This window comes from Pseudoflavonifractor sp. (genome assembly GCF_050943825.1).
In the GTDB taxonomy this organism is placed as follows: domain Bacteria; phylum Bacillota; class Clostridia; order Oscillospirales; family Oscillospiraceae; genus Pseudoflavonifractor.
In genome coordinates, this window is sequence record NZ_JBMNPX010000009.1 from 1 (window position 1) to 57,671 (window position 57,671).

Here is a 57,671-nt window from a genome sequence, read left to right on the forward strand (position 1 = left end):
TCCTTCACTTTTGATGTAGCATTTCCTCGAATTGTTCCGATAAATGCCCGATAAATAAAAAAACAGGACTAAAGCGACACCCGTTTTGTCGGGTTTTGCTTTAGTCCTATTATATCAGGGGCATCCTGGTAATAGCCCGTCAGGCGCAGCTCGGGGTGGGCCTCTATGTACTGCTCCAGCAGCTTGCGCTGGTTGGCAATGCTGTCGCTCTCCGCCTTGTCCCCGTCCTCTCTGGACAGGCGCAGGTAGCCCGCCGTATTCCACACCTCCACAGCCGCCCCACCTCATTTCCCACAGACAGAATCAGGCCCCGTGGGCCCGGATAAGGGCTTTGAGCAGGTCCTCCGGGGTTCTGGTACCTTCAAAACAGCGGGATATCCGCCAGTGCTTCTTTTCACCGGGCGTATTTTGTGCCATGACAGCGTGTCCTCCTCTCCGGCGTTCTTCTCCCATTGTATGTGACCCAGCTCCGGGAATATGCGGTCTGTCCGGCACGAAAGGCAGAAAAAGAGCCCTCCGCCGACGCGCCGTCTGAGGCCGGTCGGTGTGAGGGCTCTTTGGTTCTTCATGGAGTTGTCATGGCGCTTTTGTTTTCCGTCCTTCCGCCGGGGGACGATTACTTCTCCTGCCGCAGGACAATATGGTCCTTGTCCTTGTAGATGCAGTTGGCGGGGACCACACCCCGGACGCAGGAGGTGGGGTACACGCTGCTGTGCCGGCCCAGAATGGTACCCGGGTTGAGGACCGAGTTGCAGCCCACTTCCACAAAGTCGCCCAGAATGGCGCCCATCTTCTTCCGCCCGGTGGGCATGTCGGTCTCCCCCTTCACCACCACCAGCGTCTTGTCCGACTTCACATTGGAGGTGATGGACCCGGCGCCCATGTGGCTCTTATAGCCCAGGATGGAGTCGCCCACATAGTTGTAGTGGGGAGTCTGGACGTTGTCAAAGAGGATGACGTTTTTCAGCTCCACCGAGTTGCCCACCACGCAGTGGGCGCCCACCAGGGCGGAGCCGCGGATAAAGGCGCAGTGGCGCACCTCGGTCTCAGGCCCGATGATGCAGGGCGCGCCCAGATAGACGGTGGGGGCCACCACGGCGGTCTTGTGGACCCAGACGTGCTCCTGGTGCTGGGTGTACTCCTCGGGAGAAAGCTGGCTGCCCAGAGAGAGGATCAGCTCCTTGATGCCGTCCAGGGCCTCCCAGGGGTACTGGAACTGCCGGAGGTACTCCCCCGCCATGGTGTGGGACAGATCGAGCAGGTCGGAAATGGTAATGTTCATCAATATGGGACCTCCCATGTTCAGTTTTATGTTCATCTGCGTTTTAACTGTATACCCGGCCCGATATTATGATAAATCAAAATATCTTCCGCCGCTTATTCCACTCTATGATAGCACAAAGTACCTCAAAAAGCCACTCGCATTTGAAATCCGCGCATCAGAAAATACCGCCGCATGTCTTCTTCGAAAGGGCTCGCCGTCCCATCCTTTGCCGCAGTGTAATATCACCCTGGGGCAACGAGGACACCCAGGAGCTAATCGATATTCTGGCCCGGTACAATGTGAAGGCCACCTTCTTTGTGGTGGGCGACTGGGTGGACAAATACCCCGAGTCGGTCAAGGCCCTTCACGACGCAGGACATGAGGTGATGAACCACTCCAATACCCACGCTCATATGTCCAAGCTCTCCCGGGACGAGATCATTGCCGACGTAGAGGCATGCAACGATAAGATCGAAGCGGTGACCGGTGTGCGTCCCACACTGATCCGCCCGCCCTACGGCGAGTACAATGACACCGTCATCAGCGCCATCCGCTCCATCGGCATGGAGCCCATCCAGTGGGATGTGGACAGCCTGGATTGGAAGGACCTGCCCGCCTCGGAGATCACTCAGCGGGTCACCAGCAAGGTACAGCCGGGGTCCATCGTGCTCTTCCACAACGCCGCGCTCCACACCCCTGAGGCTCTACCTGCCATTCTGGAGACTCTGCTCCAGGAGGGCTATACCTTTGTCCCTATCTCCCAGCTCATCCTGCCCGGCACCTGCGGCACCGACTACACCATCGACCACACGGGCCGACAGTGTCCTGCCTGCCCATAAATCAAAATGCCCCCTCTCCGGCAATGCCGGGGAGGGGGCATTTTGGAAGAACGCTGCCCGCAGGCGCGGGCGCAGTGCGAAAACCTTACTGCTTGGAGACGGCGGTGTTCTTGCGGCAGCGGCGGACAATGCCCACCACGCCCAGAAGGACCAGGGCCGCCACCACGCAGTCGAAGGCGATGAGCCAGGCCTGCCACAGAGGCAGCAAACTGACAATCATGTCCGTCATCCCCCGCATCTTTGCCAGCTCCGCCTGGCTGCTCATGGGCGCCTTCGGCATCACCCTGAGATACCGCCCGGGCAGCGGTGACGAGGCCCGGGGCTACTCCTCCCTGTCCATCCGCATCTCCGTGGTGTTCATCGCCACCGTCCTGGTCACCATGATCTTCGTCAAAGACCGCAGCAGCATGGAGGCCGCCCAGGGTCAGAAGGCCAGCCGCATCTCCCTGAAAGAGGCCATCCACGTCATTACCGCCAACGACCAGCTGAAGGTTTACATCGGCGTTGTGCTGGCCTATAATATGCTGGTACAGCTGGCTGGCGGCATGGCTATGTACTATTTCAAGTACGTCACCGGCGATAAGAGCCTCTTCTCCTTGTCACCGTGCTGGCCTTTGTCATCTATGTGAAGGGCTATAAGCTGGACGGCAGCTACATGGAGCAGATTACAAAACAGCTGAAAGCGAATAAGGTGGAAAACTGATGTTTCTTGGCGTAGACTACTATCCTGAGCAGTGGGACCCCTCCATGCTGGAGGAGGACCTGGACAACATCTGTGAGCTGGGGTGCAATGCCATCCGCATTGCCGAGTTTGCCTGGCACCGTATGGAAAAGACGGAGGGGCAGTACGACTTCTCCTTCTTTGACCACGTCATCGAGCGGGCCAAGGCTAGGGGGCTGTCCATTGTCATGGGCACCCCCACGGCCACCATTCCCGCGTGGCTTGCAAAGAAGCACCCGGACATCCTCTCCGAGTTTGAGAACGGCACCAAGCGTGTCTTCGGCGGACGGCATGTGTATTGCTTCAACAGCAAGGCCATGTACACCTACTCCGAGCGGATCATCTGGGCCATGGCGGAGCACTACAAGAACGAAAAGGCCATCGTGGCCTGGCAAATCGACAACGAGTTCGGCCACGAGGACAGCGATATCTGCTGGTGCTCCCAGTGCCGTGAGGCCTTCCAGGCTTACCTGCGTGAGAAGTTCCACGGGGATATCCAGGCCCTCAATGATACCTACGGCACCGCCTTCTGGTCCCAGGAGTACAACGACTTCGACGAGATTCCCCTGCCCGCCGCCACCATCACCACCCATAACCCGGCCCTGCGGCTGGACTGGGAGCGGTTTCGCAGCGAGAGCATCGTGAAGTTCGCCGCCTTCCAGTCCGCCCTGCTGCGGGAGATTATCCCGGATGCTGTGGTCATGCATGATTTCCCCGGCGGCGGCCTGGGTAAGCACACCGACTACTCCGCTGTGTCCCGCTGCCTGGATTTCGTGGCCTACAACAACTACCCCGTCTGGGGCGGACAGCGGGAGCCCCTGCCCCCCAACGAGATCGCCTTCGGCCTGGACTACATACGGGGCCTCAAGCAGCAGAATTTCTGGATTACCGAGGCCATTATGGGCGCACAGGGCCACGATATCACCGGCTTCTCGCCCCGGCCCAACCAAGCCAGAATGTGGGCGTTCCAGAGCATGGCCCGGGGCTGTGAGTCCCTGTTCTTCTTCCGCTACCGGGGCGCTACCAAGGGCGCCGAGCAGTTCTGCTACGGCGTGCTGGACGCGGACAATGTGAAGCGGAGAAAGTTCTACGAGGTCCAGCGTTTCTTCCACGACATCAGGGCCTATGAAAACGTGCTGGAGACTCCCGTCTCCAGCCGGGTGGCCATCGTCTACGACTACGATTCCCTGGCCTCCTTCCGCATCCAGCGGCAGAGCATCACCCTGGACTGCGAGAGGGAGATGAAGAAGTACCACAAGTTCTTCTATGACCGGAATATCCCCGTGGACGTGATTCCGGCGGACAGCGACTTGACAGGCTACGACCTGCTCATCCTGCCCCAGATGATTGTGGCCAAGCCGGAGTTCCAGAACAAGCTGATAGAATTTGCCCAGCGGGGCGGCACGGTAGTACTGACCTACCGGGATTTCGTCAAGGACGCGGACAACAATCTGGTGCTGGGCAGGCAGATTCCGGTGGGCTTCGACGACTTCGCCGGGGTGTGTGTGGTGGAGACCGAGAGCCTGCAGGAGGGCCAGGAATTCTCCGTAACGGGCGAGGGCCAGTTTGCCGGAGTCCGGGGTATGGGCGGCATTTTCCGGGACATGCTGGAAGTTACAGATGCCCAGGTGCTGCTGCGTTATGACGACGAATTTTACCAGGACTACGCCGCCGCCGCCCGAAAGAGCCAGAAGGATGGCTGGGTGTACTATCTGGGCTGCGGCCTGGAGAAAGCGGTTCTGGACCGGCTCCTGGAGCAAATCACGGAAGAGCAGAGGATTTCCTCAGAGCTGTCCCCTTCCGGTGTGGAAGTGGTACGCCGAGGCGCCGGGGAAGATGAAATCTGTATCATAATGAACCACAATCCCCATGAGACAGAGTATGGCGGCACGGTGCTGGCGCCCTTCCAGTGTTGTATCCAGCCTGCAGGGAATACTCCCACAAAATAAAGAAAACACAAGAGAGCAGATCCCGTTGACGGGACCTGCTCTCTCTTTTTTCTCTATTCCGGCAGAACTCCAAAGCTGGCGTCTTTCCCAATGTAACGGTGAAAGAGCTGTGCCGCACTCACGCGGGTTAATCCTCCGTTTTCCCTACCTCCGGCAGAGAGGAAATATTGCCACAGTCGGTACAGATATCCTGCTCCGAGGCTCCGTTGCAGTTGATATAGCTGTCCCCCACAGTGGCCACCGCGCCGAACTCCACAGGGACCGCCACGCAGATATCCTGGGTGATGGTAAAGAAGCAGGAGCCGTTCTTCACGCCGGCGCATACCTCACGGCCGGGGGTGACCACAGGGTCGCCGCAGCATTTGGTGGTGGTAATGCCAGCCTGGGCAAAGGGGGTTACGGTCACGGGGACGCAGATGGACGCAGACTGATAGCCCACAGCGGGACAGGTCTGAGATTCGTTGAGTACTTCGGGATTCAAATTGGTCATGGGTGAATCTCCTTTCTGGCAATCGCCATTGTCATCTTATTGCACAAGGCCAAAAGAGTTCCACCCTTTCAGGCAGGAGCAGCCTCATTGGTGCTCGCATAGAATGAGGTGGGAGTTATTCCCAGAAGGAGGTAACACAAATGGGTGTTACAAATTCCAATAAAGTAATCAACACCGACCGCATTCTCTGCGACGGCGCTCTGCGCGTCACACTGGCGCTGACTGCCGCGCCGGACATCATTTCCAACCCCACCGATATTGTATTGATTCTGGACCGTTCCGGCAGTATGACCGGCGCGCCTCTGGCTGACATGAAGCTGGGGGCCAAGACCTTCATCGATCTCATCGACGAGGCCACCGACAGCAGCAAAGATGGCCAGATCGGATCCGGCAGCCGAATGGGCGTTGTCAGCTTCTCCAGCACCGCCACGGCGGATACGCAGCTGATCACCTCTGTGGATGAACTGAAAACTGCGGTAGACAGTCTGACCGCCGGCGGCAGCACCAACCACGCCGATGCCTTTTCAAAAGCTGCCCAGCTGTTTGACCCGGCCTCCTCGAATGCCAAGGTCATGGTCATGTTTACCGACGGCAGTACCACCGCCGGCGCGCCTCCCGCCCCAGTTGCCGCTGCGGCCAGAGCCCAGGGGATCATCATCTACTGCATCGGTCTGATCGGCTCCGATGGCCTGGATATCAGCGCTTTGAACGACTGGGCCACTGACCCGGATGCCTCTCATGTGGCGGTGACGCCGGACGCTGCTGACCTGGAAGAACTCTTCGCAGAGCTGGCTGCCAACATTTCCAAACCGGGCGCTACGGATATCAGCATCGATGAAGTCATCACCCCGGACTTTGTGATCACCAGCATTTCCTCCCCCACCAAGGGTTCCGCCACCATGCTGGACGCTCATTCTCTGCGGTGGAATATCCCTCAGCTGGGGGTAACCTCCAGCGAAAGTGCGGTTCTGGACTTTTTTATCCGCCATGTAGGCCTGCAGCCGGGAACCAAACTGGTCAACCAGTCCATCACATATTCAGACAATGAGGGAAACGTGGTTTCCTTCCCCCAGCCTACCGTGTCGGTATCGTGTGACATCGTGGTTCATCCGGAAAAATGCCCTGAGCCCGTGGAGCTGACCGTGGAGGGCTGTCAGGATTCGGTCCTGGTGGATATGGGAGACGTCTATATGGAGTCTCAGGGGCGGATTATTCAAATGGATGTGACCATTAAAAATGTCTGCCCCGGGAAGCGTGTGGCTTTGGCGGTCATTCTCACCGAGGTGGATCAGGACGGCATGGAGTATCAGCGTGGGATGAAAGCCATGACCATCCCCGCCCACAGCGCCCCGGTGTGCCAGGATGTGCTGGTCAAGTGCATTAAATTTGTGGTTCCCGAGGATCTGCGTGTTTTTGGCGGAGCCGTGTGCAGTCCGCGCAAATTCAAAGCCCGCTTCTTAGCCAATAACATTGATACCGATTACCGGTGCTGTGAGTCCACCATTACACTTTAACCTGTCCGCCACCGCCCACGGGCGGTGGTACATAATTATCCTCTAAACCGTAAGGGGCAAACGGTGAAAAGAGAGGGCGCTGCGCACGCCCACTGAAACGCATATCCGCCCACTCCCTACACATGAGATGCCCCTATGGTACCTGCTTAAAAAAAGGTATGTCCGCCCTGGACGCGATCTATGCCCGGCAGTCCGTGGACAAGGCGGACAACCTCTCTATTTAAGGCCAAATCGCCCTGTGCCGTCAGAAAGCCAGCACCGACCATAAGGTCTACCGGGACAAGGGACACTCCGGCAGCATGCCGGTCCAAGTTCTAAGCTAAAGCACTTGAAATTCGCTCCCCTGGAATTTGAACAGAAGAAGCCAGTGGTGGCCCAGTTCATTCACGAGAGCAGACTGTCCGGCAAGCCGGCAAAAGTGAGCTGGGATATATTAAAGTCGATAGCTGTGACTATCCCTTCTAGATTCCCATATCTTTTTTCTTTTATCTGGCGTTCAAAATCACGCTATCCCCTGCGCCCCAGCGGCTTGAAGCCGTTTGGGACAAGGTATCGTGCTCTTCCGCAGCGCCGCGCTCTACCCCCCTGAAGCTCTGCCTACCATTCTGGAGGCTCTGCTCCAGGAGGGCTATACCTTTTTGCCCATCTCCCAGCTTATCCTGCCCGGCACCTGCGGCACCGACTATACCATTGACCACACCGGCAGACAGTGTCCTGCCTGCTCATGAACCATGCGGAGCTCTCCGGCATAACCGAAGAACTTCACTTGAAAAACCGCCCCGTGCCAGTTGGCACGGGGCAGTTTGGATGTTGCACAGAAGGGAGACAGTGTATCAGACGGACTGCTTTTTGCGGCCGCTCACTGCCAGGGTAGCGATACCGCCGATAGTGGCCACATAGAGCACGGCGCTGACTGCGATGGCGATCACACGCCAGGTAGTCATGGTGTCCACGTTGTCGGTGGCGTAGCTGTTGGCCACGGTGTAGAGGTACTGATGGGCAGCCTCCCGCATGAGCAGCTGGCCGGAGGCGGTCTGGGCCAGGGTGTCGCAGGTCTTCTGGCCGAAGCCGTAGAGCAGGGTGGAGCCGCCGGCAGTGATGGCCACCTCAATGTCCATGAAGCCGTGCTCCTCGTTGTTGTCGGTGAGGACGGTACCCTGGAAGCCCCACTCATTGCGCAGCACGTCGGTCAGCAGGGCCTTGGAGCCGCCGGCCCAGGTGGTGCCCAGGTTGTTGTAGGCGGACATGATGCCGGTGGAGTTGCCGTCTTTCACGGCCATCTCAAAGGGCACGAAGTAGATCTCACGCATGGCCTGCTCATTGGCCCAGGTGCACAGGCCGTAGTGCCGCTGGGTCTCCCGCTCGTTGAGGGCGAAGTGCTTGACGTAGCAGTACATGCCGTTGGCCTGGGCGGCCCCCACAGCGGCGGCGCACATGGTGCCCGCCAGACAGGGGTCCTCGGAGTAGTACTCAAAGTTGCGGCCGGTGAAGGGGTTGCGGTGCATGTTGGCGCCGGGGGCATACCAGCCGGAGATGTTCCAGGCCTGACCCTCCTGGGAGATGGCGTCGCCGAAGGCCTTGGCCAGCTCGGTGTTCCAGGTGGAGGCGGTGACCACCTCGCAGGGGTAGGTGACGGTCTTGTAGGTGCAGGTGCCGGCAAAGGCGTCGAACACGTAGGACAGGGCGGCGGGGCCGTCCATGTCGTAGGTCTGGGCCTTGCCTACGCTCTCCACGGCGGGGCAGCCCCAGCCGTTGGCGCCCACCATCAGGTTGATGTCGTCAATGGTCAGCTGGTCCAGCAGATCCTCCCACATGGGGTCGTCGTAGTCCTTGCCCTTCAGGTCGTTGAGGGTGAGGCCGTTGTGGGCACCGAAGGTGGGGGCGGTGTCACTCTCGTCCACATAGCTCTGGTCCACCTCCAGGGCGGTGCGGAAGGCCTCCAGCTGCTCCTCGGTGGCCTCCCGGCTGGAACCGGGGACAATCTCCCAGGTGTCCCGGGTCATGTAGGCTACGTCGCCGGCCACGTCGTCAAAGTGGTTGACTGCGGTGACCGCATCGGTGGAGCGCTTGCCCACACAGGTCACGTCCACCCCGGCCTTGGCGGAGCCTTCGTCGGCAAAGGCCAGGTTGCTGTCCACGGTGTAGGTGTAGGTCATATTGTCGTTGACGGTGTGGGAGTCGGTGCGCAGGGAGATGGTATAGTCCCCCGCCTCCAGCACGTAGGATCCGGTGGTGGTGTAGTAGCCGGTGTCGTAGGAGGCCATGTTCTCCACGGGCAGGGTGAGGGTGACGGTGCCGCTCTCACCGGGCTGGAGCAGCTCGGTCTTGGCGTAGGCGCCCAGCACCACCTGGGCCTTCTGGATGCCGCTGCCGCCCTGGTCGGCGGTGTAGTAGGGGGCGGTGTAGTACAGCTCCACCACGTCCTTGCCCGCCGCAGAGCCGGTGTTGGTGACCTTCACGGTGAAGGTGAGCACGTCGCTCTGGCCCACGGAGCCCGAGGCGGTAGCGTCGGTGACCTCCCAGGTGAAGTCGGTGTAGCTCAGGCCGTAGCCGAAGGGGTACTGGACCACGTCGTCATAGCCCGCGCCGGTGACCTGCTCCCCCTCCCGGGTCACATAGTCGTAGGAGGTACGGGTCTCATAGTACCGGTAGCCCACATAGATGCCCTCCTGGTACTCCAGCAGGTAGGCGGGGTGGGAGTCAAAGGCCTCGAAGCAGGAGTTGGAGTTTGTGTACTCAAAGGTGTCGAAGTTGTAGTAGGAGGGGATGGTCTCCACGGCGTAGGGGTAGATATCGGCGGTGCGGCCGGAGGGGTTGACGGTGCCGTTGAGGATGTTGGCCACGCCCACGGTGCCCACATCGCCTACGTCGCCCACCCACAGGGCGGCGTCAATGTCGCCGGCAGCGTCGGGGTTGCCCTGGGAGGCCCCGTCCAGGAAGCCCAGCTCCATGGCGTTGCCGGTGTTGATGAGCACCACCACCTTGCTGAAGGTGGCCTTGGCCTGCTCCAGCAGGGAGAGCTCAGCGCTGTTGAGCTCCAGGTAGTGCTTGGACTGGTCGGGGGCATAGGTGGTGTAGTCGGTCATGATGGTGGGCAGGTCGTTGCCCTCGCCGCCCTTGCGGGAGAAGACGATGACCGCTGTGTCGGAGTACTCCTTCAGAGCGTCAAAGGAGCAGTCGCCGGTGTACATGAAGGTCTGGCCCATGTCGGCGGCCAACTCCTCGGTGGCGGCGGGCTCGTTGATGGAGAAGTCCACGCTGAAGGTATTCTCGCCGCCCTCGACGAACGCAGCGTACATGTCGGTCAGGGCGGAGTTGACCTCAAAGCCGGCCTGGGTCAGGGCAGAGACAAAATCCACCCGGTTGTCCAGGAAGGTGCTGCCGCCGGAGCCGGTGCCGCCGTAAACCGGGGAGCAGGAGGCGTATCCCAGCAGGTTGATCTTTCCGGCAGACAGGGGCAGCGCGCCGTCGTTCTCCAGCAGGACGGCGCCCTCCTCCTCAATCTGCTGGGCCACGGCCAGACCGTTGGCGGTGGCCTGGTCCACCAGGTCCTGGTCCACGTTGTTGTCCACAAAGGCCTTGTCCAGAGCGCTGGCAAACACGCCGAACATCAGAATGTCGGCCACCAGGGTGACGGCCAGAACCAGGCTGAGCAGTGCGATGAACAGTTTTTTCTTTCCCTTGCGGGGCTTTGTCGGGTTGGGCATGACAGTTTTTCCTCCTCATTCATCTCTTCCTTGTGTCCGCTGTGCCCGGACACAGGTTCTGAGGAGAGCATAACAGAGCGCCGCCAAACCGGCGGCGCTCTGTCCGTAACCTGTCATATTTTTTCCGTAGTCTGTCACGGTGTGGGGAGCACGGCGGAGAGGATGAAAATGTCCCCGTCCACCTGGACGGTGAGGGAGCCGCCGTATTTCTCCACAATGGAGCGGATGCTCCTCATGCCGTACCCGTGGTCCCCGTCGGTCTTGGTAGTGACGGGCAGGCCGTCGCCGGCAAAGGAGACGGGATGACCGCAGTAGTTCTCAATCTGGAGCACCGACAGCTCCCCCCGGGTGTAGAGGGTGACGGCGATGACCCGCTTCTCCGGGTCGTCAATGCCGCTGACGCTCTCAATGGCGTTGTCCAGGGCGTTGCCGAACAGGCAGTACAGGTCCACAGGCTCCATGTGGGCCAGGGGGCTGCCGTCGGCCATGCAGGTCCAGCTGATGTGCCGCTTCTCACACAACAGGCTCTTCTCTGTCAGCACGGTGTCCAGCACCTGGTTGCCCGTCTTGACCACGCTGTCGTAGATCATCACCGACTCCTCAATCTCCCGCAGGGAGGCCTCCCGCTCGGCCTCACCCCGGACGGTGCGCAGGGCGGCCACCTGGTGTTTCAGGTCGTGGCACTTGCGGTTGATAAGGTCGATGTTCTCCCTGGAGAGCTCATACTGCTCCTGCTGCTGGCGGCGTAGCCGCCGCTCGGTCTCCACCTGGGCGGCCAGCCGGGTCTGCTTTCGCAGGCTGACCTGGACCCACAGGGCAAAGGCACAGCAGATCATGGCGTAGAAGAGGCAGACATGGGCGTAGGGAGAGGCGCCCTCCTGGAGCACATTGCCCGTGACATAGTAGCTCAGCAGCAGGGTGAAGGACAGCACCACCGCCATGGACAGCAGGGAACGGCGCAGTCCGGCATCGTAGTGGCCGCCCTCAGGCAGGCGGCGGGCGATGAGCAGATAGGCCAGCAGGTATACCGCGCCGTAGGTTACCAGCCGGAAGGCGTAGTCCTCCATCGGAGATACGTCCATCAGGCGCAGTATCTCCACATGGAAACAGAAGGCGAAGTGCTGGGCGGCATAGGCGCACACGGCGCAGTACAGGGCGTCCCACACCGGCACGTCGCAGCACAGCCACACAAAGGCCGCCGCGGTGACAAATTCCAGGGCGTACCGCAGGAACACGTGGGGCAGCAGCGCGGCTATTCCCAGGCAGGCCGCGATTCCCAATACCATGCGCAGGGGAAAGATCCGCCGTTTGCTCAGCGGGGAGAGAAACACCAGGCAGGAGACCAGCAGCTCCACGATGAAAGTGAACTGGTCGGTCAGCCAGAACCACAGCTCCTCGCTCATCGTCCTCCACCTCCGTAGTAGTCGCTCAGGGCCTGCAGAAATTCCTTCCGCTTGGGGCGGCTGATCTTCAGCTCCCGGCCGTCCACAACGGCCACGTCCTTCTTTACCCCGGACACATGGGCCAGATTTACCAGGTAGCAGCTGTTGCAGCGGACAAAGGGCTCCCCCGCCAGCTCCCGCTCCAGCTCCCGCAGAGTGCCGGTGGCGGTGAAATCCCCCTGTGCGGTATGGTAGTGCAGCTGGTGGTCGGCCACCTCCGCGTAGTACAGCTCTGCCGAGCTCAGACGCTGGAGGTTTCCCCCGGCGCTCAGCAGCAGCTGCTTTCCTGTCCGGTCGGCCAGAATCCGCAGGGCCTTTTTCAGCTTCATGGCAAAGGCATAGTAGCTTACCGGCTTGAGCACATAGTCCAGTGCGTCCACCTGATAGCCCTTGATGGCGTACTGGGCCATGTTGGTGATGAAGATGATGAGCACCTTCTCGTCCACAGCCCGGATCTTTTCTGCCGCCGTCATGCCGTCCAGCAGAGGCATCTCAATGTCCAGCAGCAGCAGGTCGTACACCGGCCGGTAGCGCTCCGTCAGGTCCATCCCGTCGGCAAACACGGCCACCTCTGCCTCCAGGCCGTTCTCCCGCCGGTGCCGGTCCAGATATTCCTCCAGCGTGGCCCGATAGGACGGATCGTCCTCCGCGATGGCAATGCGTACCATGATATCCCTCCTGTTCTCCCCCTCACAATGGGGCAGAACCAATTTTTCGGAGATATCTTACCATACCCGGTACCTTTTTTCCACCGTCCTTTCCCCTGCCCCATATTGCGGATTCTCCGTTTTCTGCTATGATACCCTTTGACATCTGAATTAAAAAAATTTTTTCGAAAGCCCCCGACATTTCAGGCTTCCAAATCGTATTACAAGTGAAAGGGGGAAGGAGGTAGAAACGGAATGGGTCATCCTTTGTTGCGTACGGACAAAGAGATCACCGAATTGTATGAAACCCACGTGGATATGGTATACCGGCTGTGCTTCACAATTTTGAAAAACCGCTTCGATACGGAAGATGCGGTTCAGAATACGTTTATCAAGCTGATGCACTATTCCAAACCCTTTGACAGCCCGGAGCACGAAAAAGCCTGGCTGATCGTCACCGCGTCCAACACCTGCAAGGACGCCCTGCGCCGGGCCAGCCGCAGGGATGAGCCGCTGGAGCTCCAGCGCGATCTCCTCGCCCCTGCCAGCGCCGATCCCGCCGGCAATACGGTTCTGGACGCTGTTCTTGCCCTTCCGCTCAAGTACAGGGCCCCCGTCTATCTGTACTACTATGAGTGATATTCCGGAGCTGAGATCGCATCCATGCTCCACAAGCCGGCCTCTACAATTCGCAGCTATCTCAGTAAAGCCCGCCAGGAGCTGAAAAAGCAATTAGGGGGTGATTTTGATGCGCAATGAACGTTTTCTTCAAGCCTATGATTCGCTCCGGCCTGACCCAGCTGCCAGAGAGGAGATGCTGGCCCGGATTCTCTCCTCCAGGGAGGCAGAGGCTCCCCCACGCCCCAAGCGGCAGCTTCTTCTCCAGCGCGTTCTGCCTGCGGCCTGCGCGGCTGCTGTACTGCTGGGTATATTCATCTTTCCTCAAAGCCATACCAGCGAGCCGCCGGCCACGGTGTTCCACCAGGTGGCTCCCGGTGCGGATAGTCCCGACGGCATCCGAAAAACCATGAACTGCAACGGCCTTCGGTACACCTTTCTGAACAACGGCGCCTCCTATGACCTGACTGCCGACGATCTGTCCGCATCCCTGGGGACGCTGGAGTATGACATCCAGCAAGACCCAAAGCGTTACAGCAAGGCAGATCTGGCCGCCAGCTTTGCCGTTGGCGGGACTGTCTACCAGATGACCGCCTATGATCCGGCCTTCCGGCTGGCTGTAGAGTGGAAAGGACAGTACTACATCGCCGAATGTGTGGATACTCTGGACGGTCAGAACCTGGAGCTGAGCACTTATTTTGAAACGGCAGATTTCTCAGATACCGTGGAGCTTGTCCAGATCTGCGATCATGCGGGACAGAGCGTGCTTCGGACCATTTCCGGAGATAAGATACAGGGACTTTTCTCCCTGCTGGTCCAGGCCGCCCCGGCAGAGCTCACAAATGAGCAGTATCAGGCAATCGCCCACGCCCAGAACAGCGGAGCATCCTATCAGCTGCTCTTCCAGCTGAAGGACGGCACCTCCTATCACCTCTATGTGATTCCACCCCTCTCCTTCGTATCCGCCGGCGACAACCGCTACCTGCTGCCGGACGAGACTGCCCAGGACCTCAATACGATGTTTTCCGATTTGCAGCAGTTCCCTCTTCCCATGGGGTAAAATTCATTCGTAAAAGGAGCAACAAACATGAATAAGAAACTGCCTGTACTGATTCTGACCGGTGCGCTGGCCTGCACCATGGCCCTGCCTGCTCTGGCTGTGGAGCAGACTCCCACCGCTGTGCCCACCGCCGCCGCGGAGGAGACCCAGGCTCTCCCCAGCAGCGTGCTCTACTACGGCACCGTGCAGGAGATTGTCAAGGACGAGAACGGCACCATCACCCGGCTCCGCATGGACTCTGAGCGCTACGGCGAGTACATTATGAATATCACGGAGCAGACCGTGTGGATTGACAGCGGCAGATGCACTGCCTCCGACCCCGCCACCCTTGCAGAGGGCGAGGGTATCTACGTGTTCCACAGCGCCGCGGCTGCTCTCTCTCTGCCGCCCCAGTCCACCGCCCTCGCCGTGGTGCGGGATATTCCCGCAGACGCCGGCACCGCCCAGTTCCATGAGGTGGAGGCCGTCGCTCTGGAGGACGGCCAGCTGACCATCACCACCAACAACGGCGGCCTGTCCATCCTGGCCGACCAGGACACCACTCTGTCCCGCTATGGCTCGGATGAGGCCGTGGCTCTGGAGGATATCCAGGCCGGCAGCCAGGTGATGGCCTGGTATGGAAGCGCTTCCTCCGGTCAGGCCAGCGCCTATCATCTGATGCTCCTGCCCGATGCAGCCGATGAAACACTGACCCGCGGCGAGCTGGTAGCGATCCTGTACGAGCGGGAGGGCAAGCCCGTCGTAGATTTTGCCATGGACTACTCCGATGTAGCCGGTGATTCGGAGTATGCCGAGGCTATCCGCTGGGCCACCAGTGAGCAGCTGGTGAGCGGCTACGGCAACGGCACCTTCGGCCCCGAAGACACCGTAACCCGTGAGCAGCTGGTGACTATCCTGTGGCGCTACGCAGGCAGCCCCATGCTGATGGACTATACCGGCCTGTCCCAGTACGCCGATGTGGGCGAGATCTCCCGCTTCGCCCAGCCCGCCTTTGCATGGGCCCACCAGCAGGGTCTGATCTCCGCTGAGGAGGACGGCCTCCTGCATCCCCAGGCCGATGCTACCCGTGAGCTGGCGGAAACCATGCTGGAGCAGCTCTCCGCAGAGTAACCTTTTCCTCTGCCAGCTGTCCTGTCAACTGAATATAAGACAAAGACCGTCCAGCCGACATATTGTCAGCTGGACGGTCTTATGCTATGGAAAAATGACATAGAATAGCAGCATATTCAGCGTAGTCTTATCTTTTAGAACTCCTGTTGATGCTCTTTGATAAATGCCTGTACAGGAATGGGCAGGTGCCAGTCCTTCCGACAGGCTAGATAACGGTGAAACCGATAGTCCGGGTTGGGGAATGGAAAGGTGACCAGGCCGTCCAGATTACGGGACAGACAGTAGGAGCGGGCTGCAAACAGAACCCCCTCGTTGACCCGGACATGCTCCACTCCCTGGTCAAAGATGCCGTTGAACTCCCGGAACCGGGGCTCCCGCCCAAGATAGGTCCCCAAAAGACGTTTGCTCTCCTCCGGCATGGCGCAAATACGGGGGATCAGAATCGGCTGACGGGCCAAATCCTCCAGTGTGACGTTCTCTGCCCGGGCAAGGGCGCTGTCCCGGCTGACCAGAACATAGGCTGGTTCGGAGGATATGAGCACCTTCTGAAGACCGGAATTCTTCTCGCCGTCTATGTAGGCCAAATCCAGATCTCCCTGCAGAAGCATGCGCTCCAGATTATCTCCGGGACTAAATTCCCGGATCTCCAGGATCATCTGTGGAAAAGCACGCTCCCATTCAAAAAGGAGCTTAGGGGCCAAGGGACTGTACTCGTTGAAATCTCCGTGCACAAGGCCCAGGCGGATGGTGATCCGCTCCGCCCGACGCATCTCGTCCAGTGTCCGGAGGGCATTGTCCGCAACCCAGACAATCTGTGTGGCGGGCTCCAGCAGCTTTTTGGCGTACTCGGTGGGCTCTGCCCCCCGCACGCTGCGGGTGAAGAGAGGAACCCCCAGTTCCGCCTCGAAATTTTTAATCTGCTTGGACAGGGTCTGCTGGGTGATGTAAAGCTCCTCCGCTGCCTGCGTGATATTGCCGCATTTGCATACGGCAAGGAAGTAGCGCAGCTGTTTGATCTCCATGGCAGTCCCCTCCCATCCTCGAAATTGCCCTTTATGCAGAATGCTTTACCATATTTTTCAAAAGGCAAACCTCCGGGCAAAGAGCCTCAGAGTCCCGCCTGCTTCATGCAGTCAGCCAGAGCCTCCCGGACAGCGTTGGTGGTGACCGTCGCGCCGGAAACAGTGTCAATGGAGCCTTTCTCCAGAATCTGCTGGGCAAACTCGCTGCCCAGCTCACGGCCGATGCCGGCAGTCTCGTTGGAGGTGTCCACTTCCACATTCACCAGCTTGCCGTCCTCCACGGTGATGGTGACCGTCACATCACCGATGCCGGTCGCAGTGGCGGTATAGGTATTTCCATCACCGGTGGTGCCGGTTTCGGTGGTCGTAGCGGTGCCGATCTTCCGGGCCACCAGATTGGCCCGGGCGGTGGCGTTGGCGATGGTACCGGGGCTGTAGCAGTTGCCCACCGCGTATACATCCGCACAGATGGCGCTGATCTCCTCATAAAGCTGACGGTTGTTTGCCTCGGGCAGAGCCTGCACTACGGAATCGCAGGCAACCGTCATCTCCACGCCGTACTCCGTCTCAAAGGTAACTTCGGTCTCAGCAACCGTCTTTACCGCTACATTGTGGTACAGCTTCAGGCCCTTGGCCCGCATCCAGGCCTTGGTCATCTCACGGGGCCATGCGGCGCCGTTCATGTAGAACTCGTTCTCCGGGCCGGGATTCAGCATGGTAACTGTCTTGCCCAGCTTCATCAGGTTCACCGCCAGCTCACAGGCCTGGAACTGGGCGCCCACAATGACAACATGATCGCCCAGCGGCAAGGTGTCGCCCTCTTCCAGGGCGGCCAGCATGTTCGTCATGTTGGGGATATCCCCCGTCACCGTGGTCTGGTTGTCCCAGGCACCCGGCTGGCTTCCCACCGCCACGACGACGGTATCCGGCCCTTGCTCCTTGACAAAATCGGCTGTCACTTCCTGACCGGTCACCACCTCCACGCCGTAGACCTCCAGCTGGCGGATCAGGTAGTTTTTGTGGTCCAGAATGCGCTCATGGGTCCCCTTCAGCTTCTGCAGGGAGTCCAGGCGGCCGCCCAGCGCGTCGGCCTTTTCATACAGCTTCACATGATGGCCCCGCTGTGCGGCGATGCGGGCGGCCTCCATACCGGCAGGACCGCCGCCGATAACCATGACATTCTTGGGCGTGTCCGTGGGCGAGGGGAAATAGCCCTCGGGCATATCCTCGGTGAGGGCACGGGAAAGGGCAGGGTTGACCCGGCAATACATGGGAATGCCCCAGTCGATGGAGGCGATGAAGCAGGTCATGCAGTGGGTACAGGGGGCCACTTCGTCCCGGCGGCCCTCCTTCAGCTTGTTGGGCAGGTCAAAGTCCGCCATCAGGGGACGGGTCATCAGGAAGAAATCCACCTTCCCCTCGGCGATGGCGTTGTCCAGCAGGTCGGGAGCCAGACGGGGGTCCATGGAGCCCACCACGCCCACGGGAATGGAGACATGCTTCTTGATGGCCGCCGCTACATCCAGCAGGGCTGCGGTACCGTCATATTTGCCCAGAACCGGGGCCAGATGCTTGTTATAATCGATTACGGTGCCGTATCCGGTATGACCGTGCTCGGGAATATGAAGTACGTCCGGCATAAAACCGCCGCAGTGATGGCCGAAGATCTCCGACCGGATATGCAGGCTGCTGGCACCGGCCTTCTCGAAGAGCTTTGCAAACTCAATGGCCTCCTCCAGCGTGGTGCAGCCCTCATCCTTGCCCAGCTCGGACACGTTGTACTCCAGGCCGCTGAACAGCACCTGAATCACAAAGTCATCACCGATCCGCTCGCGAATGCCGCTGATGATCTCGGTCAGAATCCGGCAGCGATTCTCGATGCTCTCGCCGCTGTACTGGTCGGTACGCTCATAGTTCATGCGGCGGGAGAGATAGGTGGAAAAATAGTGATTGCAGGAAGCATTCAATTCAATGCCGTCAAAGTCAGCTTTGTAGTACCGCTCTGCGGCGTCAATAAACTTCTGTATCTCCTGCTGAATCTCCTCGGTAGACTGCATACGCCCGCCGAAGGAGTTCTCCAGCTTGGTGGTCTCGGTAAAGGTGGAGGAAGAACCGTTGCCCAATACGTCGGTGACCTGTCCAATGGCGAGCGCTCCGCCCTCATGGATGGTGTCAGCGATGAGCTTATGCGCGGCAATCCCCTCATCAGAGGTGAAGGTCAGCAGGCCCGCAATATTCTCCGAGCCGCCGACCCACGGCATATCGGCAATCTCGTCCATGCTGGCGGCCGAGTCTGACGGAGCCGAGGACGGAATTGAGTTGGACGCCTCCGTGCAAATCATGCCGATGCCGCCCTCGGAAAACCGGCGGTAGTACTCCAGTGTGGTGTCATCGGGCCAGTCGGAGCGCTTTTGCATTTCCGAACCGGCAGCGCTCTTGCCGAGACGGTTGCGCATGGTAACGCCGCCAATTTTCAGCGGGGAAAAGATGTGGGAATAATCCGTGGTATAGGCGGTAAAATTCTCCTGGGGGTTCAGAATATCTCCCAGGAGCACCCCCTTGGATTCGGCGGCGCCAGCTGCGGAATCGGTGGGCTGCGGAGTCTGTGTTGTCTCCTCAGTCGCCTGGCATCCGCCAAGAATACCGGCCAGCGCCAGTCCGGCAATTCCTGCGGTGGTCCCCTTCAAAAAGTCTCTGCGGGATATATCCATTTTCAGTCCTCCTTGTAAGGCTTTCGCCTTTTTTCGTTCATCAAAATTATAACAATGTACTTATCGATAGAAAAACAGAAAAAAGGCTCGTTCCACAACCCGCGGCTGTGGGACGTGCTTCACATAGAGCACGCTTTTGCAGGAATATTCGGCGTATGGCTTCCGACAGGAAATTGCGTCATCGTCTGGACACAGCCTTGCCCCGGTACACCTCCACGTACCGGGGCAAGGCATAATCTCTGTTCAGGCAGGCGCAAGGCCGTTTCATCGGGGCATTTTAAGCCTTGGCTTCCGCCTTCTCCTCTTTCTCATCCCTCCTGCGCCGGATCTTCATCAGGAGCCAGCAGAGAATGATGCTGAACTCATAGAGCAGCAGCATGGGGACGGCCACCATAATCTGAGAGACGATATCCGGCGGCGTAATCACGGCAGCCACAAAGAAAATGACCACAATGATGGCTTTTCGTGCCTTTTTCATCCATTCTACCTTGATAAGGCCCAGCTGGGTCAGCAGGACGGACACCACAGGCAGCTCAAAGACCACGCCGAAAATGACGAAGATTGTGAGCAGGAACGATATGTAGTTGTGGACTGAGATGGCGGCTGAGATGTAGGTCCCCTCGGTGATGCCGATGAGAAATTCCAGCATAAAGGGCAGCATCAGCCGGTAGGCGAAGTACACTCCGCCCGCAAAGCACACCAGCCCGAAGCACATCGCCAGCACGGCAAAGACATTTTCCCGCTTCTTCAGTCCCGGCCGGATAAAGGCCCAGAGCTGATAGAGAATCAGGGGCAGGCTGACGCAGAGAGAGGCCACCAGCGCCACCGAAAAGTGCTCCAGCAGCAGCTCCTGAGGGGAGATATAGACATAGCTGTAGCCGTAGGCCTTACCGATATCGGTGAGCAGCTCTACGATGTCCCCTGCAAAATAGAGGCTTACCGTAAAGACCGCCGTCAGGCATATCACGCAGACCAGCAGCCGGTTCCGAAGCTCCCGCAGATGGCCGGAAAGGGCCATGGTCTTGCCCTCCGACCCCTTCTTCAGTTTTTTCATTACTCTTTGGTTTTCTGCTCCCGCTTCTCCTCGTCGTCCTCGGTCATGCCGGCGCGGAGATTCTTAATGCTCTTTCCCATCATCTTGGCCAGCTTGGGGATCTGAGTGGGGCCAAAGATGACCACCACCACGGCCAGCACGATGAGCAGCTCTGTTGTACTGATTTTCATGATACATCCTCCTAATCTTTTTCTCCCGGTAAATTTACTGTGCCGATTGTGCCGTTTCGGCTTCTTCCGATACGGCGGTCCTCTCCATTGTGGAAGTTTCCTCCTCCGCAGGGGCGGGGGTCTCCTCTGCCTGCGCTTCGGTGTTCATTTCTTCCGCCTTGGGCGCCTCCTTTGAGGGCTTTCCCAGGTTTTTGAAGGACTTTTTGATATCCGTCACCTCGCTCTGGATATCCTTTTGCAGCCCGGTGATAGGCTCCATCGCCTCTTTGAGGGACTTCTGGGCCTCCTCCAGAGGCTCAATGATGCTCTCCCGGATGTCCTTGGTGGCCTCGGAGGACACCTTCTTGAACTCTTTCAGGGCCTCGCCCAGCTTTTTGGCATAGTAGGGCATTTTGTCGGGTCCCAGGACAAGGAGAGCCACGCCCAAAATCACCAGTATTTCTGCAAATCCTATCCTCATTTCCACGCTCTCCTCTCGTCCGCCTGGCTTTCTCTGTGTCCCTCCCGCGGGTTCTCCTCCTGCCCGCCGGCCACGCCGCCACCGGATGGCCTGCCCTCACCCATACAACCACTCCTCTCCTGCTCTTTAGTGTAGCGTGCTACACTAAAGAGCAAACACAATGCCGCTTATCCGCGGCACTATGTCTATTCCAAATTTTTATAGATAACCAGCAGCATCCTGGTGAGCTCCGCCACCTGCTCCTGGGTCAGTCCCCGGACCATAGACGCCTCCTGTTCCTGGACCATGTGGACCAGCTCTTCGGCCACGGTCTGGGCTTTTTCGGTCAGGCGAACCATTTTGCTGCGCTGCTGCTTGGTGTCAAGCCAGGTAATTACATATCCGCGCCGCTCCATCCGGGAGACAAGCCCTACCACCGTAGGATGGGAGACCTCCAGAAAGTCCTCAATTTCCTTCTGGGTGGCCTGTCCCTCCTGGCTCTGGAGAAAGGTCAGCACCCGGCACTGGGAGAGTGTCAGGTCATAGTGGGTCAGATCCGCATCCGCTTTGACCTTCATTTTATCGTCGATCATTTTCACCAGATAGCCGATCCCTTTGAGTGTCATAGCTTCCCCCTATGGTGTAGTGTGCTACATATTATAGAGCACCTATCTCATCCAGTCAAGAGAGCGCGCGGGTTGTTCCCCGTTTATGTGTGCGCCGCGGGCAAGGTAACCGTAAATTCCGTCCCCTTTCCCACTTCGCTCTTTACGGCAATCGTGCCGCCGCTGAGCTGAACGATACGGTACACCAGCGGCAGGCCGAGGCCATTGCCCACAGACGAATGGGCTGTGTCCGCCTGATAAAACTTATCAAAAATATGGCTGACTTCAGAAGGGCTGATGCCGATGCCCTCATCCCGAATGGTCACCGCAATGCTGTCCGCTGTTCGGACCGCCGAAATGAAGATCTGACCGCCGTCATGGCTGAATTTGATGGCATTGCTGATGAGGTTCATCCAGACATGCTCCATCATCTCCACATTGTTGACATAGGGCAGCTTTGGCAGGTCCATTTCAAAGGTGAGCCCCTTTGCGCTCCACAGGGTCTCCATCCGCAGCACACAGCCGCGGAGCTGCTCGTCCAAATCGTACTCCGATTGCTCCGTCACCAGCTTCTGGTTTTCATACCGGGCGATTAAAAGGACGCTGCTGGCCAGGTCGGACAGCCGTTCCGATTCCGCCGCGATGTATTCCAGGTATTTTTCCCGCTTTTCCAAGGGCAGGTTCTCGTTCCTCAGCCGCTTGGCAAAGCCCCGGATGGATACAATCGGCGTTTTGAACTCATGGGAAAAGGTATTGATAAAGTCGTTGCGCATCATCTCCGTGCTGCCCAGCTCGGCGGTCATCTGATTGAAGCTGTGCAGAAGCTCGCAGATATCCCCTTCGCCTGACTCCTCCACCCGCACAGAATAATCCCCCTTGGAGATGGACTTGGTGGCTTTCATCATCTCCTGCAGGGGCTTTGCCGAGCGCTTGCTGACCACGGAGGAAATGGGCACCGCCACCAGGGCGGAGATCAGCATGGGCAGCAGCGGTGAGTCCGGCTGTTGATTGGCCGGGAGATAGGCGGACAGATTGAGCCAGATAAATGTGGTGATAAACCCGGACAGGACATTTGTGATCACAACACAGGTGACAAAAATGCCCCGCGAGGAGTGGAGCATGCGCTTTATCATCGTTTCACCGCCTTATATCCCAGCCCGCGAACGGTTACGATCTCAAAATCGTGGTTGTCCCGGAACCTGTCCCGCAGCTTGTTGATGTGGACATTCACGGTGTGCTCGTCGCTCTCCGTGTCCAGATCCCATATTTCATCCATCAGCTGCCGCCGGGTAAAGGTCTTGTTGTTAAAGGAGAGGAGCTTGTAGAGCAGCAGGAACTCCTTCTTGGGCAGCGTCTGTGCCGTGCCGTTTGAGATGACCGTCAGGGAGTCGTAAATCAGCTCTGTGCTTCCCACCGTCAGCTTTCGCTCGGTTAAAATCTTGGCCCGGCGCAGCAGCGCCGCCACCCGCAGGAGCATCTCCTCCTCCTCAAAGGGCTTCACCATATAGTCGTCCGCGCCCAGCAGAAACCCCTTCTTCTTGTCTGAGAGGGTCTGCTTGGCCGTCACCATCAAAACCGGCATATCCATGCCGCTCTCCCGAAGCTGTCTGAGCAGCTCATAGCCGTCCAGCTTGGGCATCATGATGTCCAGTATGATCAAATCAATATGCTTGGCCTCCAGAACCTCCAGGGCCTCCAGCCCGTTGCACGCCAGGACCGGTTCATAGCCCGCATCCGCCAGCGCATCCTCCATGAGCATCCGTATGCCGTTGTCGTCTTCCACCACCAAAATCCGAAACACGCTGCTTCCCACCTATCTTCTATGGAATGACAGGTAAAGGGTAGCATTTATTTGCGGAGTAGAAATAAACAATTTGTAAATTCGTCTCATCTCCCGCAAAACTTGACCTAAAGTTAATGTTAGGTGACGAAAACTTAATCTTCCCTCTCTATAATCACGGACAAATCCTCTGCTTGCAACAGGAGTGCAATTCATTATGAAATACAAACTTCGCGCATTCTTCTCCGGCCGCAACGGAATCGATGACCTGGGCAAAGCCCTCCTGTGGGCCGCCCTAATCGTCATGGTACTCAGCTTACTGTTCGGAGTCATGTTCCTGTACAGCGCGGCGCTGGCGGTGCTCTGCTATGTGTACATCCGGGCCCTTTTACGCAATGTGGAGAAGTGCCGGGCTCAGAATGAAAAGTATCTCTCGTGGCGCAATCTCCGCAAGCTGCGCTTCCGGCAGCGCAAGACCCACAAATTTTACCGTTGTCCACAGTGTAAACAGCAGCTGCGCGTCCCCAAGGGAAAGGGCAGAATCTGCATCACATGCCGGAGCTGCGGCGCCCATTTTGAGCGGAAAACATGATGAGGAGTGAACTGGGATGAACGATCCTTACAGCGTGCTTGGGGTTTCCAGAGACGCCTCCGAAGAGGAAATCAAGCGTGCATACAGGCGTCTGGCCAAAAAATATCACCCCGATCTCAATCCCGGCGATCCGGAAGCCGCCCGCAAGATGAATGAGATCAACGCCGCCTATGAGCAGATCAAAAATCCCGGCCAGACAAACGCCGCCTACGGATACGGTAATCCCCACAGCGCCGGCAGCAACCCCTATGGCGGATACGGCGGCGGGTATGGAGACTCCGGGCAGTCCTATGAGGAGGATTTCGACCCCTTCGGCCCCTTCTCATGGTCTGGCCGCAGCACCGGAGGCACCGTCCACCGCAGGCCGTTTCTTATCTATATCATTGTGGGCTTTCTTGTGCTGAATCTGGTGTCCGCTCTTCTCAGCCGGTCCATGCGCGCGCCCCAGCAGGACCAGCTCCAGAGCCAGATAGAGCAGTTTCAGGAGTATTACAACGAAATGTACCCGGATTATCCCGGTGCATACCCACCGTGGTATGAGGAGTCCTCTCCGGACAGCGGGGACTCGGAGCAGCAGGAGAGCGACAGTTCCCAGTCGGGCCAGAGCCCGACCTTCCCCGGCTCCTGGTTTGGCGGCTACCCGTACAGCAATGACAACTAATCCGCGAAGGAGAATAAAAGCATATGTCAAAAATCATCGGTATTGACCTTGGTACCACAAACTCCTGTGTGGCCGTCTTTGAGGGCAACGAGCGGGTGATCATTCCCAACCCACAAGGCGGCAGGACAACCCCCTCTGTTGTGGCCTTCACCAAAACGGGCGAGCGGCTGGTGGGTGAGTCTGCCAAGCGGCAGGCGGTCACCAACCCCGACCGTACCATCAGCTCCATCAAGCGAGACATGGGCACGGCCAGAAAAATAAACATCGACGGGAAGAGCTATACGCCCGAACAGATCTCGGCCATGATTCTCCAGCAGCTGAAGGCGGACGCGGAGAGCTATCTGGGCGAGCCGGTCACAGAGGCAGTCATCACCGTCCCGGCCTATTTTACCGACGCCCAGCGCCAGGCCACAAAGGACGCCGGCACCATCGCCGGGCTGAATGTCCAGCGCATCATCAACGAGCCCACCTCTGCCGCCCTGGCCTACGGCATCGACAAGGAAGAGGCACAGAAGATCATGGTCTACGATCTGGGCGGCGGCACCTTTGACGTCTCCGTTCTGGACATCAACGGCGGCGTGATCGAAGTATTGGCCACCTCCGGCAACAACCGCCTGGGAGGCGACGACTTTGACCAGTGCATCTGTGACTGGCTGGTCAGGGAGTTCAAGCGTGAGAACCGGATCGACCTGTCAAAGGATATCAGCGCAATGCAGCGCATCCGGGAGGCGGCGGAAAAGGCAAAGATTGAATTGTCCAGCGCCGTCACCACCGAGATTAACCTGCCCTATATCGCCACCGGCAGGGACGGCCCCAAGCATCTTCTCTTTGTCCTCAGCCGGGCAAAGTTCAACGAGCTGACCGGGCATCTTGTGGAGCAGACCATGGCGCCGGTGCGGGCAGCTCTCTCTGATTCCGGTCTGTCCATCTCCCAAATCAGCAAGGTGCTGATGGTGGGCGGCTCCAGCCGCATCCCCGCCGTCCAGGAGGCGGTCAAATCCTTTCTCGGAAAAGAACCCTTCAATGGCATCAACCCGGATGAGTGTGTCGCCATGGGCGCGTGCCTGCAGGGCGGCGTCCTGGCAGGCGCCGTAAAAGGGCTGCTCCTTCTGGATGTCACCCCCCTCTCCCTGGGCATTGAGACAGTGGGCGGCGTCTGCACCCGCCTCATCGAGCGAAACACCTCCATTCCCATCACAAAAAGCCAGATCTTCACCACAGCATCCAGCTTCCAGTCCTCTGTGGAGGTCAATGTGCTTCAGGGCGAGCGGCCCATGGCCCGTCAGAACAAAAGCCTGGGAAAGTTCAGGCTCAACGGCATCCGCCGTGCCCCCCGGGGCGTTCCCCAGATCGAGGTCACCTTTACCATTGACGCCAACGGCATTGTCAATGTCTCGGCCATGGACAGGGACACCAGAAAGCGACAGGAGATCACCATCCAGGGCTCCAGCAACATGAGCCGGGAGGAGATTGACCGGGCAGTGCGGGAGGCGCAGCAGTACGCCGCTGAGGACGCCAGAGCCAGGTCCGACGCCCAGGTAAAGGACCGGCTGGAAGGCCTGCCGTACCACAGCGAGGAGGTCCGCAAAAGCATGGACAAGGAGCAGAAAAAGCAGCTTGACGAGGCAATCAAAAACGCAAAGCGTGCCCTCAGGCACAGGGACACAGCGGCAATGACTGCCGCTGCGGATGCTCTGGAGGCCCTTATCGGCACACAGGGGAATGCAGGCAGCGGGATGTAAAAAAACGGGCAGCGCGCGGATTGGGTGAATGACCTGCGCCATCCGTCAGGCGCGGCAATATAAAACAGGGGAGGCTCCACAGCTGTGGAGCCTCCCCTGTCTTCGTTCTGCTCTGTTCTCATCCGGAGAGCTGTCTCATTTCATCTCGTCTGCCTTTTGTGAAATGCGCTGGAGCATCACCGCGGCCTCAGCTCGGGTTGCGGTGCCCTGGGGATTGAGCCGCCCGTCAGGTGTGCCGGTGAGGATGCCCTCAGCCACCGCCCACGCCATGGCGTCGGCCGCCCAGTCGGAGATATCTCCGCTGTCGGCAAAGTCCAGAGCATTCTCCGCCGCCGGGCTGCCCGCGTACCGGTACAGCATGGCAGCAATCTGCTCCCGGGTTACCACGGCGTCAGAGTTGGTGCCGTCGGACACGCCCTCGGCCATGGCCCAGGCCTGGGCCTTCTCATACCAGCTGCTGCCGCCCTCGGTGTCCACACCGTCCATACGGGCCAGGATGGTCCACATGGTGGCGCGGGTCACGGTGCCGAAGGGCTGGAACATGTTGTTGCCGATGCCCTGCATCAGTCCGGCCTCCACCATGGCATTCACCGCAGCCTCGTACCAGCTGCCGGCCTCCACATCGTAGAAGGTAATGGGCTCCACAGGGGCAAACTCCGCGGTAATGGTCACCTTGCCCGCAGGCTGAGTGAACTTCCAGGTGCCGTCCGCCTGCTCCGTCACCTCCACGGGCTTACCGTTCCGGTCGGTGACGGTCAGGCTCTCCAGCTCATAGCCTTCCTCAGGCTTGGGGGTGATGGTCACAGTCTGGCCCTGCCGGGGGAAGAGAGGACTGACGCTCACAGTGCCGTGCTCGCCTGTCTCTGTCTCAGGCCGGTAGACAGGCGCTGTGGGGGTATCCTTCTCCGTTACCGTGTAGTTGACCCCCTCCTCCAGCTTGAAGGAGATGGCTCCAGTCACTTCGTCCACGGTAAAGTCGACCTGAGTGCCGTCGGAGGCCAGAACTGCAATGCGCGCCGGGTCCCAGGCGCCCTCAGACACCTGATTCGTGATAACGGACTTCTGAATCACATCAGCGGAATCCTGGAAATATCCATCTACCTTCTCCGGGGAGTAGGGATAGGTGAACTCGTAGACCGCCCCTTCGGGAGAGATGGGATAGACATCGCAGTACAGGTCATTGTAGAGTACGCTTCTGTCCCGATAGCCGTAGTTTTCATTCTCAGGCAGAGTGCTCTCCGTGTCCATCCAGTCCTCCCGGACGGTAATGGCTGTATTGCCCACATAGACGGGCATGGTCATCAGATCCATCTTCACGTCTGTCAGGGTCTGACCGCCCTCATAAATCTCGCCGGTATTGATATCCATCCACTTGCTGCCCGCAGGCAGGTAGACGTCCCGGATGTCGCTCTTGTTGCCGTTCATGGAGCTGGTGGTGTTGTCCAGGATGGGGGCCGCCATCAGGCTTTCACCAATGAGCCACTGGGCGGTGCTGACATTTTTATCGAACTGGTTGGCCACGTTGGGATCATCGGGGTAGGCCAGGAAGAGCGGGTTGTAGGAATAGGGATAGCCGGTTTCCCAGGACTTCCGGGCGGCATCGTAGATGTACGCCTGATAGGTGGAATGCCAGTTCATGGCGTTGAGCACTGCGGGCTCCAGCGGATTGTCCGCCCCCCAGGGCAGATTGCCCAGGGAGACAGAGGGCATCAGAGCACAGGCAATGGCGTTGCGGGCCAGGAAATTCTGGTAACCGGGCTTTCCAATGGAGCCCGTGGCAAAGTTGGCGCCAACAATATCGGGATAGACATTGCCCATGCCGGAGGCGGCAAAGGCCGCTGTGTTGGTAATGATGCGGCCGGGATCGTTGGAGCCGGTGTCGTTGATACGGAGAATATCACCGTGGAGAGAATAGGCGCCGTTGCGCACCATCTCCATCACATTGTTGCGCACCAGATTGCCGTTTGCATCCTCATCGTAGCAGAGATAGTAGTCTGCGCCGCCGGGAACATCGTCGTGGTCGCGGAATGTGCCCTGATTGGTGGCCATGGTGTCTTCCTTCCAGCCGTTGACATACCAGTACTCCGTGCCTTCCTTGTACCAGGCCAGGGCCTCCGGATTGCTGGTGTCCAGCATGTAGACATTGCCGGCTGGGAAGAGCACGGTGGTAGTCAGAAGTGTTCCGTCCTCGTTTTTCAGGAAGTAACCCTTGTCCAGTCCCTCCTGGACCCACTGACCATCGTTGGCAGCCTTGAAATTGCCGCCGTCGCCGGGCATGGCCTTGAAGTTGACCCGCAGGCCGAAGATGGCTTTCAGATTGTTCTCCCGGAAGAAATGCTGGAAGGTCCCCTCGGGGAAAAGCTCGTCATAGGGAATGTCGTTATCGGGGTCCTGGTCAAAGTTTTTCTCGATATCCGCAAAGATGGGTGCATTGGGATAGCGGATATCATACGGAGCCGTCTCAGGACTGCCGTCGGCGGTCTTGCCGTTATCATAGAGGCCGAAAGAAGTGGTACAGCCCTGATAGGGATCGTTGGAAGTGGATGTACCGCCGCTGCGCTGTCCCTTCCAGAAGCCGGAGCCCAGAACGCCCCACTTCAGGTTGTAGCCCCGGTCCAGGAACTTACGGGCATACTCCTGCATGGTGTCCTCGGCCACAGCCCAGCCCATGGCTCCATACCCCTCGAAGCCAACGCCGAAGAAGTCATAGATGGGTTCTGCATCCAGATAGCCCTCGGCGTTGCGCACGTCCTTATAGTCCTGATAGATGTCCTTCAGCTCGCTCTCGTCACTGCCGAAGAAGTAGTACATTCCATCGGCGGAGACGGCGTTGGTCAGTCCCTCCATATTGGCCGTCTGGGTAAAAGCCGCCATTTTCTGCCGGGGGCTGAAGAGGACCTCGGCAAAGCGCTTTTCAGGGAAAACAGCAAAGGTAGAGATAAAGCGGACGGTTCCGCCGTTGTTCATGATATTGTCAAAGCTGCGTCCCGCCAGGTTTGCATTGCCGCCATAACCGCCGCTGTCGCCGAGGCCGTATACCGGAGCCAGTCCGGCGTCATTGGTCACACCGGCGGTCTGGAACTGGAATTTATAGTAGGTGCGGGAGCCGGTGGCAGGTCTCTCAAAGAGCACACCCGCCCGCTCAAAGGCCGCAAGGCAGCTGTCGTAGTCACTGATGTCGTAGACCGTCTCTGTTGCGCCATTCTGGGTGCGGCTTACTTTGATGTTGAACAGGTCGGTCTGAGACTTGTAGGAACGGTAGCCCACTTTGCCGGAGATAGGAGCGCCGTTGTCATACTCGCCCAGCAATTCCTCTCCGTCATAGACAAACAGCTTGTTCCCATCCACCTTTACGGTCAGCTGGGTATTCTGGTTGCAGGTGCCGATGTTCGTCTTTGTGATCTCACCGCCGGCAAATTTCAGCACCTCAATGTTGGCAGCGGGCCAGGCCTCGTTCATCACCTTACGGACATTGATATAGTTGTCCATATCCTGATAACCCACCATGGGACCTGCGCCCGATGTGCTGCTCAGTCCGTCCAGCTGCTCCAGGAAGGCCAGCTCATAGGCGCCGGAAAAGTCCTCATTTGAAATGAGATAGGCAGGCTCACCGCCGTTGTGGCGGATAAAGACAGTGGGTCCTTCCTGGGCGCTAATGCCATGAATGTAGGTACGGAAGTTGATATAGCGCTCACCCAGCTTCAAAACAACACGGACTTTTGTGCTGCCCAGCATGCCCTGAAGTATGACCTCATCGCCTTCCACAGAGATCAGCTCCGCGTCGGTGACCGGCCTTCCGTTGACCAGAATGCCGGCAGTTTCATGCATGTCCGCCACAGTCTCTCCGGTCATGCGATTGGTGAGGGAATAGCGGAAATCCGCCTTGCTGATGCACACCTCATAGCTGCCAGTGGTAATGCGCAGCGTATCCTCTGTCTCCTCCACCAGTTCACTTTTCAGCACCCTGTCCTTCAGTACAGCCTGGACTGTGACATCTTCGCTGCCCACACAGAAGGTCATATCCTCATCCAGCACCGCACCGGTGACAAGGAAGGTGTCCAGATACTTGGTCGGGTCGGTTACATGGTAGGAAATGGCCACCCTCTCACCGCTCAGCGCTTCCTCCGCCGACAGCGACACGGTAATCCCCTCTATTGGGGTAACCTCCAGGTTATAGCTGGCAAGGTCACTCAGTACCGGTTCCAGCACCACATCCTGCCCCGGCATTGTAAAGCTGCGGCCGGAGAAGCTGTCAATTTCGGTGCCGTCGGCAGCCAGAATGCGGATCTGGCTCAGCCACTTTCCTTCGGGTAGCGCCCCCCAGGTGACAGACACCAGTTCGCCGGTATCGGCATGGCCGGGAACATTCAGCTCCAGCTCGCTGTCCTCTGCCACCCGGATAGACCAGCCGATATTCTTTGCCTCAATGGCCTCTGTGAGGCTCTGAAGTGCAGCGTAAATTTCCTCCGCTGTGGGAGCTTCCTCGGCCAGCACCGCCTCAGCTGCCTCAATGGCTGCCTCCAGCCGCTCTTTTCCCGCGTCAGTGGCGCCGTCCAAGGCAGCTTTCGCCTGGCCGATTTTGTTCTCCAGCTCACTTGTCAGCGAAATTTCATCAAATTGCAGAGAATGCAGGACGATCTCATACTGTCCGTCGAGATAATCGTGCATATAGGAGTTCTCATGGGTCTTCAGCGTCACCTGTGCGCCGCTCTCCCCGACAGTTAGGACGCCCACCTCAGTGGTGATATCGCCGCTGCCGGTGTGGGTATCATAGTCTGCACAGACAAGGGCGTCACCGGCATAGACCGCATAATTGGAGCGGGTTGTGCCATGGTTGGCCTTGATGCTCAGCCGGTAAGCCCCGGCAGGCAGATCCTGCGCCGAAAAGTCAAAGGTCACCCAGTTTTCACCCGCAGGACGATTTCCAAAAAAGATAACGTACTTCCCGTCGCCTGCTGCAGGCTCCCGCAGCGTTCCCTCAGAAATTGTATCGCGTTCCATGAGCGCGGCATAATCGAACTCATAGGTGCCTGCATTCTCCTGTGTCTCAGCAGGAGAATCCAACGGCTGGACCATCTCCTCCTGCTGCACCATCTTCTGTCCTTCCTCAGCAGCTGCTGCAGGAATAGCAGTCCCCAGGCAGGAAAACAGCATGATAAGGGCTAAAAATGCACTAAACACGCGTTGTCTTCTCTTTAACATGTCTTCTTCTCCTTCCCTTCTATTTGTTTTCATCGTGTCCGCTATCTTGTTTTTTATCACGCTCCTAAAAAGTATGGATTTTTAATATCAAGGCAGAGCAGAAAATTTTACAGCGCTTATATCATCCAATTAATTCTATTGTATTCTTCAAAGTGAGGAGTGAATTTGTCCAAAGTTTAGTTCCATTATACGTTTAAATTGGGCACTTTTCCTTAATTTTTCTGCACAGTTGATAGCAATTTTCTGAACTAAAATTCAGAGCGCAGGAGACCTCTGTATTTTGTCTGTGCCTGGAAAAGCGTTGCGCAAGCTTGTAATAACATGTCGCGCCGGAGACAGCTGCCTCCGGCGCGACATATCAGCACGTTGGTTTATTTTTTTATGCTCTGGCAAAAGCGCATCAGAATGGTAGCCGCTTCTGCACGGGTAGCAGTTCCATCCGGATCCAGGATATTGCCGCTCTTTCCGGTGAGGATGCCCTCGGCCACAGCCCACGCCATAGCGTCGGCCGCCCAGTCGGAGATGTCTCCGCTGTCGGCAAAGTCCAGAGCATTCTCCGCCGCCGGGCTGCCCGCGTACCGGTACAGCATGGCCGCAATCTGCTCCCGGGTCACCACGGCCTCAGGGTTGGTGCCGTCGGACACACCCTCCGCCACGGCCCAGGCCTGGGCCTTCTCATACCAGCTGCTGCCGCCCTCGGTGTCCACGCCGTCCATACGGGCCGGGATGGTCCACATGGTGGCGCGGGTCACGGTGCCGAAGGGCTGGAACATGTTGTTTCCGGTGCCCTGCATCAGCCCGGCCTCCACCATGGCGTTCACCGCAGCCTCGTACCAGCTGCCCGCCTCCACATCAGAGAAGGTAACGGGCTCCACGGGGGCAAACTCCGCGGTGATGGTCACCTTACCAGCGGGCTGGGTGAACTTCCAGGTGCCGTCCGCCTGCTCCGTCACCTCCACGGCCTTGCCGTTCTTGTCGGTGACGGTCAGATTCTTCAGCTCATAGCCCTCCTCAGGCTTGGGTGTGATGGTCACAACCTGGCCCTGCCGGGGGAAGAGAGGACTGACGGTCACGGTGCCGTGCCCGCCTGTCTCTGTCTCAGGCCGGTAGGTGGGGACAGAGGTTCCATCGCTGGTGGGCTCCAGGGCCTCTTCCGCAGCCTCCAGGGCCTCCAGCGCCTCATCCACCTGGGGCTGGGTGGCAAACTCGTCCTCCAGAACCGCCAGCGCCTCATTCAGGCTGGTCTGAAGGTCCGCAAAGCTCTCCTCTGTGTAGTCCTGGGCAGAGTAGGCCTTGCAGCGCTCCACCAGGCTCTGCAGTTCGGTCTTGTCGGCCTGAGGCCGCTCCATCTTGTAGACCTTCAGATTATCCATCTGGGCAACTGCACCGTAGGCTCGGTAGCCCACTTTGCCGCCGCCCTCGCCCAAATTCAGGGCAGTCATAAGTGTGCCATCCAGATAGAAATAGACTGTGCTGCCCTCGTCCTCAACACGGATTTTGTGACTGTCATTCCACTCTCCCGAGATTGGCCGTGCAAACAGGAGAGAGGTCTTACTGTCTTTCCAGCGGTAAATCTGGAAGGTAGGATTGGACGCATTTGCGCCAAGGTCCACACGGACATGATAGAAATTCTTGTCATCCTGATAGCGGAATATAATGCCGGCACTCATGGCCAAACCAGCAGCACCCTTTTCCACGATGGACATGTCGCTCTCTATCACATAGCCGCTCCAGTCCTTTTCTCCTGCCGTGATAATCGGGATTGCCTTTGTATTGGTCCCATCCATGGTAAGTACATCATCTGCGATCTCAGCCGTGCCGCTCTGTGTATATCTCCCCTCCACAATTTCGGAGAAATTATCCTCCAGCAGCATTTCTGTCCCTTCATTTACGACGAGTTCCACCTCGCGGCTGTCCAGAACAGTATCGCCGCTCAGAACGGAAATGACGACAGTATACCACCCGCTTTCCACATCCTCGCTCATGGTAACAGGCAGGGTGAAGGAGGCTGTTCCATTTGCCGCCACTGTAAATCCGGCGTCAGCGGGCACGTGAATTCCCTCCGGAAGCCCTTCCTCCTTTACAGAGAGCGTCTTTTCTTCCTCAAATGTACTGGTCGCCGTAATGGTTATCCTGCCCTCCGGGCTGAATTTATTCAACGGCAGCGATGTGGTCTCAACAGAGGCCAGTATGACATGCTGGCCGTCTCCAGTGGTGGTCGCCGCAGAAACCGGCTGCGAGAATTCAGAGCATACCTCCCCATTCAGGGATGCCACAGAGAACCAGTAGGTCTTGCCTGTGTCCAGGCCGTCGATGGTGAGCTGCTCCACCTCTGCCTTTTGAATTGTTACACGGTTGTCCAGCTGCTCGGCGCTCTCACCATACTTTACCACATAGCCGGTGGCCTTCCAGGAGGGGTCAATGGTCAGGCTGACCGAGGTTTTACCACCGGCAGCACCCTTCACCACAGGCACCTCACGGGCCTGGTCAGCGGTCTCTACGGTCACGGCCACCTCCTGGCTCCAGGCGCTGGGCACACCGTCGGTGACGCTGCGCAGGCGGTAGTAATAGGTCTGGCCGTCCTCCAGTCCGGACACCTTCACGGAACCCTCAGTTCCAAAGGTCATGAATTGGGTATAACTTCCGCTCTGGGTGCCGTACTCCAGCTCATAGGTGTCGTCGGCGCTCTTCACGGAATAGCCCACAAAGAAGGCTCCCTCGATGGGCTCAGTGTGCCAGATAATGGGGGGCAGCACAGTGCCGTCGGTGGTGGTTGCAGCCTCCACAGCGGCGGATACAGGTCCGCTGCCTGCGCTGTTGGCCGCAGAAATGGTGACCGAATACGTCTCTCCGGCTTTGAGGCCGGTGACGTCGGCATAACGGTTCAGATTAGCAGTGGCCGACTTGTTCACACCATCTCCGGTGAGCGTAATGCGGTAACTCTCAGCGTTCTCCACATCGTCAAAGAGCACGCGCAGAGCGTCGCCCGCAGCTACCACACCGGTTATTTCAGGTGTTTCAGAAGGCGCCTGAAGATACTGGTATGTCTCTGCAATCTCATATCCAAGGGCATCAATGACCGTGACTCTGACCGCTCCGATTCCGCCGCTGGGAATATTCTGAATTGCCACAGCGGTTTCCCAGCTGCTCCCGTCATCTTGAATGTTGGGAATATCAATCAGTCCGGAAGAAATGATGCTGCCCGCACTGCTGTATGTCTCCCATTTCAGGACAGCGCCGCGGATCGGATATGCCGGAAGTTCGTTTTCTATATTGCGGCTCTGTACGGTAACCCTGGCAATGGCGCTGCCGCCCTCACGGTCCGTATCTCCGGAAACTTCAACAGACAGCTTCTTTACGGGAGAGGATGCCTCACGCAGGCTCTCAAAGCCTATCTTCTTGTCACCCCATACTGTGGTAACGCCCCAGGCCCGGTTTTGTCCCAGAGGAGTTCCACTGTAATTGGAGCGGTAGTCGTTGAGCGTCCAGATAGACGCACCGAACACATGGGTCTGCGTTCCATACTGGTCCAGCCAGCTGCGCGGAGTAATGACCGCCTTGTCGGGAATTTCAGAGGTCTGTTTGCTGCCATACTCCGTGATAAAGAGCGCTTTATCCGGTGCAATTCTGTGGTACGCTGCCGCTGTGCTGGCAAAGCCGCCGTAAGAATTGCAGGCGAGGAAATCCGACATGAACATGGAATCATCTTCGGGCTTGGTGGCCTTGTGGCCGGTGTTGCTGACTTCAATCACAAACCGGGTGTCATCCAGCTCGGTCTTAATAAAATTGCGCATGTATACCGCATACTGCTTTACATTTTCCTGGGCACCCTTGAGCTCATTTCCGATGGACCACGCAAAGATGGAGGGGTGGTTGTAGTCCCGCTCAATCATCTCCTTGTACCATACAGAGGCGCGGTAAGGGTACTCGCTGCCCGGCGGATTGGTAATCTCGGCTACGCCGCCTCTTCCCGGTGCGCCGTCGCCCCAAACGTTACCCTCGCAGATAAGGAGGAAGCCCACCTGGTCACAGTAGTCCAGCAGATTCTTGCTCATGGGCACATGGCTGAGACGGGCGCAGTTCATGCCCATGCTCTTCATATAGTCCACATCACGCATAATGACATAGTCCGGCTCTGTGCCGCCGTTGGCCCGGTCATCCCACACACGGTTGGCGCCGGTGAGACGCACCTGTTCGCCGTTGAGGTAGAACTTGGTATCAATAATCTCAATCTTACGGATACCGATGTTGTCCTCAACGGTATGGAGAACGGTGTCCCCATCCATGATTCGGGTTTTGACGGTGTACAGATTGGGCGTGTCGAAATGCCACAGCTTCACATTCTCCAGGGTAAGGCTGGCATCAAACCTCTGGTCCTCAGTTTCCGGAGTCGTGGGCTGAACAACAACTTCTGTGCTCGTGGTTCCCACCACTTCTCCGGTTGCTTTGTCGTACACATCACTGACCACGGTGTAGATCCTGGCCTCAGTGGCCTGGTTGTTGATCTTGTACTGGAACGTGAGCTGAGCGGTACCCTCCTCCAGGTTGGGCTCGGAGGTGATGTGCTGCCACTCAATCTTGGAGACGTTGTTTACCCGCAGCAGGGCGTCGCCCGAGATGCCGCCCCACTTCCACCAGGCGCCAAATGTCAGTTCATTGTTTATCTGGATGGCGATGGTGTTTTCGCCGCCGTAGTTCAGGTAGTCGTCCACCCGGAATTCAAAGGTGGTGTAGCCGCCGTCGTGGCTGCCCACCTCACGGCCGTTGATCCAGATACGGCTGTCGTGGTACACGGCGGTCAGGTTCAGGTAGGCGGGGTAGCCCTCGTACTCAGCGGGCATGGTAAAGGTGCGGCCGTACCAGCCTGTGCCCTTGTAGTTGGCATAAGCGTTCTCCAGGTCCCAGTTGCCGGGCACGGGCAGGCTGTCCCAGCCCTCGGTGTTCTCCAGGGTGTACCAGCCCTGAGCCTGGCCCACATCGTCCGGGTCTGTGGTAAAGCTCCACATGCCGTTGAGGGACAGCTCCACCTGGCCCTGGTCGTTCTTCAGCGGGGGCAGGGTGTTAATATCCCTCCGGGTCTGGAAACTCAGAACAATTTCCTCACCTACGGTATTGCCCATTACGTCGGCAACCGCAGCGGAAATTACCACCTGATAGACACTGGCCGCGTCCATACTCGCCTTGGGTGTAAGAATTACAGTACGCCCCTCCTGATCGTTCGGATCCATGGTGACGTCTGCTTCCAGCGATACATCGCCCTTCTTGAGTGCGATTCCGGTCAATGTATCCGGATTTACCGGCGCGCTGAAGTACAGCCTCACAGGTCCGGAAACCGGAATGCCGGTGTCCTGATCCAGCTCGGCCAGCAGCTCTGTCGCGGGCAGCTCAACCACAAAGGGCTCACTTTTTACCGGCTCAGAAAAGCCATTTCCACCCAGGCTGGTTCCTGTAACCTCCGCCGTATAGGTGCCGCTGGGCAGATAGGTCTCGCAGGAATAGCCGCCGTCCACCACCTGTGCGTTCAGTGTGCGCACCACAGTTTCTTCGCTCTGAATCTTCACTTCCACAGAGGATGCACCAACCGCTGTACCCGAGATAACAACAGGCATTTCTGTCACAGGGCTCTCCGGCACTGTGACGGTTACCTCCGGTCCGGCCACACCGCTCAGGAACAAATTATCAAACTGTGCTGTGCATTTCTCAACCTGAACGCCAATACCGCCAGGCTGCTGGGGCGCTCTGTACTCCGAGTCCACAGTTTCAAACAGGAGCTCGCCATTTGCATAGCAGCGGATATACGGGCCATCGACTGCTATGGTCACTTCCAGCATCTGACCCACATCCCAGCCAAACGGAGATATTCCATGTACAGCCCACGTGCCGTTCTTGTTCTGCTGGAGCGAAATCTTTCCGCCAATCTCCATCCGAAGGAGCCAATAATTGCTGCTGTCCGTATAGCGGAACACGATACCGGCGCCTGTATAGGGGCTGGCAATGATTCCGGCATGCGCAGTCAGGCAATAGCTGTCGCTGTCCGGAGCGTTTGGCGCCAGCAGAAGTGCAGAGCCGGTATGGCTTCCCTGAAGAACCTTGTTCCCTCCCCGGTCTGCAACAGTGTACTGGCCGGCATCCCCGGTCCAGTCAGTCAAAAGGCCATCCTCAAAGGTATAGGCGCTCTCAGGCACCTCCGACGCCACGCGGAAGCTGCGCTGTGCAGAAGCGGTTCTGCCGTCAGCGGAAGTGGCAGTTATCACAAGCGTATAGTTTCCCGTACTCAAGCCGGTGAGCTCGTAAGAGAACCGGCCGTCTTCCAGGGCCAGCGGCTCCACGGCGCCGCCGTTAATCTGAATCCCGGCGTTTTCTGCGTTGGACACAGTTCCACTTACCGCAACGCTTCCGACATCTGCAGGCAGAAGCTCACCATTTTCAGGCGTCTCCAGTTCCACCGCAGGAGCCGTCTCATCCAGCGCATACACCTTCAGATCGTCAAAGTTCGTGCTGCATCCGTACAGCCGCAGGCCAATACCGGCGCCTGCCTGCTCTGCATTATAATTGGGAGCGCTATATTCTATCAGCAGGACATCATCCACATAACAACGGATCTTTTCGCCGTTGGCTGTGGCCGCAAGGCAATACTCTGTATTATTACTCCAGTCAAACGGCTTTTCTGCCAGCAGAGACAATTTGCCGTCTCCATTGGGGAAACCATAGAGCTGAACCACTTCGCCTCCGGCCTTATTCACATTCACCCGGAAGTGCAGAAAGTCCGTCTCATCTTTCAGCCGGAATACCAGACCGGCACTGCTTCCCTTATTTATGTCGCTTTTCGTCACGTCCATTTTCGCAGTGACAGTATAATTTCCGCTCTCTATCCCTTCAGGTAATGTATAGCACAGAACTGTCCCCGTGCTGCTGACCTGCAGAACTCCGTTCTCCACGGAGGCAGTCTGTCCGGAGATTGTCCAATCAGCAATGCTTTCTGTGCTGTCGAACCCATTTTCATACAATGCTTCTCCTATTGCGGGACCATCAGCTGCGGCGAAGGCGGCAGTGCTGAAACAGGACAATGTCACGGCAAACGCCAGCAGTCCGCTCAGGAGCCTTCTTCTAAGTTTTTGCATCACGCACAAACTCCTTCCATTTCCTCATTTTCTTTCCCTTAGAGCATGCTCTCCTTTTTGCTTCTGAATACGGCTTTCTTTTCATTCCTTTCTTTCATTTATTAAAAATATAGCTATATTGCATGTATAACTTTATATATTCCCATCAGAATTTGTATAATATCATCAGCCATATTAGGCTGCCATGATTAATCTGCATATTATCTGGATTATTCCGCCTTATCCAAGTGCACTGTTTTTTCCCCATTTAATATTTAAAATCTATCGTTTCTGGGCATATTCTGGGGCTTAATCACATGGAATAGAGCAGGCAGCAGCCAGAACGCCTGTTGTTTCTTATTCTTTGCGCTATAAGGGCGATGCCATTTTCTATCTTTTCAAACTTTATTTCTCTGTTGTATAGGAGAACGGAAAAAATGAATCTGGCGAAGTATCTGTTCGTATTTGTGCGGGAGGATTTGAGCTTTGTTCTCTCTTACTATGGGCGTATTTCCGGTGGTGGCTGTGGCCGTGTTTGCCGGTCTGTATTTCTCCGTTATCCATACTACTGTGCAAGAATGTGAGGATTTAAGCAAGAAAAACGTCTCTTTCTGTCCCTTTCCATGATGGTCACACCGACACCCTCAACCCAAAGTTCCATGACCTGAAATACCCTATCCAGGCACTCAACGACAAGCATGGACTCCAATCACTGCGGGATATCCAGGCCGGCCCTTGAACCGTGACATCCGATCGACATAAAAAATACCCCAAGCCAGAAGGCCCGGGGCATTCTCTTTTGCGGCGTGATAATCCCCGCATAAAACAAGCGTAGGGAGAACGGTATACCGTTCTCCCTACGCTTGTTTTCATGCTTTTATTGTCCGTCTCTGCGGCGGCACAGGCAGTACTGATAGGGCCACAGCTGCCGGGTGCTGCATGGCCCACGCTCGCCGGTGATGAGGTCCTCAAACTCCCCCTCCATGGCGTCCATATGGACGGTCTGGAACTGGTCGGAGAAGTTGAACAGGCAGGTCAGGGTCTCCCCCTCCACCCGCCGCACCAGTGCCAGCACCTGGCGGTTTCCGGTGTCCCAGGTGGTAACCCAGGCGTCCGGCCCAAAGCAGCGCTCACCGGCCCGCAGCTCCTCCAGACGGCGGAGCCCGTCCCAGATCCGCTGCTGGACCGTGCCGGGCTGGGTGCGCAGGGCCGCGTTGTCCCAGTTGAAGCGGATCCGGTGGAGATTGCGGCTGTCCTCCCAGCGGTCCGGGTCCTGGTGGTAGTCGTAGCCGTTGAGCTGGCCGATCTCATCGCCGCTGGAGAGCATGGGAAAGCCCGACATGCACATCATGGCGGCGTGCATCATCAGGTCCCGCTGGATGCCCTGGGTCACCTGGGCCTCGTCCCCCTCGTAGAGTCCCTTCTCGATGCCGCAGAGGCTGGCGGTGGTGCCGCAGGTTCTGGCGTCCTGGGTGACAGGGTTGTAGTTGTACCGCTCGCCCCGGGCAAAGCTGCCGGGGTAGCTGCCCTCAAAGAACTCATAGAGGTATTTTTTGTGGGCCAGCGGGTCTATGCCGATGGTCCTGCCGAACTCCTCGTTGAGGCCCCAGCCGATGTCGTCATGGCAGCGCAGGTAGTTGACAAAGCAGCAGTGGGCGGGCAGGCTGTGGAGGTCGTCCAGCTGGCGCTTGAGCTGCCGGACGTCGGCGCTTGCTAGGGCGCTCCACTGGGTGGCCATGGTGGAGGCGTTGTACAGCAGATGGCACTCCGGCTTCTCGGCGGTGCCGAAATAGGGCGCCAGCTCCTTGGGCGCCATCACCACCTCGCCCTTCAGAATGACAGCGGGGCAGACCGTCTCGGTGATGAGGCGGATCATGCGCATAATGGTGTGGACCTTGGGGAGATTGCGGCAGGTGGTGCCCATCTCCTTCCACAGGTAGGGCACCGCGTCGATGCGCAGGAGCTCCACGCCCAGGTTGGCCAGGTGGAGCATGCTGCACACCATGTCGTTGAACACCGCCGGGTTGCGGTAGTTCAGGTCCCACTGGTAGGGGTGGAAGGAGGAGCAGACGTACTTCTTCATCTGCTCCTGGTAGAGGAAGCTGCCCGGCGCGGTCTCGGGGAATACGTCGGGGATGGTCTTTTCCATCTCACGGGGAATGTCGGGGGTATCAAAGCAGATGTAGCGGTCAATGTACTCCTGCTCCCCCGCCTTGGCCCGCATGGCCCAGGGGTGGGTGTCCGCCGTATGGTTGATGACAAAGTCCAGGCACAGGCTCATGCCCCGGCGGCGCATGGCGGCGGTGAGGCGGCTCAGGTCCTCGTTGGTGCCCAGAGACGGGTCCACCTGGTCAAAGTCCTCCACGGCATAGCCGCCGTCATTGTCCGGATGGGGCATCTTCAGCAGGGGCATCAGGTGGAGATAGGTGATACCCTGCCCGGTCAGGTAGTCCAGCCGCTTCTCCAGCTCGGTCAGATTCCCGGCAAAGAGGTCGGTATACATGGTCATACCCAGCATCTTTCCCGCACGGAACCACTCCGGGTTCTCTTCCCGCTTGGCATCCAGCCGCCGCAGGCTCTGGCTGCGCTGGCGGTAGGCCTCCGCCATGCGCTCCAGCAGCTCGTCCAGGCGGTCACGGCGGTCATAGAGCTCCATATACAGCCATTCCAGCTCATCCCGCCTGTCCTTCAGGCGGCGTTCAAAGGCACTGATCATCTCGTCATCCTCCTGTTACCCGTTGAATATCCGCCCGCTCCGGCATGCTGCGGATGGCGCCCTTTTTGGTGGTGATCAGCCCCGCGGCGGCATTGGCAAAGCGCAGCATCTCCATAAGCCCCGCCTGGTCCAGCCGGTCCAGGCCGTGGTCCAGCACATAGTGCAGGCAGCAGCCGCAGAAGGTGTCCCCCGCGCCGGTGGTGTCCACCGTGTTGGGCTGGAGATAGGCGGGACACTCCACCGTCACGTCCTGCCACAGGGCAATGCTGCCCTTTCCGCCCCGGGTCACCAGCAGCAGCCGGAGGTTGGGGAAGCGCTCCCGCAGGGCTGCGCTGCCCGCGGGAATCCCGCTGCATCCGGTGAGGAATTCCAGCTCCTCCTCCGCCACCTTCAGAATATGGCACACCGAGCAGCCCCAGAGCATCTGCTCCCGGGCGGCGTCCAGATTGGGCCACAGGGAGGCGCGCAGGTTGGGGTCAAAGCTGATGACAGCGCCGCCGGCAGCGGCCAGCTCCACGGCGGCCCGGGTGGCGCTTCGGGCCGGCTCCCGGGTGAGGGACAGGGAGCCGAAGTGGAAGATCCTTGTCTGCCTCAGCATATCCTCAGGCAGCTCCTCCCGGGTCAGCAGCTCATCCGCCCCGGGGTTGCGGTAGAAGCTGAACTCCCGGTCCCCGTCCGGGGCGTTCTGCACAAAGGCCAGGGTGGTGCTGGCGTCCGGGTCCAGGACCAGGCCCCGGCTGTCAATGCCCACCTCTTCAATGGTATCCTTCAGGCGGCGGCCGAACATATCCTGCCCTACCTTGCCCACAAAGGCGCAGCGGCGGCCCAGCTTGGCCAGCATGGCCAGCACATTGCAGGGCGCCCCGCCCGGATTGGCCTCAAACAGAGGGTTACCCTGTCCGCTCTTCCCGTTGGCGGTAAAGTCAATCAGCAGTTCACCCAGGGCCACAACGTCGTACATAAAATCCCCCTCTTTTTCTGTTGGTGTCTGTTAAAATCTGTGATATAATCAATAAAAAGCCGTACAATACAGGCCGGTGCCGGCGCCGGAGAGACGGAGGCGATACCATGGACGACCTCTCCTTTTCCATCTTCCCCAACGAAAATTTTCTGGATCTGCGGCTCTACCAGTATGGCTGGGAGCAGTGTGCCCCCCTCCATTCCTTCGGTCCCTTTGTCCGCAACCATTTCCTGTTTCACTACGTGATCTCGGGCCAGGGCTTTCTGAACTCCAATGCCCCGGATGGCACTACCCATCGCTACGACCTGACGGCGGATCAGGGCTTTCTCATCTGCCCGGGCCAGGTCAACACCTACTGTGCGGACAAGGACCAGCCGTGGAAATATGTGTGGCTGGAGTTTGACGGCCTGCGGGTCACCGAGTACCTGACCTACGCCGGTCTGGACGCCTCACACCCCGTCTATACCCCCCAGAGCACCGCCCAGGGGCAGGCCCTGCGGGACAGCATGCTCTACATCGCCAACCACTCCAAGGTCTCCACCCTGCACCTGATCGGCCACCTCTTCCTCTTCCTGGATGCGCTGGTCCAGTCCTCCGCGTCCAGGCGCTCCGCATCGGGCGGCCAGCTGCGGGACTTCTACATCCAGGAGGCCATCACCTACATGGAGCAGAACTACCAGCGGGATCTGACCGTGGAGGAGCTGGCCGATGTGTGCAAGCTCAACCGCAGCTACTTCAGCAAGCTGTTCCGGGACAGCATGGGCTGCCCGCCTCAGGAATTTCTCATCCGTATGCGCCTGTCCAAGGCCACCGAGCTGATGAAGACCAGCCGCGCCTCCATCGGCGACATCGCCCAGATGTGCGGCTATCCCAACCAGCTCCACTTCTCCCGGGCCTTCAAGAAGCGGTACGGGGTCTCACCCCGGGCCTGGCGGGCGGAAAATCAGTTTCATGCAAAAGGCTGACTGCTGTACCGGCAGTCAGCCTCTTTTTTACTCTGCCTCCAGGCACAGCTGCAGGGCGCTGTAATCCCCCCGGCGCAGGGGCAGGGGATATCCGGCGTGCATCAGCACATCGCCCGGATAGGTCTCCTCCCCGTTGACCCGGTAGCGCAGCTCCGGGTCCAGGCCCTTCAGCCGCAGGACGGCAAAGGGCGGCGCGGCACACAGGTCGCAGTTGACCAGAGAGACCAGGGCCCGACGCCGATCCGGGGACACGTGGGCCCAGGCGGCGTAGCCGTCCCCCCCGTCAGGTGGGCTGAGGCGGTAGTAGTCCCCCTGCTCCACCAGATCCCAGCACGCCTTGTACTGCCGGATCTGCCGGGCAATGGTCTCCTTCTCCTCCTCCGTGCACCGGCTCAGATCCATCTCGTAGCCGAACACGCCGGACATGGCCACCACGCCCCGGGTCTCCAGCGGGGTGACCCGGCGGTTGATCTCGTTGGGCACGGCGGAGACATGGGCACCCATGGTACAGGCGGGATAGCAGAAGGAGGTGCCGTACTGAATGCTCAGGCGGTCGATGGCATCGGTGTTGTCGCTGCACCAGATCTGGGGCGTGTAGTAGAGCATGCCGCCGTCAAACCGGCCGCCGCCGCCGCTGCACCCCTCAATGAGGATGTTGGGGTAGTCCTGATGGAAGCGCTCCAGCAGCTCATAGACGCCCAGGACGTAGCGGTGGTATACCTCGCCCTGCCGCTCGGGGGACAGGGCGGACGACCAGACCTGGGTGAGGCTGCGGTTCATGTCCCACTTGAGGTAGGTAATGGGGGCGCTCTCCAGCACCTTGCGCAGGTCGGCGTAGATGCGGTCCCGGACCTCCCGGCGGGTGAAGTCCAGCACCAGCTGGCTGCGGCCCCGGGTATAGCCCCGGCCGGGGGCGCACAGCACCCAGTCCGGGTGCTCCCGGTAGAGCTGGCTGTCCTCGCTGATCATCTCGGGCTCAATCCACAGGCCAAACTGCATGCCCAGGGCGTTGATCTGTCCGGCCAGACCGGCCAGGCCGCCGGGCAGCTTCTCCTGGTTCACCCACCAGTCGCCCAGGCCGCCCAGGTCGTTGTTCCGGGTGCCGAACCAGCCGTCGTCCAGCACGAACAGCTCCACCCCCAGAGAGGCGGCCGCCCGGGCCAGTCTCATCAGCTTCTCGGCGTCAAAGTCAAAATAGGTGGCCTCCCAGCTGTTGACCAGCACGGGCTTGCGTCCGGTCCGGTTGCTGCGCAGCAGCCGCTCCCGGATGGCCCGGTGGAACTGGCGGCTCATCCCGGTGAGGCCCTGGGGGGAACAGATCAGGGCCGCCTCAGGGGTGGTGAAGCCCTCTCCGGGCGCCAGCGTGTAGCGGAAGTGATAGGGATGAATCCCCATCACCAGACGGGTGTCCTCAAACTGGGTCCGCTCCGCCGCCGCCTCAAAATTGCCGCTGTACAGCAGCATGGCCCCGTAGCACAGCCCGTGGTCCTCTCCCGCGTCCCGCTCGCACAGCACCACAAAGGGGTTGTGCTGGTGGCTGGAGATGCCCCGGACGCTGCCCACGCTCTGGACTCCGGGGCGGAGGGCCCCGCGGTTCATGCCCCGCTCCATGGCGTGGCGGCCGTCAAAGGTGAGCATATCCAGGTCGGCCCGCTGGAAGTCCAGGCACAGGGAGGCCGCCCGGCACAGCGCCACGTTCCCCTCGCCCTTGTTCACCACCCGCACAGCCCGGGTGATGAGGTCGTAGTCGGGGAACACACCGTAGTAGAGCTCCACCGCCACCTGGGCAGCGGCGTCCTCCAGGAAGAGCACCAGCGTCTCTCCCCCCTCCCCGTGGAAGGCGGGCAGGCCCTCCAGGGCATACTTCCCCTCCCGCTGCTCAAAACCGGTAAAGCGCAGGTCGGAGATATGGCTGCCGTCGGCCAGTTCCAGCTCCAGGGAGGGCAGGCGGAAATCGCCTGTGCCGCAGGTGGAGTACTCCTGGGGCAGGGTGTCCAGGGAGTAGGTCCGGCAGTGGCCGGCCTCACTGGGGTTGGGGGAGAAGCCCCGGTCCGCCTGGCGGATCAGGAAGGACATGTCGGCGCCCGTCACCCGGGGGCCGTAGTAGGTGTGCAGCAGCACGCTGTACTGGTCTACCTTCATCTGGTAGGTGGTGCTGTTGGTATGCAGGGTAAAGGTACGATTTTCTTTATCGTAGACAATCATGGAGAGACCCTCTCAGCAGAATAAAGTATAGTCGCGACAATTCTAATGGATTTCTCAGCCCGATGCAAGAGCCGCCCGGGGTTATTTTCCGCCGGTCATGGCCACGCCCTCGATGAACTGTCTCTGGAAGAACAGATAGAGCACCACCATGGGGAGCATGGCCAGCAGGCTTCCCGCCATCAGCACGGGGAAGTTGGTGGAGAACTGTCCCCGCAGAGTGGCCAGGCCGGAGGACAGGGTCATCATCTTCAGGTCGGAGTTGACCACCAGGGGCCACATCAGGTCGCTGTACGCAAACACCGCGGTGAACACGCTCAGGGCTGCCACCGAGGAGGAGGTCAGCGGGAACATGACCTTGGTAAAGGTCTGCCACTGGTTACAGCCGTCCAGATAGGCGGCCTCGCCAATCTCGTTGGGGATGCCCATATAGGCCTGACGGAGGAAGAAGGTTCCGAAGGCGCTGACCAGACCGGGGAACACCAGGGCAAAGATGGTATTGGCCATGCCCAGCTTGGCCACCATCTGGTACTGGGGGATGATGAAGATCTGGCTGGGCAGCATCATCTGGACCAGGACGATGGTGAAGAGGATGTTCTTCCCTCTGAACTTCAGCTTGGCAAAGGCGTAGCCCGCCATGGAGCTGAAGACCACGGCGCACACCACCCGGAACAGGATCATCAGGGCGGTATTGACGTACAGGTTCAGGAAGGGCAGGCTTTTGACCGCCTCCACAAAGTTGTCCAGCATCAGCTGGGCGGGGAAAATGTCGGGGGGAATCTGCATGCTCTCGGCCACGGTCTTGGAGCTGGTGAGCACCATCCACACGAAGGGGAAGATCATCACCACGGCGCCCAGGATCAGAAACAGATAGGTCAGCAGCGTGGAGGTCTTCCGTGCCCGTCCAATCGAACTCTTATTCATTGCACACCCTCCTTAAATCTCGTAGTTGACCCACTTCTTCTGGCCGACGAACTGGATGATGGTCACGATGCCGATGAGCAGTACGGTCCAGATGACAATGGCGGAGCCGGAGCCGCGGCTGCCGGCCACGAAGGACTCGCGGTAGAACAGGTACATCAGGCTCTGCACGTCGGTGAGGGCCGGGTTGGTGTCCTCAACCATCATGTAGATGAGGTCATAGACCTTCAGAGAGGCCATCAGGCGCATGATGAGCACCACAAACAGGGTGGGCGAGACCATGGGCAGGGTGATGTGGAAGAACTGGGTCACCTTGCCGGCGCCGTCAATGGAGGCGGCCTCATAGTAGGACTTGGAGATATTCTGCAGGCCGGCCAGCAGCAGCACGGCGTCGTAGCCGATGGCGCTCCAGATGGCCACGATGGCGCAGGCGATCATAACCACCTTGGAGTCGGTGAGCCAGTTGATGTTGGTGCCCAGGATCTGGTTGAGGATGCCGTACTCACTGTTGAAGATCCAGCGCCACACCATGGTCACGGCGGCGGGGGCGCAGATCATGGGCAGGAAAAACACCGAGCGGAAAAAGCTCTTGCCCTTGATCTTGGCGTTGAGCAGGATGGCAACCAGCAGGGACAGAAACAGTCCGATAGGCACAGTCAGGATACAGAAATAGATGGTGTTCCAGGTGGCCTTCCAGAAGTCGGGATTCTGGAACATATTGATGTAGTTGTCCAGGCCGATGAACTTGTAGTGGCCGAAGCCCAGGTGCTCACAGAAGCTGGCGTAGAGCGTCTGGATAAAGGGCCACACGTTCAGGATCAGCAGGCCGACAATGGTGGGCGCCACCATGATCCAGCCCCAGTTCTCTTCCCGCCGGGCAGCGGCGGAAAGCTTGGATATCTTGGCGCGCATATGACTCACAACCTTCCCCTCCCTTTTAATTCTCCAGGGACGCCGCCGTGGCGGTATCCACTGCTTCCTGCATGCTGGCCAGACCGGTGTCCAGATCCAGCTCGCCGCTGTAAATCTTCAGCAGCAGGTCGGAGACAGGACTCTTCCACTTGGGCCGGGCGGCGTTGTTCACGTTCTGAACACAGTAGTCGAACTGGTCGAAGCACACCTGGATGTTCAGCGGGTAGTCAAACTGCTCAAAGGCGGTTCTCCAGGTCTCCTCCAGGCCCAGGTAGGCAGGGATGGCCGCGCCGGACTCGCCCTGAATGCGCTGGGCCTCCTCGGTGCCGAAGAACTTGAGCACGTCCTTCACCACCTCCAGGTTCTTGCCCCGGGCAGCAGTGGAGTAGCACAGGCCGTTGGAGATGGTTGCCCGGCCGTCCCCGCTGGCGGGGTCAGGACACTTGGGCAGCACCGCGATATCCCACTTGCCCACCATGTCGGGGTAGTTGTTCATCTCAGCCAGAAGATTCCAGTTGCCCTCCAGGAACATGGCGCCCATCTCGGAGAAGAAGGCGGTGCCGGGGCTGGTCTCGGCAAAATACTTCTGGTCCGGGCACCAGTCGTAGTCCTGCAGGCCGATATAGAACTCCATAGCCCGGGCGGTGGCGCTGTTGGTAAAGCCCGCGGCGGTCTTGTCCTCATTGAGGATGTAGCCGCCGGCCTGGTAGACAAAGTTCCAGTAGCCCAGCTGCTCGTCGGCGTAGGCCATGTAGCCGTACTTGCCGGTGGCCTCGTAGATCTGCTCGGAGGCGGACACCAGGTCGTCCCAGGTCCAGTTCTCGTCGGGATAGGCCACCCCGGCCGCGTCGAACATCTCCTTGTTGTAGACCAGGCAGACATTGTCCTTGTCCTTGGGCACGCCGTAGAGCCGTCCGTCGCTGCCCATGGCGTTGCTCAGGGAGATGTCCGAGTAGTGCTCCGTGTAGTAGTCGGGGTCAACGTCATCGTAGAGGTCGGTGACGTCAGCCAGCATGCCGAAGTCCGAGTAGTACAGGATCTGGTTGGTGTGCATCCAGAAGATGTCCGGCATGGTGTTGCTCTCGGCAGCCGCCTCCAGCTTGGTCCAGTACTCACTCCAGCTGGTCACCTGTACCTCAATGACCACGTCGGGGTTCTGGGCAGTGTAGGCGTCGCACATGGCCTGCATGCCGTCGCGCTGGGCCACATCCCAGATCTGAAAGGTCAGGTGCGTCTTTCCGTCCGATTTGCCGCACCCGCTCAGTGGCAGCAGAAGCGCAAATGCCAGGACCGCTGCCAGTATACAGGATTTCCTTCTCATAACTCCACTCCTCGCCGCATTTTCCCGCTCTTTCCTCTCAAAAGCAGGTTTTTATGAGAAAAATATAATCCTTGGCCGCTTGTTTTGTAAATGGACTGGCATATTTGAAATATGCCCGGATGCCATATAAGTCCGATTTTATGCATGTCATATAGCATTTGGGTACATTTTTAGCATTTTCATTTAAGATACACATTTTTAACCGTCTATATTTGTGTATTTTAACATTCTTTCGGCGCTGCTTTTTCCGCATTTTTCCTACCACTCGAAAACTGCTTTTTTGCCCATCGCCGCTATATAGCTTTATGTGCAATTCAGGCTCTACCGGCACCGGGCAGGCCTCCAATTCGGCACCGGCCGGGTGTTTTCCGGTATTGAATCCGCCGGGGCGACGTGATAGACTTTTCCTATCACCGGCGTCCGCCTCCCGGCAGGACGCGAAAGGAGTGTCCGCCGTGTTTTTCTCCAAAGGTGCTCAGCCGCCCGCACCCGGCACGGATCAGGAGCCCCCGGAAAAAACCGGGCCTGCCCGCTTTTTTGAGATTCTTCAGTCGGATTCCGCCAACCTGCTGAAGGCAAATCTCCTCTTTGTGCTCACCTGCATTCCTCTGGTCACCATCCCCCCGTCTGTCTTTGCCATGAACCGTGTGGTCCGCCGCCTGGTGCTGGACCAGCCGGTGCACTGCCCCGCCGACTATTTCTCCGCCTTCTGGCAGCATCTGGGCCGCTCCTACGCCGCGTTCCTGATGGTCGCCCTGCTTCTGTTCTTCTCGGGCGGCGGCGCCCTGTTCTACCTCCGCCGGGCCGGGGCAAATCCCCTGCTGTTTCTGCCCTTTATGCTCTGCACCACCATCTTCCTTGTCACCATGCTCTCCTCCACCTACTTTTACGGGCTGCTTGCCGACGGTTCCGACCTGCGCTCCGCCCTGCGCATGGCCCTGATTCTGGGCGTGGGGCGTCCCTTCCGCGCTCTTCTGGCCGCGCTCTTCTGCTACGGGTCTCTGGCAGTATGCGCCCTGGCCTTTCCGTTCAGTGCCGCGTATCTGCTGTTCATCGGCTTCTCCCTTCCCTGTCTGGTGGCCAACTTTTTCATCCGCACGGTACTCAGGCGGTACGCCTCCTGACCGCCCCCTCCTTCTGCAGACAAAAACAGCCCCTGCCGCTTGTGCGGCAGGGGCTGTTTTTTATGTACTTGTCTGATGGCTCAGTCCTCATCGGCGTCCTTGCTCTTAGGCAGGAACAGGCTGAGCAGCAGCGCCACCACAAACACGCCGGCCACGGCATTGCCGTTGAAGATGTCGCCCACGGCGGAGGGGAACGCGCTGAAGAAGTTGCCGTCGGTCTGGGTCAGGCCCACGCCAACGCAGAAGGACAGGGAGACGATGATCATGGTGCGGTCGTTGAACTTGCAGTCCTTGAGCATCTTGACGCCCTCATACAGGATGGAGCCGAACATCATCACGGTGCAGCCGCCCAGAACGGACTGGGGCAGGGAGTTGAAGAAGGCGCCCAGAGGCGGGAAGAGGGAGGCCAGAATCATAATCAGCGCGCCCATGAGGATGGTGAAGCGGTTGATCACGCCGGTCATGGTCACCAGGCCCACGTTCTGGCTGAAGGAGGTCAGGGGCAGGCAGCCGAAGCAGCCGGAGATGGTGCTGGAGAAGCCGTCCACGGCCAGGGAACCCTGGAGCTCCTCGATCTTCAGGTCGCGGTCCAGCGCGCCCTTACACACCGCAGTGGTGGCACCGGTAGTCTCCGCCGCCGAGACCAGGAAGACGATGGCGATGGTGAAGAAGGCGCCAAGGTCAAACACCGGCATGTGTCCGGTGAAGAACACGGGACGGGGCAGGCTGAAGAAGCCGATCTCACCCACGGTCTTGCCGATGCCGGAGAAGTCCACCAGCGGCGCCACGTTGGCCAGGGTGAGAATGCCCGCCAGGATGTATCCGGCGATGAGGCCCACCAGAATGTTCAGGTTCTTGTACACGCCCTTGAGCAGGTAGCGGGACACCAGGCAGACCAGCAGGGTGAACAGGCCTACCACCAGGTGATACCAGGAGCCGAAGTCGGCAGAGCCGCTGCCGCCGCCCCAGGAGTTCATGCCCACGGGCAGCAGGGACAGGCCGATGGCGATGACCACGCAGGAGGACACCACAGGGGTGAGGAAGCGCTTCCAGTACCGGGCGCTCAGGCCGACCAGGCCCTCAAAGATACCGCCCAGGATGACCGCGCCAATCATACCCTCATAGCCCAGATTTGGATTGGTGCAGATGATCAGAAGGCTTCCAAGGAAGGTGAAGCTGACGCCCATCACGATGGGCAGCTTGGAACCGATTTTCCAGACGGGATAGAGCTGCATGCAGGTGCCGATGCCGGCGGCAAACATGGCGCACTGGAGCAGGCGGGTGATCTCCACCGCAGTGAGGTGGTTTTCCGTCCCGCGCACCAGGGCGGCGCTGCACACAATGAGCACCGGGGCAAGATTGGATACAAACATGGCCAGCACATGCTGCAGGCCGAAGGGAATCGCCTTGGACAGGGGAACACGCCCATTGAGTCGGTAGATGTTTTCCGAACTGACAGTCTTCACATTCGCTTCCTTGTTTTCCATTTCGCACCTCTCATCATCTAAATGCTAAATCATATTTTTCTTTACAAATAACTATTTTTTAGCTAAAGGTGGTAGGAAATCCCTCCGACTGGTCGTACACATCTCTCACAGTTTGGATTGGACACTGACACAGCCGGAGGGCTCAACAATTGGCTAGGATATGGATTCAGGCGCTTTCTTCGGGGCAGTTATACCGCGTCCGCCTCGGCGTTCTTGCCAAGCCGGCGCAGCATGGTCTTTTTCACGGCGCGGAAGATGTTCTCATAGCCGGTGCAGCGGCACAGATGTCCGGACAGCATCTTCCGGATCTCATCGTCGGAGAACTCCCGGCCGGCGGCCAGCAGCTCCGCGGCGCTCATCACAAAGCCGGGGGTGCAGAAGCCGCACTGCACCGCGGCCTCGTCGATGAAGGCCTGCTGGATGTCGGAGATCTCGCCGTTGGGGCCAGCCAGGCCCTCCAGGGTCACAATCTCCTTGCCGTCGGCCCAGACGGCCAGATAGATACAGGAGTTGAAGGTCTCGCCGTTGATGAGCACGTTGCAGGCGCCGCACTCGCCCACCTCGCACCCCTTCTTCACGCTGGTCAGGCGGAAGTCATTCCGAAGCATGTCGGTGAGAGAGGCCCGTACATCCACCATCTTCTCAACCTTTTTGCCGTTGATGGTGCAGGATACCAGCTTATACTGATTAGGCATGGATTTCACCTCCCGAAAGACGGATTGCCTCCCTGAGCCCCCGCTCGGCCAGCACCACGGCGATGTGCTCCCGGAAGTCCTTGGAAGCTCTCCAGCTGTCTCTGGGGTGGATGTCCTCCAGCACAGCCTGGGCCGCGGCCTTGACTGCCTCCTCGGTGACCGGCTGGCCCTTGGCCCGCTCCTCGGCGTGGACGGCGCGCATGGGAATGGGGCCTGCCACACCGTAGGCGATGCGCACATCCTCCATGGTCTTCTTGTCCTCCGAGAGCTTGACGTTGACCGAGCAGCCGATGGTGGCGATGTCCATGGCGTTGCGCATGGCGTACTTGATGTAATGTCCCTTGTACCCCTCATAGGAGTCCTTGGGGATGATGATGGCGGTCTGCAGCTCGCCGGGACGCAGGTTCACCTGGCCCGCCTTGATGTAGAACGCCTGGATGGGCATGCGCCGCACCCCCTCGGGGCCGGTGATCTCCACGATGGCATCCCAGGCGAAGAGGGTGGAGGCGGAATCGGCAGAGGTGACGCCGTTGCAGGTGTTGCCGCCGATGGTGCCGATGTTGCGGATCTGAGGGCCGCCCACCATATCCACCGCCTCGCCCAGCACCTTGATGTGCTTCTGGATCAGGGGGTCACGGGTGATGTGGGAGAAGCTGGTGAGGGAGCCGATCCGGAGGGAGCCGTCCTCCTCATAGGACACGCCCCGCAGCTCATCCAGCATGTAGATGCTCACCAGCTCTTTGCCGGCACGCTTTCCTTCCCGGATCTGGACCAGCACGTCACTGCCGCCGGCGATGATCTGGGCCTCCGGATGCTCCACCAGAAGCTGTACCGCGTGGGATACGCTCTCAGCCTCATAGAGCGCTTTGATATCATACATAGACTGCTGCCTCCTTAGATCAGACCTTCTTCACGGAATCTGCGGAACAAAACATGGGGATTGACCGGCGCCTCGTCCACGGCCACGCCGGTGGCGTGATAGATGGCGTTGCGGATGGCGGGGGCCACCGAGCAGGCGGGCGGCTCACCCAGAGCCTTGGTGCCGAAGGCGCTGGTGGGTTCGGGATTCTCCACGAAATAGGCTCTCAGACGGGGGTGGTCCATAAAGGTGGAGAGCTTGTAGTCCAGCAGGTTGTTGTTCAGAGCCCGGCCGGTCTTGGGGTCGAACATCAGCTTCTCCGACAGGCCGTAGCCGATGCCCATGCTCATGCCGCCGTGGACCTGGGCCTCGGCCAGAGCCGGGTTGATGATGGTGCCCGCGTCGTGGACGTTCACGATGTCCAGGAGCTTCACCTTGCACAGGGGGATATCCACCTCCACCTCGGCGAAGGTGCAGCCGAAGGAGTAGGCGTTGGACTTAATCTGGGAGGTGCTCTCGGCGGTGATGTGCTGGCTGTCGGTCAGGCTGTACAGGGCCTCGGTGGCCAGCTCGCCCAGGGTCATCAGCACCCGGCCGTCGGTGATGCGGACAATGTTGCCGTCCACGATGTCCAGGTTGTAGGGGGGCATCCGGGTCAGCTGGTGGGCGTACTTCAGGATGCGCTCCTTGAGCAGGGCGCCGGTCTGCCGGATGGAGAAGCCGGCGGTGTAGGTCTGGCGGGAGGCGTAGGCGCCGGTGCCGAAGGGGGTCACGTCGGTATCCTGGCAGGAGACCAGGTGGACGTTCTCCACGGGCACGCCCACCGTGTCCGCCGTCATCTGGGCGAAGGCGGTGTCGGCGCCCTGGCCGATCTCGGTCTCGCCCAGCTGGACCTGGAGGGAGCCGTCCTGGTTGAGCACCATGCGGCAGGAGGAGGTCTCCAGCGAGATAGGCCACACGGCGGTGTTGTACCAGAACACGGACATGCCCACGCCACGGCGCACATCGCCGGTCTGGTTCTGGTACTCCTTGTATTTGCGGAGATAGTCAATCTCCTTCATGCCCTTGTCCATGCACTGGTTGAAGGTGTCGGAGTAGAGCTCGTTCTTGGAGAAGGGATCCGTAAAGCCCACAGGCATCAGGTTCTTCCGGCGGAACTCGATGGGGTCCAGCCCCAGCTTGGCGCACACGTCTTCAGTGTGGCACTCCACCGCCCACATGGCCTGGGGGATGCCGTAGCCGCGCATGGCGCCCGCCACCGACTTGTTGGTGAACACGGTGTAGGCATCGGCCTCCACGTTGTCGCAGGGGTAGAGCTGGGGGAAGCAGCCCATGCCCTTGGCGGCGATGCTGTGGCCGTGGGAGGCGTAGGCGCCCTGGTCGGAGAAGGCCTCCAGCTTGCGGGCGGCGTAGGTGCCGTCGGGCCGCACCCAGGAGATGATGTGGCTGCGGATGGCGTGGCGCACACGGTTGGAGACAAAGGTGTCCTCACGGGGGATGTCGATCTTCACCAGATGGCCGCCCAGCTGGGTGCACAGCCAGGCGCACAGGGGCTCGTAGAGCACATCCTGCTTGTTGCCGAAGCCGCCGCCGATGTAGGGTTTGATGACCTGAATCTTGCCCCAGGGGAGACCCAGGGCCTGGCCCACCACCCGGCGGACAATGTGGGGAATCTGGGTGGAGCTGACAATCTTAATCCGGTCCCCCGTCATCTCGGCGGTACAGATAAAGTTCTCGATGTGGCAGTGCTGGACGGTGGGGGTGTCGTACCAGCCCTCCACCTTGATGAGGCCGGGCTCCTTGATGGCCTCCTCATAGTTGCCCTTGCGGATGGAGGTGTGTTTGAGGATGTTGTTGGGGTAATCCTCATGGAGCTGGGGGGCTCCGTCCTTCATGGCCTCCTGGACGTCCAGGACAAAGGGGTACTCCTCGTACTCCACCTTGATGGCCCGCAGGGCCTGGGCGGCTGCCACCTCATCCTCCGCCACCACGGCGGCGATGTCGTCGCCATAGAAGCGAACCCGGTCGGTGAGGACCAGCCGGTCGGCCACGTCCTGGTGGCTCTCGTCGGTGGACCAGGGGTGTCCCGCGGTGGGGAAATAGTGCTTCTCCTTCAGGTCGAAGCAGGTAAATACCCTGACCACGCCGGGAATGGCCTCAGCGGCCGACACATCCATGGACACCACCCGTCCGTTGGGAATGGTGGCGTGCAGAATCTGGGCCACATATGCGCCCTCGTCGCACAGATCGTCGGTATATTTTGTGCGTCCGGTCACCTTGTCATAGGCATCTACCCGGGTAACTTTTTTTCCTACATACATGGTGCTTTCCTCCTGTTTCCTGATGGCTGAAGGGGGCGCCCGTAGGATGGGCCCTCAGCCGTTGACATGGTGTTCCACGTGGGTCTTCATCTGATAAAATCCCTCCCGGGGGATGACAACCTTCCCTTTCCGCATCTGGATCAGTCCCATCTCCTCCAGATGCTTGATGCTCCGGTTGAGGGTTTTCACGGAAAAGCCTATCTCCTCCGTCAGCTGGGGCCTGGTCTTTTTCAGCTCCAGGTATTCGGGCTGAGGCTGCCGCTGTTCAAACAGACGGATGAGGTGGACCATCAGCCGGTCCTTTCCCTCCATAAAGAGGTACTTTCTGGCCTCCGCCGTCTGGGTAATCAGCCGGTGCATGTTCTCCTGGGTGCGCATGAACAGCGCGTCCACGTCCATGCGCATCCACTCCATGTAGCACTCCGCCGGGATGGTGAGCACCCGGCACTTTGTAGCCGCCAGGATGCTGATGCGGTAGCAGGGCAGACCGGCAAAGCACTCAATCTCGCCGAAAAAGTCTCCCGGTCCGAAGTCCTTGAAGGGGTAGCACCGGTCGTGGGCCGGCCACTCCACCCCCGTCACCGTTCCGGAGAGAATCATAAAAATCTGGGTGCACTCCGTCCCCGCTTTGATAAAGGTCTGGTTGGCCGGAATCTCCACCAGAGACATGTAGTACCGGACCTCTTCAGTGCAGTTGCGGAAGAGAAGCTCCATGTACGCTCGCTTTTCCTGGGGCAGTTCTTTAAAGATTTCCAAATACATCCATCTCCTTGGAATGTACAGCTTCCAGAATCAGCAAATGGTACAGATATCTCTCCCTGTAAACCCATTATATCCGCTATATCTCACAACTAGAAAGGCCATGCGACCTTTTCTGAGGCGTTTTCTACCCTCCGAATTGTACAATTTATCATAGGTTTTTTTCACAATATGACCAGAACACCTCTGATATCTACTCCTCACAGGCTCTGGGCAGGCCCATTCCGCTCCGTGACCCTTCGCAAACCAAAATCCGGGATTCAGCCCAGCCAAATTCCGGATTTTGGTCCCGGTCTATGCAACCAACATGGCACTGTGCTGCTACGGTTCATCCCCACCGGCATGGGGGCAGCATGGATAATGCATAGATAACGGCTGCTAAGAAGGGTCATCCCCACTTGGGTGGGGCTATATACGCAGCGCCATCAGCTGTATGGTCAACGTCGGTTCATCCCCACACCCGTGGGGCGCACAGGGCCTGGCTGTCCCAGCTGCTTTCCTGACCGGCATGTCCCTTATTCTTATTTTACACCAATACACGCACCATGGCCAGAGTGTTTATATCCCAATGCATCTCTCTCCCATTCTGCCTGTTTCGACGAAATCATTCATTTATTCTCCTCCCCCTGTCTCTCCCTGGCGGTCGCTCCCTCTATATACATTTGTCTCTACAATGTGTACATTCTTTTTTCCTGCTGCCAATGCTTTATCTTTCCTCTCCCAAAACAAGACAAAAGTCTATTAAAAACAGTTTTTCGTTTCTCATTCCGTGAGTTTTCCAGAAAACTCCATTCTATAATTCGCCTCGTTTTCTTTTGTCCTCGTTGTGTGGAACATGTCCTCCATTCGCGCACCTTTTTATTATATATTCATTTTATATTTGAATAAAATTCATTGCAAACATTTTGTTGCAAAATATATTCATAATGAAACATTTTGAAAATCGCCACTTGCAAGAGAAAAACACCATATGTTTTTTTCTTTATAATGCAGATGATTTACATTTTATATTTGTATTTTATCACAGCAATTTGACAGAGAAAAAAGTTTTTTCGACACTTCTCATTTTTACTCTTGCATTATTATTCGATTCGCTATATAATTCATATCAAATTTGGGAAAGAGATTCAATGCTTTCACTTTCTTTGATACTTCTTCCCACTCCCAGGAAGGCAGGAGAATCACATGCTGAACTACATTGTCAGACGCGTGCTCATTGGTATATTGACCATGCTGTTTCTGATTACGGCCACTTTCTTCTTAATGCGCATTATCCCGGGTTCTCCTTTCATCAACGACGATGAATCGGTGGCCGCGCAGAAGCAGTATGAACAGCTGGAGCGCAAGTACGGGCTGGACAAGCCGCTGCTGGAGCAGTACGGCATCTACATGAACGGCCTGATCCACGGAGACCTGGGCGAGTCCCTGATCCGCAAGGGCAAGACCGTTGTGGATATCATCGGCACCACCGCTCCGGTCACCATGCGGCTGGGCCTGACCGCCTTTGTCTTCTCCATGGTGGTGGGCATCGGCCTGGGTATTGCCGCGGCGCTGTCCAAACGCAGATGGGTCAACAACTTTGTCATGCTGCTGTCCACCATTGGCGTCAGCGTCCCCAACTTCCTGCTGGCCGTGTTCCTGATGCTGGTGTTCTGTGTAGGCTTGGGGCTCTTCCCAACCATCGGCCTGAAGACGCCGCTGCACTACGTGCTGCCCACCATCGCCGTCTCCCTCCACCCCATCGCCATGATCTCCCGTCTGACCCGCACCAGCATGATGGAGGTCATGCGGCAGGACTACATGATTCTGGCCCGGTCCAAGGGCACGCCCAAGTGGCAGGTCATCATCAAGCACGGCCTGCGCAACGCCCTGCTGCCGGTGGTGACCTACGCCGGCCCTCTGATCGCCAGCCTGCTGACCGGCAGCTTTGTGGTGGAGACCCTGTTCTCCATCCCCGGTATCGGCTCTGAGTTCGTCAGCAGCGTTACC

Annotated in this window: 42 protein-coding genes and 1 pseudogene (1 of these 43 running past the window's edge); 15 read left to right on the plus strand and 28 right to left on the minus strand. The window is 58.6% G+C overall.

Going from position 1 to position 57,671, the window contains the following annotated elements; translation table 11 throughout:
• Nucleotides 1-68: 68 nt before the first annotated feature.
• Nucleotides 69-272, minus strand: a complete 204-nt coding sequence (locus tag ACOX7T_RS09005) for a hypothetical protein (RefSeq protein WP_433441962.1) — start codon at nt 270-272, stop codon at nt 69-71.
• A gap of 344 nt (nt 273-616) precedes the next feature.
• On the minus strand, nt 617-1,282 hold the full coding sequence (locus ACOX7T_RS09010) for a UDP-N-acetylglucosamine pyrophosphorylase (RefSeq protein WP_433441964.1): 666 nt from the start codon (nt 1,280-1,282) through the stop codon (nt 617-619).
• Between the two features lie 143 nt (nt 1,283-1,425).
• Between ACOX7T_RS09010 and ACOX7T_RS09015 the strand changes: the two genes are divergently transcribed.
• Nucleotides 1,426-2,103: a polysaccharide deacetylase family protein gene (locus tag ACOX7T_RS09015; RefSeq protein WP_433441966.1), complete on the plus strand. Its 678-nt coding sequence runs from the start codon at nt 1,426-1,428 to the stop codon at nt 2,101-2,103.
• 85 nt (nt 2,104-2,188) lie between these two features.
• On the opposite strand, the gene ACOX7T_RS09020 is transcribed toward ACOX7T_RS09015, so the two are convergent.
• Complete coding sequence (locus ACOX7T_RS09020; RefSeq protein WP_433441968.1) at nt 2,189-2,323, minus strand: hypothetical protein; 135 nt, start codon at nt 2,321-2,323, stop codon at nt 2,189-2,191.
• On the opposite strand from ACOX7T_RS09020, the gene ACOX7T_RS09025 reads away from it, so the two are divergent.
• On the plus strand, nt 2,322-2,732 hold the full coding sequence (locus ACOX7T_RS09025; protein ID WP_433441970.1) for an MFS transporter: 411 nt from the start codon (nt 2,322-2,324) through the stop codon (nt 2,730-2,732). The two genes, ACOX7T_RS09020 and ACOX7T_RS09025, sit on opposite strands and share 2 nt — an antisense overlap.
• A 73-nt stretch (nt 2,733-2,805) precedes the next feature.
• On the plus strand, nt 2,806-4,773 hold the full coding sequence (locus ACOX7T_RS09030) for a beta-galactosidase (protein ID WP_433441972.1): 1,968 nt from the start codon (nt 2,806-2,808) through the stop codon (nt 4,771-4,773).
• Between the two features lie 127 nt (nt 4,774-4,900).
• Here the strand turns inward: ACOX7T_RS09030 and ACOX7T_RS09035 are convergent, their stop codons facing one another.
• Complete coding sequence (locus ACOX7T_RS09035; RefSeq protein ID WP_433441974.1) at nt 4,901-5,263, minus strand: hypothetical protein; 363 nt, start codon at nt 5,261-5,263, stop codon at nt 4,901-4,903.
• 140 nt (nt 5,264-5,403) lie between these two features.
• Here ACOX7T_RS09035 and ACOX7T_RS09040 point away from each other — a divergent pair, with 140 nt between their 5' ends.
• Entirely contained in the window at nt 5,404-6,777 is a 1,374-nt protein-coding gene (locus tag ACOX7T_RS09040) for a vWA domain-containing protein (protein WP_433441976.1), read from the plus strand.
• 539 nt (nt 6,778-7,316) lie between these two features.
• Nucleotides 7,317-7,505, plus strand: coding sequence for a hypothetical protein (locus tag ACOX7T_RS09045; RefSeq protein WP_433441978.1), 189 nt, complete (start codon nt 7,317-7,319; stop codon nt 7,503-7,505).
• A gap of 105 nt (nt 7,506-7,610) precedes the next feature.
• Here ACOX7T_RS09045 and ACOX7T_RS09050 read toward each other — a convergent pair whose 3' ends face one another.
• The 3 genes from ACOX7T_RS09050 to ACOX7T_RS09060 all read right to left on the minus strand — a co-directional run bounded on the left by ACOX7T_RS09050 (nt 7,611) and on the right by ACOX7T_RS09060 (nt 12,594).
• The gene (locus ACOX7T_RS09050; RefSeq protein ID WP_433441980.1) at nt 7,611-10,484 is read right to left on the minus strand and encodes a glycoside hydrolase family 3 N-terminal domain-containing protein; all 2,874 of its coding nucleotides are present in this window, start codon (nt 10,482-10,484) and stop codon (nt 7,611-7,613) included.
• Between the two features lie 134 nt (nt 10,485-10,618).
• A complete protein-coding gene (locus ACOX7T_RS09055; protein WP_433441982.1) occupies nt 10,619-11,887 on the minus strand; it encodes an ATP-binding protein in 1,269 nt (422 codons plus the stop codon).
• Complete coding sequence (locus ACOX7T_RS09060; RefSeq protein WP_433441984.1) at nt 11,884-12,594, minus strand: LytR/AlgR family response regulator transcription factor; 711 nt, start codon at nt 12,592-12,594, stop codon at nt 11,884-11,886. Before ACOX7T_RS09060 ends, ACOX7T_RS09055 begins: the two co-directional genes overlap by 4 nt.
• A gap of 276 nt (nt 12,595-12,870) precedes the next feature.
• On the opposite strand from ACOX7T_RS09060, the gene ACOX7T_RS09065 reads away from it, so the two are divergent.
• From ACOX7T_RS09065 to ACOX7T_RS09080, 4 genes and pseudogenes are all read left to right on the plus strand, one after another.
• Nucleotides 12,871-13,212 (plus strand): RNA polymerase sigma factor, encoded by a 342-nt coding sequence (locus ACOX7T_RS09065; protein ID WP_433441986.1) that lies wholly within the window; start codon nt 12,871-12,873, stop codon nt 13,210-13,212.
• A 12-nt stretch (nt 13,213-13,224) separates the two neighbouring features.
• A pseudogene (locus ACOX7T_RS09070) lies at nt 13,225-13,332 on the plus strand (RNA polymerase sigma factor); the annotation flags it as partial.
• The gene (locus ACOX7T_RS09075; protein ID WP_433441988.1) at nt 13,322-14,251 is read left to right on the plus strand and encodes a hypothetical protein; all 930 of its coding nucleotides are present in this window, start codon (nt 13,322-13,324) and stop codon (nt 14,249-14,251) included. The pseudogene ACOX7T_RS09070 and the gene ACOX7T_RS09075, both read left to right, overlap by 11 nt.
• A gap of 27 nt (nt 14,252-14,278) precedes the next feature.
• Nucleotides 14,279-15,361 carry an S-layer homology domain-containing protein gene (locus ACOX7T_RS09080; RefSeq protein WP_433441990.1) on the plus strand — a complete coding sequence of 361 codons (1,083 nt, stop codon included), beginning with the start codon at nt 14,279-14,281 and terminating at the stop codon, nt 15,359-15,361.
• A gap of 134 nt (nt 15,362-15,495) precedes the next feature.
• On the opposite strand, the gene ACOX7T_RS09085 is transcribed toward ACOX7T_RS09080, so the two are convergent.
• The 8 genes from ACOX7T_RS09085 to ACOX7T_RS09120 form a co-directional block, all read right to left on the minus strand.
• Complete coding sequence (locus ACOX7T_RS09085) at nt 15,496-16,383, minus strand: LysR family transcriptional regulator (RefSeq protein ID WP_433441992.1); 888 nt, start codon at nt 16,381-16,383, stop codon at nt 15,496-15,498.
• A gap of 86 nt (nt 16,384-16,469) precedes the next feature.
• The gene (locus tag ACOX7T_RS09090; RefSeq protein WP_433441994.1) at nt 16,470-19,094 is read right to left on the minus strand and encodes an FAD-dependent oxidoreductase; all 2,625 of its coding nucleotides are present in this window, start codon (nt 19,092-19,094) and stop codon (nt 16,470-16,472) included.
• 277 nt (nt 19,095-19,371) lie between these two features.
• Nucleotides 19,372-20,148 (minus strand): twin-arginine translocase subunit TatC, encoded by a 777-nt coding sequence (tatC, locus tag ACOX7T_RS09095; protein ID WP_433441996.1) that lies wholly within the window; start codon nt 20,146-20,148, stop codon nt 19,372-19,374.
• A complete protein-coding gene (gene tatA, locus ACOX7T_RS09100; protein ID WP_433441998.1) occupies nt 20,148-20,318 on the minus strand; it encodes a twin-arginine translocase TatA/TatE family subunit in 171 nt (56 codons plus the stop codon). The genes tatC and tatA overlap by 1 nt, the downstream gene beginning before the upstream one ends.
• A gap of 34 nt (nt 20,319-20,352) precedes the next feature.
• Complete coding sequence (locus ACOX7T_RS09105) at nt 20,353-20,778, minus strand: twin-arginine translocase TatA/TatE family subunit (protein ID WP_433442000.1); 426 nt, start codon at nt 20,776-20,778, stop codon at nt 20,353-20,355.
• Between the two features lie 185 nt (nt 20,779-20,963).
• The gene (locus ACOX7T_RS09110) at nt 20,964-21,383 is read right to left on the minus strand and encodes a MarR family winged helix-turn-helix transcriptional regulator (RefSeq protein WP_433442002.1); all 420 of its coding nucleotides are present in this window, start codon (nt 21,381-21,383) and stop codon (nt 20,964-20,966) included.
• Between the two features lie 83 nt (nt 21,384-21,466).
• Complete coding sequence (locus tag ACOX7T_RS09115; protein ID WP_433442004.1) at nt 21,467-22,495, minus strand: HAMP domain-containing sensor histidine kinase; 1,029 nt, start codon at nt 22,493-22,495, stop codon at nt 21,467-21,469.
• The gene (locus ACOX7T_RS09120; RefSeq protein WP_433442006.1) at nt 22,492-23,163 is read right to left on the minus strand and encodes a response regulator transcription factor; all 672 of its coding nucleotides are present in this window, start codon (nt 23,161-23,163) and stop codon (nt 22,492-22,494) included. Before ACOX7T_RS09120 ends, ACOX7T_RS09115 begins: the two co-directional genes overlap by 4 nt.
• A 196-nt stretch (nt 23,164-23,359) precedes the next feature.
• On the opposite strand from ACOX7T_RS09120, the gene ACOX7T_RS09125 reads away from it, so the two are divergent.
• Genes ACOX7T_RS09125 through dnaK form a run of 3 tightly spaced genes read left to right on the plus strand, consistent with a single transcriptional unit; the run spans nt 23,360 to nt 26,137 of the window.
• The gene (locus ACOX7T_RS09125) at nt 23,360-23,734 is read left to right on the plus strand and encodes a hypothetical protein (protein WP_433442008.1); all 375 of its coding nucleotides are present in this window, start codon (nt 23,360-23,362) and stop codon (nt 23,732-23,734) included.
• Nucleotides 23,735-23,750: 16 nt separating this feature from the next.
• A complete protein-coding gene (locus tag ACOX7T_RS09130) occupies nt 23,751-24,395 on the plus strand; it encodes a J domain-containing protein (protein ID WP_433442010.1) in 645 nt (214 codons plus the stop codon).
• A gap of 23 nt (nt 24,396-24,418) precedes the next feature.
• Nucleotides 24,419-26,137: a molecular chaperone DnaK gene (gene dnaK, locus ACOX7T_RS09135; RefSeq protein WP_433442012.1), complete on the plus strand. Its 1,719-nt coding sequence runs from the start codon at nt 24,419-24,421 to the stop codon at nt 26,135-26,137.
• 135 nt (nt 26,138-26,272) lie between these two features.
• Here dnaK and ACOX7T_RS09140 read toward each other — a convergent pair whose 3' ends face one another.
• The 4 genes from ACOX7T_RS09140 to ACOX7T_RS09155 all read right to left on the minus strand — a co-directional run bounded on the left by ACOX7T_RS09140 (nt 26,273) and on the right by ACOX7T_RS09155 (nt 42,116).
• Nucleotides 26,273-31,231 (minus strand): S-layer homology domain-containing protein, encoded by a 4,959-nt coding sequence (locus ACOX7T_RS09140; RefSeq protein ID WP_433442014.1) that lies wholly within the window; start codon nt 31,229-31,231, stop codon nt 26,273-26,275.
• Nucleotides 31,232-31,710: 479 nt separating this feature from the next.
• Nucleotides 31,711-38,061, minus strand: a complete 6,351-nt coding sequence (locus ACOX7T_RS09145; RefSeq protein ID WP_433442016.1) for a glycoside hydrolase family 2 TIM barrel-domain containing protein — start codon at nt 38,059-38,061, stop codon at nt 31,711-31,713.
• Between the two features lie 1,255 nt (nt 38,062-39,316).
• Nucleotides 39,317-41,155, minus strand: a complete 1,839-nt coding sequence (locus tag ACOX7T_RS09150) for an alpha-amylase family glycosyl hydrolase (protein ID WP_433442018.1) — start codon at nt 41,153-41,155, stop codon at nt 39,317-39,319.
• A gap of 4 nt (nt 41,156-41,159) precedes the next feature.
• Nucleotides 41,160-42,116, minus strand: a complete 957-nt coding sequence (locus tag ACOX7T_RS09155; protein ID WP_433442020.1) for a carbohydrate kinase family protein — start codon at nt 42,114-42,116, stop codon at nt 41,160-41,162.
• Nucleotides 42,117-42,223: 107 nt separating this feature from the next.
• Between ACOX7T_RS09155 and ACOX7T_RS09160 the strand changes: the two genes are divergently transcribed.
• Nucleotides 42,224-43,081 carry an AraC family transcriptional regulator gene (locus tag ACOX7T_RS09160; protein WP_433442022.1) on the plus strand — a complete coding sequence of 286 codons (858 nt, stop codon included), beginning with the start codon at nt 42,224-42,226 and terminating at the stop codon, nt 43,079-43,081.
• 27 nt (nt 43,082-43,108) lie between these two features.
• Here ACOX7T_RS09160 and ACOX7T_RS09165 read toward each other — a convergent pair whose 3' ends face one another.
• From ACOX7T_RS09165 to ACOX7T_RS09180, 4 genes are all read right to left on the minus strand, one after another.
• The gene (locus ACOX7T_RS09165; protein WP_433442024.1) at nt 43,109-45,286 is read right to left on the minus strand and encodes an alpha-galactosidase; all 2,178 of its coding nucleotides are present in this window, start codon (nt 45,284-45,286) and stop codon (nt 43,109-43,111) included.
• An 81-nt stretch (nt 45,287-45,367) separates the two neighbouring features.
• Nucleotides 45,368-46,207, minus strand: coding sequence for a carbohydrate ABC transporter permease (locus ACOX7T_RS09170; protein WP_433442026.1), 840 nt, complete (start codon nt 46,205-46,207; stop codon nt 45,368-45,370).
• A gap of 12 nt (nt 46,208-46,219) precedes the next feature.
• Nucleotides 46,220-47,116: a carbohydrate ABC transporter permease gene (locus ACOX7T_RS09175; RefSeq protein WP_433442117.1), complete on the minus strand. Its 897-nt coding sequence runs from the start codon at nt 47,114-47,116 to the stop codon at nt 46,220-46,222.
• 25 nt (nt 47,117-47,141) lie between these two features.
• Nucleotides 47,142-48,437: an ABC transporter substrate-binding protein gene (locus ACOX7T_RS09180; protein WP_433442028.1), complete on the minus strand. Its 1,296-nt coding sequence runs from the start codon at nt 48,435-48,437 to the stop codon at nt 47,142-47,144.
• 455 nt (nt 48,438-48,892) lie between these two features.
• On the opposite strand from ACOX7T_RS09180, the gene ACOX7T_RS09185 reads away from it, so the two are divergent.
• A complete protein-coding gene (locus tag ACOX7T_RS09185) occupies nt 48,893-49,561 on the plus strand; it encodes a DUF624 domain-containing protein (protein ID WP_433442029.1) in 669 nt (222 codons plus the stop codon).
• An 80-nt stretch (nt 49,562-49,641) separates the two neighbouring features.
• Here the strand turns inward: ACOX7T_RS09185 and ACOX7T_RS09190 are convergent, their stop codons facing one another.
• From ACOX7T_RS09190 to ACOX7T_RS09210, 5 genes are all read right to left on the minus strand, one after another.
• The gene (locus ACOX7T_RS09190) at nt 49,642-51,048 is read right to left on the minus strand and encodes a uracil-xanthine permease family protein (protein WP_433442031.1); all 1,407 of its coding nucleotides are present in this window, start codon (nt 51,046-51,048) and stop codon (nt 49,642-49,644) included.
• Between the two features lie 188 nt (nt 51,049-51,236).
• The gene (gene xdhC, locus ACOX7T_RS09195; RefSeq protein WP_433442033.1) at nt 51,237-51,743 is read right to left on the minus strand and encodes a xanthine dehydrogenase subunit XdhC; all 507 of its coding nucleotides are present in this window, start codon (nt 51,741-51,743) and stop codon (nt 51,237-51,239) included.
• Complete coding sequence (gene xdhB / locus ACOX7T_RS09200; protein ID WP_433442035.1) at nt 51,736-52,623, minus strand: xanthine dehydrogenase subunit XdhB; 888 nt, start codon at nt 52,621-52,623, stop codon at nt 51,736-51,738. Before xdhB ends, xdhC begins: the two co-directional genes overlap by 8 nt.
• A 14-nt stretch (nt 52,624-52,637) precedes the next feature.
• Nucleotides 52,638-54,923 (minus strand): xanthine dehydrogenase subunit XdhA, encoded by a 2,286-nt coding sequence (gene xdhA, locus ACOX7T_RS09205; protein ID WP_433442037.1) that lies wholly within the window; start codon nt 54,921-54,923, stop codon nt 52,638-52,640.
• 54 nt (nt 54,924-54,977) lie between these two features.
• The gene (locus ACOX7T_RS09210) at nt 54,978-55,685 is read right to left on the minus strand and encodes a Crp/Fnr family transcriptional regulator (RefSeq protein ID WP_433442039.1); all 708 of its coding nucleotides are present in this window, start codon (nt 55,683-55,685) and stop codon (nt 54,978-54,980) included.
• Nucleotides 55,686-56,867: 1,182 nt separating this feature from the next.
• Between ACOX7T_RS09210 and ACOX7T_RS09215 the strand changes: the two genes are divergently transcribed.
• On the plus strand, nt 56,868-57,671 hold the 5' portion of the coding sequence (locus tag ACOX7T_RS09215) for an ABC transporter permease (RefSeq protein ID WP_433442041.1). Its footprint extends 123 nt past the window's final position; the window shows 804 of its 927 coding nt (coding positions 1-804); it begins with the start codon at nt 56,868-56,870; its stop codon lies beyond the right edge, outside the window.

Excerpts from the sequence above, each read along its gene's own strand:
- ACOX7T_RS09060 (WP_433441984.1), bottom strand. The coding sequence starts at position 12,594 with ATGGTACGCATTGCCATCGCGGAGGACGATCCGTCCTATCGGGCCACG.
- ACOX7T_RS09175 (WP_433442117.1), bottom strand. The coding sequence starts at position 47,116 with ATGCGCGCCAAGATATCCAAGCTTTCCGCCGCTGCCCGGCGGGAAGAG.
- ACOX7T_RS09130 (WP_433442010.1), top strand. The coding sequence starts at position 23,751 with ATGAACGATCCTTACAGCGTGCTTGGGGTTTCCAGAGACGCCTCCGAA.
- ACOX7T_RS09160 (WP_433442022.1), top strand. The coding sequence starts at position 42,224 with ATGGACGACCTCTCCTTTTCCATCTTCCCCAACGAAAATTTTCTGGAT.
- tatC (WP_433441996.1), bottom strand. The coding sequence starts at position 20,148 with ATGAAAAAACTGAAGAAGGGGTCGGAGGGCAAGACCATGGCCCTTTCC.
- ACOX7T_RS09125 (WP_433442008.1), top strand. The coding sequence starts at position 23,360 with ATGAAATACAAACTTCGCGCATTCTTCTCCGGCCGCAACGGAATCGAT.
- ACOX7T_RS09025 (WP_433441970.1), top strand. The coding sequence starts at position 2,322 with ATGTCCGTCATCCCCCGCATCTTTGCCAGCTCCGCCTGGCTGCTCATG.
- ACOX7T_RS09165 (WP_433442024.1), bottom strand. The coding sequence starts at position 45,286 with ATGATTGTCTACGATAAAGAAAATCGTACCTTTACCCTGCATACCAAC.
- ACOX7T_RS09050 (WP_433441980.1), bottom strand. The coding sequence starts at position 10,484 with ATGCCCAACCCGACAAAGCCCCGCAAGGGAAAGAAAAAACTGTTCATC.
- xdhC (WP_433442033.1), bottom strand. The coding sequence starts at position 51,743 with ATGCCTAATCAGTATAAGCTGGTATCCTGCACCATCAACGGCAAAAAG.
- ACOX7T_RS09040 (WP_433441976.1), top strand. The coding sequence starts at position 5,404 with ATGGGTGTTACAAATTCCAATAAAGTAATCAACACCGACCGCATTCTC.
- xdhA (WP_433442037.1), bottom strand. The coding sequence starts at position 54,923 with ATGTATGTAGGAAAAAAAGTTACCCGGGTAGATGCCTATGACAAGGTG.
- ACOX7T_RS09150 (WP_433442018.1), bottom strand. The coding sequence starts at position 41,155 with ATGATCAGTGCCTTTGAACGCCGCCTGAAGGACAGGCGGGATGAGCTG.
- ACOX7T_RS09155 (WP_433442020.1), bottom strand. The coding sequence starts at position 42,116 with ATGTACGACGTTGTGGCCCTGGGTGAACTGCTGATTGACTTTACCGCC.
- ACOX7T_RS09075 (WP_433441988.1), top strand. The coding sequence starts at position 13,322 with ATGCGCAATGAACGTTTTCTTCAAGCCTATGATTCGCTCCGGCCTGAC.
- ACOX7T_RS09140 (WP_433442014.1), bottom strand. The coding sequence starts at position 31,231 with ATGGTGCAGCAGGAGGAGATGGTCCAGCCGTTGGATTCTCCTGCTGAG.
- ACOX7T_RS09115 (WP_433442004.1), bottom strand. The coding sequence starts at position 22,495 with ATGATAAAGCGCATGCTCCACTCCTCGCGGGGCATTTTTGTCACCTGT.
- ACOX7T_RS09110 (WP_433442002.1), bottom strand. The coding sequence starts at position 21,383 with ATGACACTCAAAGGGATCGGCTATCTGGTGAAAATGATCGACGATAAA.
- ACOX7T_RS09085 (WP_433441992.1), bottom strand. The coding sequence starts at position 16,383 with ATGGAGATCAAACAGCTGCGCTACTTCCTTGCCGTATGCAAATGCGGC.
- ACOX7T_RS09105 (WP_433442000.1), bottom strand. The coding sequence starts at position 20,778 with ATGAGGATAGGATTTGCAGAAATACTGGTGATTTTGGGCGTGGCTCTC.
- ACOX7T_RS09035 (WP_433441974.1), bottom strand. The coding sequence starts at position 5,263 with ATGACCAATTTGAATCCCGAAGTACTCAACGAATCTCAGACCTGTCCC.
- dnaK (WP_433442012.1), top strand. The coding sequence starts at position 24,419 with ATGTCAAAAATCATCGGTATTGACCTTGGTACCACAAACTCCTGTGTG.
- ACOX7T_RS09180 (WP_433442028.1), bottom strand. The coding sequence starts at position 48,437 with ATGAGAAGGAAATCCTGTATACTGGCAGCGGTCCTGGCATTTGCGCTT.
- xdhB (WP_433442035.1), bottom strand. The coding sequence starts at position 52,623 with ATGTATGATATCAAAGCGCTCTATGAGGCTGAGAGCGTATCCCACGCG.
- ACOX7T_RS09020 (WP_433441968.1), bottom strand. The coding sequence starts at position 2,323 with ATGATTGTCAGTTTGCTGCCTCTGTGGCAGGCCTGGCTCATCGCCTTC.
- ACOX7T_RS09055 (WP_433441982.1), bottom strand. The coding sequence starts at position 11,887 with ATGAGCGAGGAGCTGTGGTTCTGGCTGACCGACCAGTTCACTTTCATC.
- ACOX7T_RS09210 (WP_433442039.1), bottom strand. The coding sequence starts at position 55,685 with ATGTATTTGGAAATCTTTAAAGAACTGCCCCAGGAAAAGCGAGCGTAC.
- ACOX7T_RS09170 (WP_433442026.1), bottom strand. The coding sequence starts at position 46,207 with ATGAATAAGAGTTCGATTGGACGGGCACGGAAGACCTCCACGCTGCTG.
- ACOX7T_RS09030 (WP_433441972.1), top strand. The coding sequence starts at position 2,806 with ATGTTTCTTGGCGTAGACTACTATCCTGAGCAGTGGGACCCCTCCATG.
- ACOX7T_RS09190 (WP_433442031.1), bottom strand. The coding sequence starts at position 51,048 with ATGGAAAACAAGGAAGCGAATGTGAAGACTGTCAGTTCGGAAAACATC.
- tatA (WP_433441998.1), bottom strand. The coding sequence starts at position 20,318 with ATGAAAATCAGTACAACAGAGCTGCTCATCGTGCTGGCCGTGGTGGTG.
- ACOX7T_RS09010 (WP_433441964.1), bottom strand. The coding sequence starts at position 1,282 with ATGAACATTACCATTTCCGACCTGCTCGATCTGTCCCACACCATGGCG.
- ACOX7T_RS09080 (WP_433441990.1), top strand. The coding sequence starts at position 14,279 with ATGAATAAGAAACTGCCTGTACTGATTCTGACCGGTGCGCTGGCCTGC.
- ACOX7T_RS09090 (WP_433441994.1), bottom strand. The coding sequence starts at position 19,094 with ATGGATATATCCCGCAGAGACTTTTTGAAGGGGACCACCGCAGGAATT.